Genomic DNA, 56,116 nt, shown 5'->3' with positions numbered 1-56,116 from the left:
TCGAGGGCGATGCTGGTCGCGTCGAAGGCCACCACCGGGCCACCGCCGTCGCGCATGGCGGCGATCGGGTCGTCCGGATAGTCGAACAGGCCAAGCTCGACGACCGGCGGCACGAGGCGCGCGTTATTCATCAGCGAGATGCCACCCGGACGCAGCATGTGCCGCCAGCGCATGCCCTCGGCCGCTTCGAAGCCGAGCAGCACGTCGGCGCTGCCCGGCGTGATCTGCGGCGACAGCACGCGGGGACCGAAGCGCAGGTGCGAGGAAACCACGCCGCCGCGCTGCGCCATGCCGGCGACCTCGGTCTTCTTGGCATCGTTGCCGAGGGCGATCGCCGCCTCGGCGAGGATTTCGGTGGCGGTCATGACGCCCTGACCGCCGATGCCGACGACGAGAATGTTGGTCGTTGCGCTCATGCCTGGCAGCCTCCCTTGGCGAACTGGATCGGCGCGCTCGGCACATAGTGCTCGATCGCCTTCGGCGCACAGGGCTGCAGGCAGAGGCCGCAGCCGGTGCACACCGACGATTCGATACGGACGAAAGCGAGATCGACCTCACGCCCGCTCGCCTTGACTTCCTTGCCGCGCCGCGTGACGTGGATGGCCGGGCAACCGACGTCGATGCAGTTGCCGCAGCCGGTGCACTTGTCCTCATCGACCGCGTAGGGCTTGAGCTTATGGTAGTCCTTGATCAGCACGCAGGGCTGGTCGGTGATGATGACCGAGACTTCGGGCACCTTGACCTCCTCGCGGATGGTCTTGAACAGCACCGGCAGCTGATACGGATTGACCACGTGGATGCGCTCGTCCTTGACCCCCAGCGCCGAAACCAGCTTGGCGAAGTCGATGCGCGGCGCTTCGGCGCCGTGAATGTCGCGGCCGTTGCCCGGGTTATCCTGGCCGCCGGTCATGCCGACGGCGCGGTTGTCGAGTAGCAGGACGGTGACGTTGCCCTTGTTGTACACCATGTCGAGCAGGCCTTGCATGCCCATGTGCAGGAAGGTCGAATCGCCGATCACGGCAACCACGCGCTTGTCCCTGTCGGACTCGCCGCGCCCCTTGTCCATGCCGTGGGCGATGCCCATCGAAGCGCCCATCGAGACGCAGGTATCCATCGCCTGCCAGGGGTGTCCTGCCCCCAGCGTGTAGCAGCCGATGTCGCCGGAGATGTTCAGGTTGCGCACCTGCGACAGCGTGTAATAGACCCCGAGGTGCGGGCAGGCGACGCACATCGTCGGCGGCCGCGGAAAAACCTGCAGGGCAGCAGCGGCCTGGGTTTCCGGCAACGCCTCGCCGAGCAGGCGGGCGATCGCCGGTTTGAGCACGGCCGGCGACAGCTCGCCCTGCAGCGGCAGGATGGCCTTGCCGATCACCGCAATGCCTTGCGCCTTCAGTTCGGTTTCAACCAGCGGCTCGACCTCTTCGACGACAACGACCTGATCGACCAGTGCCGCCAGTTCGCGGCACTTCTCGAACGGCACCGGGCAGGAGAAGCCGAGCTTCAATACCGGCGCGTCCGGGAAGGCTTCGCGCACGTGCATGTAGGCCGGGCCGGAAGCGATGAAGCCGACGCGGCGGTCGCTGCCCGGTTCGATGAAGTTGAGCGGCGAGGTTTCGGCCAGCGCGCGCAGGTCGCGCTCGCGCTGGAACATCAGCGGAATGCGCTTGCCGGCGTTGCCCGGCACCATCACGAAGCGCGCCTGATCCTTGCGGAAGCCGGCACCGACGTGGGCCTGGCGCTCGCCGACGGTGACCAGCGCCTTGACGTGGTTGATGCGCGTCGTCATGCGCAGGATCACCGGCACCTGGAAACGCTCGGACAGTTCGTAGGCTTCGAGCGTCATCGCATAGGCTTCTTGCGAATCGGCCGGCTCGAACACCGGCACGTGCGCGAAGCGCCCCCAGTGGCGGGAATCCTGCTCGTTCTGCGACGACGACAGGCCGACGTCGTCGGCGATGGCAATCACCAGGCCGCCGCTGACGCCGGTCAGGGTCAGCGTCATCAGGGCGTCGGAGGCGACGTTCATGCCGACATGCTTCATGCAGCAGAACGAACGCGAACCGGCATAGGCGGCGCCGATCGCCACTTCCAGCGAGACCTTTTCATTGACCGACCACTCGGCGTAGAGGTCCGGATAGGTGGCGATGACTTCGAGCATCTCGGTCGCCGGCGTGCCGGGATAGGCGGCGGCCACCTTGACGCCGGCTTCCCAGACGGCGCGGGCGACGGCCTCGTTGCCGGACAGGAAGAGACGGCTGGCGGCCGGGGCGGGCATGACTGCTGCCATGAAAACTCCTGACTGAAACAAAAGCCGTTGATTGTAAAGCGCTCGTCGCAAGCTAATTTGATACAGCGCAACTCGCCGGCGATTTGTTTTTTGTTACGTATCTTCAATGCAACGGATCGCCGAACAGGCACAAATTTTATTGCACGATGCGAATTTTGTTTTTACAATGCGCAACACAATCTAGGTGTAAACACGGGGTGTGATCCTCCGTGCAAAGCGTTAAAGTTGTCCGGCTTACCCCGCAGGACAGAATGAAAACCCACGTAGGAGACAAACCATGGCCGAACAGCCGAACAACCTGCCCGCCGACCAGGACCCGCAGGAAACCAAGGAATGGAAGGACGCCCTCGACGGCGTCATCAGCAACGAAGGCGCCGAGCGCGCCCACTACCTGATCGAGACGCTGATCGCTCAGGCCCGCGAGGACGGCATCGACATCCCGTACTCCGCCAATACCGAATACATCAACACCATCCCCGCCGACCAGCAGCCCAAATACCCGGGCGATCCGGACATGGAAATCAAGATCCATTCCTACATCCGCTGGAACGCCATGGCCATGGTCGTGCGCGCCAACAAGGACACCAACGTCGGCGGCCACATCGCTTCCTTCGCCTCGGCCGCCGCGCTCTACGACGTCGGTTTCGCCCATTTCTGGAAGAGCCTCGACCATGAAACCGGCGGCGACCTGATCTTCTTCCAGGGCCACTCGGTCCCCGGCGTCTATTCGCGCGCCTTCATGCTCGGCCGCCTGACCGAGGAGCAAATGGACAACTTCCGCCAGGAAACCGGCGGCAAGGGCATCTCCTCTTACCCGCACCCCTGGCTGATGCCGGACTTCTGGCAGTTCCCGACCGTCTCGATGGGCCTCGGCCCGATCCAGGCGATTTACCAGGCGCGCTTCATGAAGTACCTCGCCTCGCGCGGCCTGATCGATGCCACCAAGGCCGAACAGCGCAAGGTCTGGGCTTTCCTCGGCGACGGCGAGACCGACGAGGTCGAATCGCTCGGCGCCATCGGCATGGCCGGCCGCGAAAAGCTCGACAACCTGATCTTCGTCATCAACTGCAACCTGCAGCGCCTCGACGGCCCGGTGCGCGGCAACGGCAAGATCATCCAGGAACTGGAAGCCGAATTCCGCGGCGCCGGCTGGAACGTCATCAAACTGATCTGGGGCACCCACTGGGATGCGCTGTTCAACCGCGACAAGAAGGGCATCCTGAAGAAGCGCATGATGGAACTGTGCGACGGCGAGTACCAGACCTTCAAGGCGAAGAACGGCGCCTACGTCCGCGAGCACTTCTTCAACACGCCGGAACTCAAGGAACTGGTCGCCGACTGGACCGACGACGACGTCTGGCAACTGAATCGCGGCGGCCACGACATCTTCAAGATCTTCGCCGCCTACAACGCCGCCGTCACCCACAAGGGCGCCCCGACGCTGATCCTGGCCAAGACCATCAAGGGCTTCGGCATGGGCCAGGCCGGCGAAGCGATGAACATCTCGCACCAGCAGAAGAAGATGGACAAGGAGCAGATCGGCCGCTTCCGCGACCGTTTCGCCCTGCCGGTCCCCGACGACAAGCTGGAAGAACTGCCCTACCTGAAGTTCCCGGAAGACTCCGCCGAATACAAGTACATGCGCGAACGCCGCATGGCGCTCGGCGGCTTCCTGCCGTCGCGTCGCCGCAAGGCCGAACCGCTGGCGATTCCGGCCCTGGAAAAGTTCGATGCGTTGCTCAAGGCCTCCGGCGAAGGCCGCGAACTGTCTACCACGATGGCCATCGTCCGCATCATGAACATGCTGCTGAAGGACAAGCAGGTCGGCCGCAACGTCGTGCCCATCGTGCCCGATGAATCCCGCACCTTCGGCATGGAAGGCATGTTCCGCGCCGTCGGCATCTGGAACCAGCAAGGTCAGAACTACGTCCCGGAAGACCATGACCAGCTGATGTTCTACAAGGAATCGAAGGACGGCCAGGTGCTGCAGGAAGGCATCAACGAAGCCGGCGCGATGAGCGACTGGATCGCCGCCGCCACCGCCTACTCGGTGCATGGCGTGCAGACCATTCCGTTCTACATCTGCTACTCGATGTTCGGCCTGCAACGCGTCATGGACCTCGTCTGGGCAGCCGGCGACCAGCGCGCCCGCGGCTTCCTGGTCGGCGGCACCGCCGGCCGCACGACGCTGAACGGCGAAGGCCTGCAGCACGAAGACGGCCACAGCCACATCCTGGCCAACCTGATCCCGAACTGCCTGTCCTACGACCCGACCTTCCAGTACGAAGTCGCCGTCATCGTCCAGGACGGCCTGCGCCGGATGAACGCCGAGCAGGAAGACGTCTTCTACTACATCACGGTGATGAACGAGAACTACGAGCACCCGGAAATGCCGGCCGGTGCCGAGGCCGACATCATCAAGGGGATGTATGCCTTCAAGAAAGGTGGTGAAGGCGACTTGCGCGTGCAACTGCTCGGCTCCGGCACCATCTTCCGCGAAGTCATCGCCGCCGCCGACCTGCTCAAGGCCGACTGGGGCGTCGAAGCCGACATCTGGGGCTGCCCGTCGTTCAACGAACTGGCCCGCGACGGTCAGGACGCCAGCCGCTGGAACCTGCTGCACCCGCTGGAAGAACCGAAGCTGTCACACGTCGAGCAGAAGCTCGCCGGCACGAGCGGCCCGGTGGTTGCCGCGACCGACTACGTCAAGCTGTTCGCCGAGCAGATCCGTCCCTTCGTCAAGCGCCCCTACGTGACGCTGGGTACCGACGGTTTCGGCCGTTCCGACACCCGCGAGAAGCTGCGCCACCACTTCGAGGTCGACCGCCACTGGGTGACGCTAGCCGCGTTGAAGGCGCTCGCCGACGAAGGCAAGATCGGCCGCGAGAAGGTCGCTGCCGCGCTGGTCAAGTACAACCTGGATCCGGCCAAGCCGAATCCGCTGTCGGTTTAAGGGAGGGAGACAGCCATGAGCCAACTCATCGAAGTCAATGTCCCCGATATCGGCGACTTTTCCGAAGTGCCGGTGATCGACCTGTTCGTCAAGGTCGGCGACACGATCAAGGTGGACGACGCGATCGCCACCCTCGAATCCGACAAGGCCACGATGGACGTGCCGAGCACGGTGGCCGGCGTGGTCAAGGAAGTGCTGGTGCAGGTCGGATCGAAGGTCAGCGAAGGTTCGCTGCTGATCAAGGTGGAGGCCGGTGAAGCCGCTGCCGCCTCTCCTGCCGCTGCACCGGCGGCCGCCCCCGCTGCCGCACCGGTCGCAGCCCCGGCCGCCGCCGCTGGCGCCGTCGTCGAAGTGAAGGTCCCGGATATCGGCGACTTCTCCGACGTGCCGGTGATCGACCTCTTCGTCAAGGTCGGCGACACGATCAAGGTCGATGACGCCATCTGCACGCTGGAATCCGACAAGGCAACGATGGACGTGCCGTCCTCGGCCGCCGGCGTGGTCAAGGAAGTGCTCGTCCAGCTCGGCTCCAAGGTCAGCGAAGGCGCGCTGCTGATCAAGGTGGAAACCGGTGCGGCCGCCGCTGCTCCGGCCCCGCAGGCGGCTGCTCCGGCGCCCGCCGCGGCATCGGCCCCGGTTGCCGCCGCTGCGCCCGCGCCGGCCGCTGCCGCCCCGGCGTCGCTGCCGGCGGCCCAGCCGCAGTCGCTGGCGCTCGGTGCCAAGGTCCATGCTTCGCCGTCGGTGCGCGCCTATGCCCGCGAACTGGGCGTCGATCTGTCCAAGGTCGCCGCCTCCGGACCCAAGGGGCGCATCGTCAAGGAAGACCTGACCAAGTACGTCAAGGGCGTGATGTCCGGCGCCACCGCGGCAGCGGCCGCTGCCGCTGGCGCCAGCCTGGGTGGCGGGCTCGACCTGCTGCCCTGGCCGAAGGTCGATTTCAGCAAGTTCGGCGAGATCGAGGTCAAGCCGCTGTCGCGCATCAAGAAGATTTCCGGCCAGAACCTGTCGCGCAACTGGGTGATGATCCCGGCCGTGACCTACCACGAAGACGCCGACATCACCGACCTGGAAGCCTTCCGTGTGCTGCTCAACAAGGAAAACGAAAAGGGTGGCGGCGCCAAGCTGACCATGCTGGCTTTCCTGATGAAGGCTTGCGTCAAGGGTCTGCAGAAGTTCCCGGAATTCAACGCTTCGCTCGACGGCGACAACCTGGTGCTGAAGAAGTATTTCAACATCGGCTTCGCCGCCGACACCCCGAACGGCCTGGTCGTGCCGGTGGTCAAGAACGTGGACAAGAAGTCGGTGTTCGAACTGGCGCAGGAATCCGGTGACCTGGCCAAGCAGGCGCGTGACGGCAAGCTCAAGCCGGCCGACATGCAGGGGGCCTGCTTCACCATTTCCTCGCTCGGCGGCATCGGCGGCACCTACTTCGCGCCGATTGTGAACGCGCCGGAAGTGGCCATCCTCGGCGTCAACAAGTCGGCGATGAAGCCGGTCTGGGACGGCAAGCAATTCGTACCGCGCCTGACCCTGCCGCTGTCGCTGACCGCCGACCACCGCGTCATCGACGGCGCGCTGGCGACCCGCTTCAACGTCTATATCGCGCAACTGCTGGCCGACTTCCGTCGCGTCGCGCTGTAAGGGGGAAGAACCATGAGCAATCTGGTTGAAGTGAAAGTCCCGGACATCGGCGATTTCGACAGCGTGCCGGTGATCGACCTGTTCGTTAAGGTCGGCGACACGATCAAGGTCGACGACGCGATCTGCACGCTGGAATCGGACAAGGCGACGATGGATGTGCCGTCGCCGGTCGCCGGCACGGTCAAGGAAGTGCTGGTGCAGCTCGGCGCCAAGGTCAGCGAAGGCGTTCTGCTGATCAAGGTGGAAGCCGGTGCTGCGGCAGCCGCCGCCCCCGCGCCGGCCGCAGCCGCTGCCCCGGCGGCGGCGCCGGTTGCCGCACCGACGGCCGCGGCCCATGCCGGCAGCGCCGACATCGAATGCGACATGCTGGTGCTGGGCGGTGGCCCCGGCGGCTATTCGGCCGCCTTCCGCGCCGCCGACCTCGGACTGAAGACGGTGATCGTCGAGCGTTATTCGACGCTCGGCGGCGTCTGCCTGAACGTCGGCTGCATTCCGTCGAAGGCGCTGCTGCATGTCACCGCCGTGCTGGAAGAGACCGCCCATCTGGCCGATGCAGGCGTCAGCTTCGCCGCCCCGCAGATCGACGTGGACAAGCTGCGCGCCCACAAGGAAAAGGTGGTCGGCAAACTGACCGGCGGTCTGGCCGGCATGGCCAAGGGCCGCAAGGTCGACATCGTGCGCGGCGTCGGCACTTTCCTTGATCCTTACCATCTGGCCGTCGAAGTCACCGACGGCAACGGCCAGGACAAGACCGGCGCCAAAAAGGTGGTGAAGTTCAAGCAGTGCATCATCGCCGCCGGTTCGGCGGCCGTGCATCTACCCTTCATCCCGCAGGACCCGCGCATCGTCGATTCGACCGGCGCGCTGGAACTACGCTTCGTGCCGAAGAAGATGCTGGTCATCGGCGGCGGCATCATCGGCCTCGAAATGGCCACGGTGTATTCGGCGCTGGGCGCCAGGATCGACGTCGTCGAGATGGCCGACGGCCTGATGCAGGGCCCGGACCGCGACGCGGTCAAGGTCTGGGAAAAGCTCAACGCCCAGCGTTTCGAGCGCGTCATGCTGAAGACCAAGACGGTTGCCGTCGAGGCGAAGGAAGACGGTCTGTGGGTCAAGTTTGAAGGCGAAGGCGCCCCGAACGCCGACGACGTGCGCTACGACATGATCCTGCAAGCCGCCGGTCGCGCGCCGAACGGTAAAAAGATCGGCGCCGACCAGGCCGGCGTCATCGTCGACGAGCGCGGCTTCATCCCGGTCGATGCGCAGATGCGCACCAACGTGCCGCACATCTTCGCCATCGGCGACATCGTCGGCCAGCCCATGCTGGCGCACAAGGCGGTGCATGAGGCGCACGTCGCGGCGGAAGTCGCCGCCGGCCAGAAATCGGCCTTCGACGTCCAGGTCATCCCCGGCGTCGCCTACACCCACCCGGAAGTGGCGTGGGTCGGCTACACCGAAGACCAAGCCAAGAAGGAAGGACGCAAGGTCGAGACCGCCAAGTTCCCCTGGGCGGCCTCCGGTCGCGCGATCGCCAACGGCGCCGACTACGGCTTCACCAAGCTGATTTTCGACGCCGAATCGCACCGCGTCATCGGCGGCGCCATCGTCGGCCCGTCGGCCGGCGACATGATCGGCGAAGTCTGCCTGGCGATCGAGATGGGCTGCGACGCGGTCGACATCGGCAAGACCATCCACCCCCACCCCACCCTCGGCGAATCGATCGGCATGGCCGCCGAAATCGCCCACGGTTCCTGCACGGACGTTCCGCCGCCGCGCAAGAAGTAAAGGTCCTCTGCGTTACGCTAACCTCTAGCTAGCGTTCGTATTTGGCGACGGTTCCATCCGTCGCCTTTTTTTGTCCACCGGCGAGGGCGTGTTCACAGTAATCTGCGGGACGGCTGCTTACTGTGAACGCGCCCTAGGGATACCATGGGCAAAAAAACCGCCGGAAAGAACAACATGTCCCCGCCCCTCCCCACCGGATTTCGTCACCTGGTCTATGCGCTGGCCGACGCCCTCGACCTGGTCGGCATCGACGATGTCGGCCACGGCAAACGGGTCGGCATCATGGCCGCCGAAGTCGCCGAGGTCCTCGACCTGTCGCCGGAACGCCGCCTCTTCCTGTTCGAACTCGGCCTGCTGCACGACATCGGCGTCTCGTCGACCGTCACCCACCACCATCTGGTCACCGAATTCGACTGGCAAGGCGCGCAGGCGCATTGCCTGACCGGCGCCGAGCTGCTGCGCGACTTCGCGCCGCTGCAGGCCTACGCCGAGCCGATCCGCTACCACCACACGCCGTGGGCAAGGCTGCCCGCCGAGCTGCCCGCCGACCTCCGCCAGGCCGCCAACCTGGTCTTTCTGGTCGACCGCGTCGATGCCTTCGCCGCGCCGCATTACGGCGACGGCAGCCTGCTCATGTCGACCGGCGAAATCCGCGCGGCGATCTGCCAGCACGACGGCAGCTACTTCGACCCGGCGCTGGTCGCCGCCTTCCTGCAGGCGTCGCGCTCGGAGGCGTTCTGGCTGCGGCTGGAAATGCGCAACGTCCAGGCCTGCCTCGCCGACCGCCTCAACGAACCCGACCAGCGCACCATCGCCATGGCGGAACTGAAGCAACTGGCCGGCATCTTCTCGCGCATCGTCGACGCCAAGAGCGCCTTCACCGCCCAGCATTCGCTCGGCGTCTCGCGTCTGGCCGGGCTGCTCGCCGGCTATCTGGACGTTACCCCGGAAGGCCGCGAGCAACTGGAAATCGCCGGTCTGCTGCACGACATCGGCAAGCTGCGGGTTCCCGACGAGGTGCTCGACAAGCCGGACCGCCTCGACGCCCGCGAACGAAGCATCATGAACACGCACAGTTTCGAGACCTACCAGATCCTGCGCCTGATCCCGGGGCTGGAGGAGATCGCCTACTGGGCCGCCTGTCACCACGAGGAACCGGGCGGCAACGGCTACCCCTTCCATCTGGCGGCGGAAACCCTGCCGCTCGAAGCGCGCATCCTGCGCGTCGCCGACATCTTCCAGGCGATGGTCCAGGACCGCCCCTACCGACACGGCCTGCCGGCCAGCGAAGCGCTCGCCTTCCTCGGCGACCTGGCCGCCCAGGGCCGAGTCGACAGCGAGATCGCCGCCACCCTCGGCAAGCATCTTGACGCCGCCTACGCCGCGGCCCGCCCGGAAAGCCCATGACCGCAACAGCACAGACACGGCGCAGCGCCGCCGAACAGCAACGCCTCGAAAACCTGCTGCAGGAGATGTTCGAACACCGCATCAGCTTCAACGAAGTGCTCGGCCTCAAGGTCGCCTCGTTCGCTCCTGAAGCGCCGCAACTGCGCTTCGCGATGCGCCCCGAACTGGTCGGCCACTACCTCTACGGCCGCCTGCACGGCGGCGTGATCGCCGCCGCCCTCGACACCGTCGGCGGCTTTGCCGCGGTGGTCGGCATCGCCGAGAAGTTCTGCGGCGAGACTGCCGAACAGGTGGCGCACCGCTTCGGCCGCATCGGCACCATCGACCTGCGCACCGATTTCCTGCACCAGGGCATCGGCCACGAGTTCACGGCCACCGGCCGCATCGTTCGGCTCGGCGGCCGCATCGCTTCGATCCAGATGACGCTGGAAAACGAAAGCGGGCTGCTCATCGCCACCGGCAGCGCCGCTTACGTGGTCAGCTGAGCGCGTTCAGCGGCGCAGCGCGGCGACCGCCTCGGCGGTGCTGAGCACGCCGTTGGCGATCATCCCGAAGTTGACCAGCGCCGCCTGGTAGGCTGCTTCGCCGGGCGCGCCGACGGCATCCTTGACGACATAGACGCGAAAGCCGTTCTCCATCAGCGCCCGCAGGTGCGAGTCGACGCACAGGTTGGCGACCAGGCCGGCCAGCACCACGGTGTCGATGCCGCGGCTGCGCAACTGGTAGATCAGATCGTTGCTCTCCGGGCCGTAGAGCTTGTGCGGGGCGACGACGACGGTCGCCGGATCGTCGATGTAGGGCTTGAAGCGGGCGTAGAAGTCGCCACCGCCGGCGGCGTCGCGGCGTAGCGCCCCCATGTCGAGCAACTGGCGCTGCAACGCGCCGGCTTGCGTCCACTGGCCGTCGAGCGCGCCATAGACCAGCGGATCGACGGCGAACAGGTAGCCGCCGGCCTTCGCCGCCTGCATCAGGCGCTCCAGGTTGGCGACGGTGTCGAGGCGGGCGAGATTGTCCTTGAGCAGCCCGTAGAGCTTGCCGTCCTCGCGCAGGAAATCGTTCTGCGGATCGGTGACGACGAGGGCGCTGCGCCCGGGCTCGAAGTGCAGCGCGGCACCGCCCCCGGCACTGGCGGGAACGGCGGAGAAGAGCAGCGGCACGGCAAGGAAGAGCGAGACGAATGGCTTTTTCATGATGCATCCTTTCCTTCGGACAGGGATTGTGGCCGCCCGGCATGGACGGCCTGGCGGCATTCTCGGCAGCCCGGCGGACGCATTCCGTAGCTTTGGCTACACAAGCCGCCATCCCGCGCCAACGTAGCTTTTGCTACAGAAGGCCGGGCCGGCGCGGGCTAGCCTGCGCTCAGATCCCCGACCAAGGAGTGCCTCATGCCTGCCCCATCCGCCCCGAACGCAGCCATCCCCAGCGGGGGCCGGCCATGAACAGCGGCCTTTCCGATTTCCTGATGATCGCCATCCCGGCCATCCTGACCGGCGGCATCGTCCTCGCCCTGATGGTCCGCCGCGAACTGGCGCCGGCCGTCGGCCTGCGCGGCGAACAACGCTGGCTGCTCGGGCTGGCGCTGGGCATGGGGCTGGTCGCCTTCAGCATCAAGCTGGGCGTCGCCCTCATCCTCAGCAGCGCCCCCGGCGCCACCGTCGACGCGCTCGCCGCGCGCGATTTCGGCAGCGCCGTCATGCCCGACGACGATAGCGTCGCGCTGATCAAGGCCTTCATCAACCCGGCCTCGGGCAACGGCCAGCGCTACGTCTGGGAACGCCTGCCCAACCAGGCCCCGGCGCCGGCCGGGCTGCCGACGACAGCGGCCCGGGTGACGCTCGGCGAACGCCTGTTCAACGAACGCCGGCTGTCTGGCGACGGCACGCTGAACTGCGCTTCCTGCCACGACCTGACCGGCCATGCCGGCGCCGACGGGCGGCCGCTGGCGCGCGGCATCGCCGGTCAGGTCGGGCCGCGCAACACGCCGACGGTATGGAACGCCGCCTTCCAGTCGGTACTGTTCTGGGATGGCCGGGCGCCCTCGCTGGAAGCGCAGGCGGGCGGCCCCATCCTCAACCCGGTCGAGATGGGCCTGGCCTCGGCGGAAGAAGCCGAGCGCCGCCTGGGGGGCGATGCCGACTATCGCCGCCTGTTCACCGCTGCCTTCGGCGACGCAGCCGTCACCTTCCCGCGCATCGTCCAGGCGCTGGCCGCCTACGAGCGCACGCTGATCACGCCGGACAGCCCCTACGACCGCTTCGTAGACGGCGACGCCGGCGCGCTCAGCCCGGCGCAGTTGCGCGGCATGGCGCTGTTCGAGAAGCTGGGTTGCATCCTCTGTCACCGCGGGCCGAACTTCAGCGACGCCAGCCTGCTCGGCGGCCAGAGCGCACTGCGCTACTTCCCGGCCAATCCGACGCCTTACGAGAAACGCTACCCGCTGCTCGGCGCCGACGGCCGCCCCGGCGTCTGGCGCGTGCCGTCGCTACGCAACGTCGCGCTGACCGGCCCCTGGTTGCACAACGGCTCGGTGGACCAACTCGACGAAGTCGTCCGCATCATGGCCAGCGCCCAGCTCGGCCGCTCGCGCCAGTTGCAGGCGTGGATCGACGGCGAATCGGCGCTGCACCTCGCCGACCAGACGCCGCTGCCCGACGCCCAGGTCGCCGACCTGGTCGCCTTCCTCGAAGCGTTGAGCAGCGACCGCCTGCGCCGCCAGGCGGGCTTGCCGGCGGATACCCGCGCGGAATAAGCTGGCGGGCATGGACGACATGACCCCGATCACCGAAATCGCCCCCTTCCGCAACCTGTCCGACGCCGGCCGGGCCTTGCTGGCACAGGTCCAGGTCAGCGTCCATATGCGCTCGCCGCAGGCGCTGATCCACAAGGGGCAGGCCGCCTCCGGCGCCTACTTCGTGCTCGCCGGCCGGCTGCGCGTCTATGCGCTGGCGCCGAACGGCAACGAGGCCACGCTGTACTTCATCGGCCCCGGCGAAACCTGCGTCTTCGCGCTGAACAGCCTGTTCAACGACCTGCGCTACCCAGCCTGGGTGCAGGCGGTCGAGGACACCCGGCTGGCGACTATCCCGGGACCGGTCTACCGGCGCCTGTTCGCGGTCGAACCGGAGGTCCGCGACCTGACGGTGCGCACCCTGTCCACGCTGGTCTTCCGGCTGATGGCCGAACTCGAGGAAGTGCACGCCTACAAGCTGAACCAGCGGCTGGCCAACGCCATCCTGGTGCACGGCAGCGGCGAGGGGCTGCTGCGCATGACCCAGCAGCAACTGGCCGACCACCTCGGCACGACGCGCGAGGTGATCGCCCGCCTGATCGGCGAACTGGTCGACGCCGGGCTGATCGAAAGCCGCCGCGCCTGCATCCGCATCGCCGACGCCGCCGGCCTCGCCCGTCTGATCGCCGGCGAGGCGGCGGCCTGACCGCCGCCGCTCGGCTTAGAGGAGAGGCACCACCGACTGCTCGCCGCGTTCATAGACGACGTTGGCGCGACCGACAATCAGCGGATCGAGGTTGCCGATCAGCTTGGTGTCCTTGTTCGTGTACGGCAGCTTGTGCAGGATGTAGCGCATGGCGTTGAGCCGCGCCCGCTTCTTGCAGTTCGACTTGATCACCGTCCATGGCGCGTCGGCGGTGTCGGTGTGGAAGAACATCGCCTCCTTGGCCTTGGTGTAGTCGTCCCACTTGTCGAGCGAGGCCATGTCGATCGGCGACAGCTTCCACTGCTTGAGCGGATGCACCTTGCGCTCACGGAAACGGCGGCGCTGCTCCTCCTGACTGACCGAGAACCAGAACTTGATCAGGTGGGTGCCGTTACGCACCAGCATGCGCTCGAACTCCGGCGCCTGGCGGACGAACTCGGCGTATTCCTGGTCGGAACAGAAACCCATGACGCGTTCGACGCCGGCCCGGTTGTACCAGGAACGGTCGAACAGGACGATCTCGCCGTTGGTCGGCAGATGTTCGACATAGCGCTGGAAATACCACTGCCCGCGCTCGATCTCCGAGGGTTTTTCCAGCGCGACGACGCGCGCCCCCCGCGGGTTCAGGTGTTCCATGAAGCGCTTGATGGTGCCGCCCTTGCCCGCCGCGTCGCGGCCTTCGAAGAGGATCACCACCTTCTGCCCGGTTTCCTTGACCCAGGCCTGCAGTTTCAGCAGCTCGACCTGCAGCCGGTACTTCTGCCGCTCGTAATTGCGGCGCTGCATCAGGTTGCGGTACGGGTAGCCGCCGTCGCGCCAATCCTTGGCCAGTTCCTCGTCGGGATTGAGCACGTTGCCGTCGGCACTGACCCGGCGCTGCTTGAGCAGGCTGCGCAGCATCGTCAGCGCTTCCTCGTCCGGCGAATTGGCCAGGATGTCGCGCATCGCCGCCAGTTTGGCTTCCTGCGCGGCATCCACCGCCGCATGCACAGTGAAGGCCTCGATGCCTTGCGGGGTCTGCGTTGGCGGCACGTCGCCCCGGGCGACCTGGCGGGGTTGCCGGCCGCTGCTGCGCTTGCCCGTCGTTTTGGCGGCTGCCGCCTTGCCGTTTGCGTTCTTCGTTATCGCCATGAACTCCCCTTTGTACTGGTTGTGGGCCAAAGGGCTTATTTCACGCCGACCGCGAAAGCTTGTCTACTCCAGGATTTCCACCGGCACCATGGCGCGCAGCACGGTCTGCGTATCGCCGCGCCGCAGGCGGTTGCTCAACCACCACAGCGCCCCCTTCTTGACGCTCCAGTCGGCCTCCTGACCGGCCAGCAGCAACGAAGCCAAGCGACCGAGGCCGGGCTGGTGGCCGACGATCAGCACCGAACCGCTGGCATCAGGCCACCCCGAAGCGGCAATCAGTTCCGAAACGCAGGTGTCCGGACCGATCCGGCGGTTGGTCTCGAACGGCAGGTCGAGCGCCTGCGCCGTCTGCTGGGTGCGGATCGCCGGGCTGACGATGATCCGCGTTTCCTTGGGCAGGCGCTCGCGCAACCAGCCGGCCATCCGTTTCGCCTGCCGCTCGCCGCGTTCGGTCAGGCGCCGTTTCAGGTCATCTTCGCCGTCTTCGGCTTCGGCGTGACGCCACAGCAACAAATCCATGATCTCCTCCTCAAACGCCGGAAATGATATAGCTGGATTATTACCGCCCCATGTCAGCGCCATGGAACTGCAGGATCACGCGAAGAGATCGGGCTGCGGCTGGCGCAGGCTGTCGCGGCCGACGGTCAGCCGCACCTTGCTGCCGCGGCGACCGATCGCCTCGACCACCATGCGGCCGGCGCAGGCTTCGGCGACGACGATGACGTTGCGCGTCTGCGCCCGCGTCCTGCCGACGTAGAGCGCCAGATTACCCGGTTGCGGTGTCCATTTGAGCATGCGCCATGATAGCCAGCCCGACGCCGCCTGTCAGCCCGCCGCCGCGCCGGGCTGAGCTGCCGTGTCGAGCATCTCGATGATCGCCTGCATGCCTTCGCTGGCTGCCGGGTCGTTACAGGCGTCGACACCAAGGTAGATGTTGCGCCCGAGGTTGCGCATGCGCCAGGTAACCTCGTTGACGATCTGCTGCATTTCCTCGAGCAGTCCCTGATCGCTGGCATCGGCGCCGGACAGGCTGGAGGCGTCGAGGATGCCGGTGGAACGCAGGGAACGGGCAAAACCGTCAAGCAGATGGAGGGCCCGGCCGACGATCTCGATCAAGGGATTCGACAGCGCCTTTCCCGCCTCCGCCTGCAACGCGGTACCAACCGCCTCGATATGCGCCAGCAGGCGATGCGCCCGATCCACGCACTGCGTGTCGGAGGGAAGCTGCGGCGCCACCTTCAAACGCTGCAGGCCGCGGATCAGCACATCGGCGGCACTCCGGTCGAACTCCTTGGGAACGATGCGCAAGGCCAGCGAAACCTGGCTGGCCCCGGAATTCCCCCGGTTGATCAACGCTGCCGCCGAATCGGCCACGGCCATCCAGCCCGAAAGGTCATGCTGCTCCTTGCGCGTCAGGCGTGCCGGATAGCCGCTGCCGTCGTGGCGCTCGTGATGCTGCGCGACGCAGGCCAGCACCCCCTGCGGCATTGAGGTCAGGCTGCGGATCAACAGTTCGCCGACGCGGGGATGGGTGGCCACGTGCTTCCACTCCTGCGGCGAAAGGTGCCCCTGGCGCGTGATGTAATCCGGATTGACGTAGATTTCGCCGATATCGTGCAGGATCGACGCCACCAGCAGGGTACGGGCTTCGGCGGCGGATGCCTCGAGGTCGGCGGCGATGCCGGCGCAAAGCGCGGCGACCACCTGGGTATGCCGAAAGCTGTCGGCCGAGGTATGGCGCACGCAGGTCATCAGCAGCATCAGCGGCGGCGGGATGTGCAGATCCCTGCCGTCGCGCAGGATTTCCCGCGCCGCCCGGGTGCCGGCGATGCTCTCGAGCGCCGGATTCTGATCCACCAGTTCCAGCGCCCCCTGCAGGATTTCGGCGACCGTCAGGCCATCGCGAACCGACAGCGAGCTTTCCAGCGGCGCCCTCAGCTTGCGCAGCAACAGACGATCCTGCATGTCGCGGGAAACCTCGGCCCCCTTGGCCAGCAGCTTGAAGCCCTGCTCGTCGTAAATGTCCTGTGTCGCGACGATCGAATGTGTCTCGGAAAGATCGAGCAACTTCGCCACGCAATGCTGGTTTGAACTGTAGACCGCCATCGGACTCCGCACCTTGTCGCCACAGGGCTTCCCAATGGGGAATGCACACTGTTGCCTTATTCGTCACAGACGGTTTTTACACCCTTTCCGACAAAACCGCCACCCACCTTAATACCAAAGTCATAGCCCGCCACCTGACTTGCGGCCGCCCCGCCCCTCACAAAGCTGACAGAAGCGCGAAAGAAAGCTCAAGCACCCGCAGAAAAATCCCAAATGGATGAACCCCTTCAGCTTGTTTTAAGCCTCGAGTCATAAAGTTGCGTCAGTTCCCGATCCGGAACCTTTCCAGCAAATCCCTTCACGGAGTTGAAACATGAACAAACTGATCAGCGCACTCATCGCCACCTTCATCGCCGGCAGCGCCATTGCCGGTCCGACCTGCAACGTCCCCGAAGATAAGTGGATGAAGGAGGCCGACTTCAAGGCCAAGATCACCGCCCAGGGCTACCAGATCAAGACCTTCAAGGTCTCCAAGGGCAAGTGCTACGAAATCTACGGTTTCGACAAGGACGGCAAGAAGGTCGAGATCTACTACGACCCGAGCACCGGCGCCGAAATGGAACGCAAGTAAGCCTGTTCTGCAATCCGCTGGCTTCCTGCGGGAAGCCAGCAAAACCACCGGCGCCACCATGAACACAAACACCCCACCCCGCAGCATCCAAGTCTGGGACCGTTTCGTCCGCTTCTTCCACTGGAGCCTGGTCAGTTGCGTCCTGCTCAATTACTTTGCCATCGACGACGGCGAGACCGTGCACCAGTGGCTCGGCTACTTCGCCAGCGCTCTGGTCCTGGCCCGGATCATCTGGGGTTTCATCGGCAGCAAGCATGCCCGCTTTGCCGACTTCTTTCCGACACCGACGCGCCTGCGCCACCATCTGCAGGCAATGCGGACGGGAAAGGCCGACCCCCATCCAGGCCACAACCCGCTGGGCGCGCTGATGATGCTGACGCTGATCACCCTCGTTCTGGGGCTGGGCGTCACCGGCTACCTGCAGGGCACCGACATGTTCTGGGGCGAGGAATGGCTGCAGGAACTGCACGAAGTCCTGGCCTCGACACTGATTGGCCTCGCCGCGCTGCACGCCCTGGCAGCGATCGTGATGGGCCGCATCGAACGCACCAACCTGGTCCTGGCGATGATCACCGGCGTCAAGAAACAGGGCTGAGCCCGCTGACAGGCGAAAAGCACAAACAAAAACGCCCAACCAAAAGGTTGGGCGTTGCATTCTGGTGGCCAAGGGCGGAATCGAACCACCGACACGCGGATTTTCAATCCGCTGCTCTACCAACTGAGCTACTTGGCCAAAGGAGGCCGCATTATAGCGACGCCTCCTGACTGGCGCAAGAAGATTCTCGCCTTTTTGCATTCGCCTCAAGGACCGAGCGGCGGCGACTGGCGGTAGAGTTCGGCATAGTCTTCCGGCGGTGGTCGAGGTGGCGGCGGCGGATGCCAGGCGCTGAAAACGACCCGGGCGACCGATCCCTTGCCACGAGGATTCGGCCGCAACATGGCGCGCGCCCCATGCTGGCTGGCGATTTCCTGGACGATGGCGAGACCCAGGCCGCTGCCTTCGGTGGTCGCGTCGTCGACGCGGTAGAAACGCTCGAAGACCAGCTCGGCCTGCTCTTCCGAAATGCCGATCCCGTCGTCTTCGATTTCCAGCAACACACTGACCTCGGTGACGATGGTGCGGCAGGTGACGTGACCGCCGGCCGGCGTGTAGCGCAGGGCATTGTCGATCAGGTTCTTGACCAGTTCGCGCAACAGGAATTCATTGCCAGAAATCATCGCCGGGCCGGGCGATTCAAAGCCAAGATCAATGCGTTTTTCCAGCGCGACGATCACCCAGTCCTCGACGACCTCGCGCAGCAACTGCGTCAGATCGGTGGGCGCATGCTGCTGCTGCCCCAGTTCCCCGCCCTCGGTGCGCGCCAGCGTCAGCAACTGGTTGACCAGGCGGCCGGCGCGGTCGACACCGGTGGCAATCTGGCGCAGGGCATGGCGCAGTGCCGCCGGGTCGGTTTCGCGGGCGGCGAACTGGGCCTGCGTCTTGAGGCCGGTGAGCGGGGTGCGCATCTGGTGCGCGGCATCGGCGACGAAACGCTGCTGTGCCTCGACGTTGCGCTTCATGCGTTCGAGCATCTCGTTGAAGGCCTCGACCAGCGGCTCGAGTTCTTCCGGGACGCGGCGCGTGGCGATCGGCGACAGGTCGCCGGGATCACGGTCTTCGATCGTGTGGCGCAGCCGGGTCAGCGGCCGCAGGCCGCGCGACAGGCCGAACCAGACCAGCATGACGGCGAGCGGGATGATGATGAATTGCGGCAGGATGACGCTGGCGACGATGCGGTTGGCGAGCTGGGTGCGCTTCTCGGTGGTTTCGCCAACCTCGACCAGCAGCCAGTGTTTGTCCGGCAGCTGCGGATCGAGCAGGTAGGAATAGGCGATGCGCAGTTCCTGCCCATTGAATTCGATGTCGCGGAAATAGACTTCGCCGGGCACCAGATTGCCCTTGCCGGTTCCCTCCGGAATCGGCAATTCCCGATCGCCGACCAGCAGCTTGCGGCTCTCGTCGACGACGTGGAAATAGACGCTGTCGATCTCGTCGGCGCGCAGCAGCGCCCGGGTCGAAGCGTGCAGGGCGACCACCGGCTTGTTGTCTACGTACTGTACCTGGCGACTGAGCGTGGCGACCAGTTCGCGCAGCGACTGGTCGTAGGGGAAATTGGCGACGTTGTTGGCGAAGTAATGCGTGAAAGCGATGCTCAGCGGCCAGACGAAGAGCAGCGGCGCCAGCATCCAGTCGAGGATCTCGCCGAACAGCGAGCGCTCGGCCTCCGGCGACGCCGTGCCGGCCCGCCCGGCGTCATTCGCCTTGCGGTCGCTCAAGACAGTAACCCAGGCCGCGGACGGTGGCGATCTTGACCCCGCCGGACTCCAGTTTCTTGCGCAGGCGGTGGACGTAAACCTCGATCGCGTTGTGGCTGACTTCCTCGCCCCAGCCGCACAGGTGATCGACCAGCTGGTCCTTGCTCACCAGGCGCCCCATCCGGCTGAGCAGGACTTCGAGCAGACCGATCTCGCGCGCCGAGAGTTCGAGCGGCACACCATCGATCTGCGCCACCCGGCCGACCTGGTCGAAGCTCAACGGGCCGCACACGATGGTCGGCGCCGTCCCCGAGGAACGCCGGGTCAGCGCTCGCACCCGGGCTTCCAGCTCGGCCAGCTCGAACGGCTTGACCATGTAGTCGTCGGCGCCGAGATCCAGCCCCTTGACCCGATCATGCGTGCCGTCGAGCGCGGTCAGGATGAGCACCGGCAATTGCGAATTGCGCGAGCGCAGGCGCTTCAGCACTTCGAGACCGGAAAGCTTGGGCAGGCCGAGGTCGAGGATCAGCAGATCGTAGGAAACCGTGAGCAGGGCGGTATCGGCGTCGTGCCCGTTGGCGGCCCAGTCGACGGCATAACCGGCCTGGCGCAGCGAACGGCAGAGACCGTCGGCGATGATCGTATCGTCCTCGGCAATCAGGATACGCATGATGCAGCCCCCCTGGCGGCGTAAGCATTTTGTAAGCGAATTGTAGTAACCTGCACGAGCTGTTCTCCTTTTATGGTCTCGGAGCCTCAGGTTCATCCTGGGCTCAGGGGGTAGGCCCGACCTGCACTGGGCAACCCCCTACCTTCTTTTTCCCGGAACTCGTCAAGTCTAACAAAGAAAACGCATCGGCGTTTTCCGGGGTCCGCCGGCTCAGTGCGAGCGGGCGGCCGACGCGCCAATGCCGGTTTCCGAGCGGATCAGTTGATCCGGGAACAAGGCGCGCTCGCGCGCCGCCTGTGGCGAACGGTCGAAGCGCGATACCAGCCAGATCGCCAGGAAAGCCAGCGGCATCGAAACGATCGCCGGCGAAGCATACGGGAAGGGCGCCGAGCCATGCGGATGACGCAGCACGCTCTCCCAGACCACCGGCGACAGCACGGTCAGCGCCACCGCCGCGAACAAGCCGAGGAAACCACCGACGGTGACGCCGCGTGTCGTGCAATCCTTCCACAGCACCGCCATCGCCAGCACCGGAAAATTGACCGAGCAGGCGACCGAGAAGGCCAGCATGACGATGTAGGCGACATTCTGCCGCCCGAAGACGATACCCAGCAGGACGGCGACGACGCCGAGCGCGAAGGTGGACAGTTTGGACACCCGTCGCTCCTGCTCCGAAGTCGCCGCCCCCTTGCGCAACACCGTCGCATACAGGTCATGCGACACCGCCGAGGCCCCGGACAAGGTCAGGCCGGCAACCACGGCAAGAATCGTGGTGAAGGCGACGGCGGCGATGAAACCGAGAAAGAGGTCGCCGCCCAGCACGCCAGCGAGATGGATGGCGGCCATGTTGGCACCGCCCTGCAGGCCGCTGGCAATCCGGCCGCCGACGAAATGCGATCCAGGATGGCCGATCAGCGCAACGATGGCGCCAAAGCCGATGATGAAGGTGAGGAGGTAGAAGTAGCCGATCCACATCGTCGCCCAGACCACCGACTTGCGCGCCTCGCGGGCGTCGGCGACGGTGAAGAAACGCATCAGGATGTGCGGCAGGCCGGCGGTACCGAACATCAGCGCCATACCGACGGAAAGCGCCGAAACCGGGTCCTTGATCAGACCACCGGGCGCCATCAGCGCGTCCTTCAGGCGATGCAGGTCGGTGGCCCGGGAAAACAGCGCGTCCGGATTGAAATCGGCGCGGTAGAGGACGAGCAACGCCAGCAGCGTGGTGCCGACCAGCAGCAGGACAGCCTTGTTGATCAGCACCCAGGTGGTCGAGATCATGCCGCCGAACAGCACGTAAAGCGTCATCAGGGCGCCGACCAGGACCACCGCGTAGGTGTATTCCAGCCCGAACAGCACCCTGACCAGTTGCCCGGCGCCAACCATCTGGGCGATCAGGTAGAACAGCACGACCACCAGCGAGCCGAGCGCCGCCAGACTGCGTACCGGCTTTTGCGCGAAACGGTAGGCGGCGACGTCGGCGAAGGTGAACTTGCCGAGGTTGCGCAGCCGTTCGGCCATCAGAAAGGTCACCACCGGCCAGCCGACGATCCAGCCGACCGAAAAGACCAGGCCATCGAAACCGCTGGCGAAAACCAGGCCGGAAATACCGAGGAAGGACGCCGCCGACATGTAGTCGCCGGCGATCGCCAGGCCGTTCTGGAAACCCGAGATACCGCCGCCGGGCGTATATAGGTTGGCCGAAGCCCGACTGCGCGCGCTCGCCAGACGGGTCATCCACAAGGTCAGGCCGACGAAGAAGAAGAAGGTACTGATCGCCGACCAGTTGGTCGGCTGACGCAGGCCGATCTCGAGCGAGGGCATGGCAATGGCGCCCCCGGCCAGCGCGAGGCTGGCCACGGCCAGCACCAGGAAACGGAGGCCCGGCGTCATTTCAGCGCCTGGCGCCGGATTTCCAGTGCCTCCGGGTCGAACTCCCGATTGGCCCGGCGCACGTAGAGCACGGTCACCAGCACGGTCAGGGCGATCACGCCGAGACCGAAGAGGATGCCGACGTTGGCCGTCATGCCGCGCGCCAGCGGGTGGGCGAGCCAGTCCGGGCGAAAGGCGATGGTCAGGATGAAGGCGAAGTAGGCGAGCATGATCAGGCCCGCCAGCGAAAAGGCATAGCGGTTGCGTCGTCTGAGCAGCGACTGGAAGCGCGGATTCTCGCGAACCAGCGCACAACTCACGGCGTGCTTTTGCATCGAAACCTCCCCGACCCCCCGGCCCGGTAAAGCGAAGGGCGCAAGAATAGCGCATTCCGGGTTTTGTTGCGATGCCGCAAAAATGGCCGCCGCTCACCCCCCGGCGGGACGCAGCTTGCCGCCTTCGAGCAGCAGCACCTGGTCGAATTCGGCCAGCCCGGTCGGCCGATGACTGACCCAGATCAACGTCCGTCCGCGCAGATGCTGGCGGACGCGCGCCAGCAGCGCCTGCTCGGCGGCCGGATCGAGGCCCTCGGTTGCCTCGTCGAACAAGGTGACCGGCGCCTCGCGCAGCAAGGCGCGGGCGACGCCGAGCCGGCGCCGCTGGCCGCCGGAGAGGCTGGCGCCCTGTTCATCGACCCAGGTCGCCAGGCCGTCCGGCCAGGCGGCGACAGTCTCGCGCAGGCCGACCAGGTCGAGCACCGCCCACAGCGCCGCGTCATCGGCTTGCGGGTTGGCCAGGCGCAGGTTGTCGGCCAGGCTGGCGGTGAACAACCAAACCTCCTGCGGCGCGCAGGCGACATGGCGGCGCAGCGTCGTCTCGTCGAGTTCGGGCAGCGCCACGCCACCGAGGCGGATCGCGCCTTCCCGCGGGTCGCGCAGGCGGGCCAGCAGGTCGAGCAGGCTGCTCTTGCCTTCGCCGCTCGGACCGAGCAGCGCCAGATGCGTGCCCGGCGGAATGGCGAGCGAAACGTCGTCGAGCAGGCGATGCTCGGGGCTGTGCCAGAAACCGAGCCCGTCCAGTTGCAGAGCGGCGTCCGCCGGCTGCGGCCCACGCTCCGCATAGGCCGGCGCCGGCGGCATGTCAGCGATGGCCTGCAGACGGCGCGCGCTGGCCACCGTGCCTGGCAACTCGAGCCAGGCCTGCGGCAGGTTCTGGACGATTTCCAGGCTGGCCAGGATCAGCATCAGGATCACCGCCAGCCACGGACCATCCGGCCCCGCCCCGGAAGGCAACGCGGCAAGCACGCCGATCACCGCCCACAGCACGATGCCGATACTGAGCAGCAACAGGCCGCGCAAGGCGGCGCCCCGGCGTTGCTGGCGCAACTGCAGGGCGACCCGCGCCGCGTCCAGTTGCAGGACGCGCTGGCGCTGTGCCTGCCAGGCCGGCGCGTGCAGCGCGTAATCCTCGATACCGTCCACCGCGTCGAGCAGTTCCCGGCGCAGTTCGAACTGCGCGGCGACCAGCGCTGGCGACAGCTTGCCGCCGATCCGCCAGGCCAGCCACGGCACGGCAATCAGGGCGAAAGCGACGAAGGCGGACCACGGCGCCAGCAAGGCCGGCGCCTGCCAGGCGAAAACCGCGGCGAGCAGCAGCAGGCTGAGCCAGGCGGCGATGCTGGGCAGCAGCAGGCGCTGGTAGAGGTTGTCGAGGGCGTCGATGTCGCGGGTCAGGCGACTGAGCAGGTCGGCGCCGTGCAGGCTGCCGGTCTGCGCCGGCGACAGGCGGCACAGCGCCTGGTAGAGCCAGACGCGCATGGCGCCGATCAGGCGGAAGGTGGCCTCGTGCGTGCTGACCCGTTCCGCCCAGCGGCTGGCGGTCCGGCTCAGCGCGAAGAAGCGGACGCCGGCCGACGGGTAGAAGAAATTGAAGATGTGCGCCGCTTCCGGGCTCAGGCCGGCGATCGCGGTCGCCGTCAGGAAGCCGCCGGACAAGCCGAGCAGTCCGAGACTGGTGAGCAGGCTGGTCCAGGTGAGCAGCAGGCCGAGCGCCAGCCAGCCGCGGAAGGCCAGCATGCGACCGAGGAAAGGCCGGAGCACGGCGAGCGCTCCCGGCACGACGGTTTGATCGGGTTTCATGCGCAGGCTCCCGCCAGGAAGTCGTCGATTTCCTTGACCTTGCCCGGTTCGCCCTCGGCGACCAGACGCCCGCCATCGAGCAGGGCGACCCGCTCGACCAGTTGCAAGGCGGCGCTGCGATGGGTCAGCAGCAACAGCGTGCGCCCCTCGGCCAGGCGTTGCAGACCGGCCATCACCAGCCTCTCGGTCTCACTGTCGAGGCTGGCCGTCGGTTCATCGAGCAGCAGCAGGCGGGCCCGCCGCAGATGCACGCGGGCCAGCGCCAGGCGGCGCAACTGGCCGCCGGAGAGCAGTCGGCCGCCTTCGCCGAGGCGGGTCTGCCAGCCCTCGGGCAGGGTTGCGAACCACGGCAGCAGTTCGGCGAAGGCCAGCGCCTCGTGCATCGCCGCCTCGTCGGCGTCGTGCCGCGCCAGCCGCAGGTTGTCGGCGAGCGTCGCCGGCAGCAGGCGCGGGTGCTGGCTCATCCAGGCGATGCCTTCGCGCCAGGCCTGGGCGTCGAGCTCTTCGAGCGGCCGGCCGTCGATGCAGACAGTGCCGGGCGGCGCGCTCAATTCGCCGAGAATCAGCCGCAGCAGCGTCGTCTTGCCGGCGCCGCTATTGCCGACGATAGCCAGCGAGGCGCCGGCCGCCAGGTCGAGCGACAACTCGCGCAGCACCGGCACGCCGGGCTGATGTGCGAAGCTCAGACGCTGCAGACGGATTGCCGGCGCCTTGTCCGCCGGCTGCTGACTGCCGCCGCGGCATTGCGGCGAACTGGCAGCGAAGATCGGCTGCAACTGTTCGGCGGCGGCCAGCGCCTCGGCGCGCGCGTGGTAGTGCGTCCCCAGTTCGCGCAACGGCAGGTAGAACTCGGGCGCCAGCAGCAGGATGAAGAAGGAAAGCGCCAGGTCGGGCGGCGCCTCGTAGTAACCGAAATCGAGATGGCCGAGCAGCGAGAACCCCAGGTAGACAGCCAGCATGGCGATCGACACCGAGGCGAAGAATTCGAGCACGGTCGACGACAGGAAAGCCATGCGCAGCACGCTCATCGTGCGCACCCGGAACTCCTCGGCGACGGCGGCGACGCGCGGCGTCTGGGCGCGGTGCGCGTCGAGCAGGCGCAGGTTGCCCAGACCGCGCACCAAATCGAGAAAATGTCCGCTCATCCGGGTCAGCATCTGCAGTTGCCGGGTCTGGCGAGCCTGCGTGCCGAGGCCGACGAGGATCATGAACACCGGGATCAGCGGCGCCGTCAGCAGGAAGATCAGGCCGGCCGCCCAGTTCAGGGGAAAGACGACACTCAGGATGAGCAGCGGAATGAGGACGGCGATGAACATCTGCGGCCGGTAACGGGAGAAATAGCCGTCCAGCCCGTCGACCTGTTCGAGCAGCGTGGACACCAGGCCGCCGCCGGTCTGCCCGGCCACCCAGGCCGGGCCGAGCGCCTGTACCTGGTCGAGCAGGTCGCGGCGCAACGCCGCCCGGATCTTCGCCGCCGCGCGCGCCCCCGCCTCTTCCCGCGCCCAGCCGGCGAGCGCCCGCCAAGCGAACGCAAACGGCAGGCCGTACCAGTACGCCGCCAATTCGGCGAGCGACTTGCCATCCATCACCAGGCCGTGGATCAGCGTGGCCAGCAAGGCCGCCATGACGATGACGCCGCCCCCTTGCAGCACCCCGGCGAGGATCGCCAGTTCGCGCCAGGGCCGCCCCCTGACCGCCAGTCCGTTGAGCCAGACTTTCGCCGTGGCGTCGTTGCGTTGCTGTCCCTTCACTTCCCGCCGTCCTCTTGTCCCGGACTCGCCTGGCGGCGCGTCCGCATTGGTGGCGGCACCCCCTGACGGGAGCACCAAACAAAACACCCGGCCGCAGCCGGGTGTCTGTGCTTGCTTGAGCGATGCTCAGGCGGACATTATTACATGCCCATACCCATGCCGCCCATACCGCCCATGCCGCCCATGTCAGGCATGCCGCCGGCCGGCTTGTCTTCGGCCAGTTCAGCGATCATGCATTCGGTGGTGAGCATCAGGCCGGCCACGGAGGCGGCGTTCTGCAGAGCGGTGCGGGTGACCTTGGTCGGGTCCAGCACGCCCATTTCGACCATGTCGCCGTACTCGCCGGTGGCAGCGTTGTAACCGTAGTTACCCTTGCCGCGGACGACCTTGTCGACCACCACGGACGGCTCGTCGCCGGCGTTGGCAACGATTTCGCGCAGCGGGGCTTCGATCGCCTTGAGGATCAGCTTGATGCCGGCGTCCTGGTCGTGGTTTTCGCCCTTCAGGGTCTTGACCGCGGCACGGGCACGCAGCAGGGCAACGCCGCCGCCAGGAACGATGCCTTCTTCAACGGCGGCACGGGTGGCGTGCAGCGCGTCTTCGACACGGGCCTTCTTTTCCTTCATTTCGACTTCGGTGGCAGCACCGACCTTGATCACGGCAACGCCGCCGGCCAGCTTGGCGACGCGTTCCTGCAGCTTTTCACGGTCGTAGTCGGAGGTGGCTTCCTCGATCTGCACGCGGATTTGCTTGACGCGGGCTTCGATGGAAGCGGCATCGCCGGCGCCGTCGATGATGGTGGTGTTTTCCTTGGCGATCTCGACGCGCTTGGCTTGACCCAGATCCTTCAGGGTGGCCTTTTCCAGGGACAGACCGGTCTCTTCGGAGATGACGGTGCCGCCGGTCAGGATGGCGATGTCTTCGAGCATGGCCTTGCGACGGTCGCCGAAGCCCGGGGCCTTGACGGCGACGGTCTTCAGGATGCCGCGGATGTTGTTCACGACCAGGGTGGCCAGCGCTTCGCCATCGACGTCTTCAGCGATGATCAGCAGCGGGCGCGAAGCCTTGGCGACTTGTTCCAGCACCGGCAGCAGGTCACGGATGTTGGAGATCTTCTTGTCGAAGAGCAGGACGAACGGGTTGTCGAGCAGGGCGATCTGCTTGTCCTGGTTATTGATGAAGTAGGGCGACAGGTAGCCGCGGTCGAACTGCATGCCTTCGACGACGTCGAGTTCGTTGGCCAGGGACTTGCCGTCTTCAACGGTGATGACGCCTTCCTTGCCGACCTTTTCCATGGCGTTGGCGATGATTTCGCCGATGTCGGAATCGGAGTTGGCGGAGATCGAACCGACCTGGGCGATTTCCTTGGTCGTCGTGCACGGCTTGGAAATCTGCTTCAGTTCTTCGATGGTGGCGGCGACGGCCTTGTCGATGCCGCGCTTCAGATCCATCGGGTTCATGCCGGCGGCCACGTACTTCATGCCTTCGCGGACGATGGCCTGGGCCAGCACGGTGGCGGTGGTGGTGCCGTCACCGGCGATGTCGGAGGTCTTGGAAGCGACTTCCTTGACCATCTGGGCGCCCATGTTGGCGAACTTGTCCTTCAGTTCGACTTCCTTGGCGACGGAAACGCCGTCCTTGGTGACCGTCGGGCCGCCGAAGGAACGTTCCAGAACCACGTTGCGGCCCTTCGGACCGAGGGTCACCTTGACCGCGTCGGCCAGGATGTTGATGCCTTCGACCATGCGGGCGCGGGCGGAATCACCGAATTTGACTTCTTTGGCTGCCATTTATCTAGCTCCTGAAAATTGTTCTGTGGAAAGGGTCGGACGCAGATTACTTCTGCAGCACGCCCATGATGTCTTCTTCGCGCATGACCAGGACTTCCTGACCATCGACCTTGACCGCCTGACCGGCGTACTTGCCGAACAGCACGCGGTCGCCGACCTTGACGTCGGGAACGAGGTACTTGCCAGCGTCGTCGCGCTTGCCCGGACCGACAGCCAGCACTTCGCCCTGATCCGGCTTTTCACCGGCGGAATCGGGGATGACGATGCCGGAAGCAGTGGTGCGCTCGGCTTCGACGCGCTTGACGATCACGCGGTCATGCAGGGGACGGATGTTCATAGATATCACTCCAGAAATGTTGTTCTTCGAACGAAAAATTGGCCGGCCGCAGCAAAGCGGAGCCGGGACCGGGGCGTGCGGGCATTAGCACTCACCGCCGGCGAGTGCTAATAATAGGGACGCCCTGCCGGCATTTCAAGAGCCCGGCGGATTTTTTGTGCAAGCGCCCGACCACCACAGTCTTTCCATCGAAATTCCGTTGCCGAAGATGCCCCGCGGACGGGCACCTCAAATTTGTGCCCACAAAGGGATTTATGGACACAAATTCAAATACAGCCATTGCCTCGAAGCGGCGAACCCCTTACCGGCATCACCCGCTGGCGCCGAAGCGGGCGATTGTTGAAGAAACGCGGCAGCCCGCCGCCTCGATTGCACAGATTGCCCGCAAACACAGCGTCAAGGCCAAGCAGGTGTTTTGTGGCGCAAGACCTAGCGTGAGGGGCTACTGCCCAAGAAAAACGGCCACTCCGAAGAGTGACCGTTTCTGCTTTCCAGACCAGTTGGGCTGGATTAGAAGGAGTGGCTAACGCCCAGATTCAACCCAGAGGTGTAGTCGTTGTTGGCGGGGTTCTCGACCGAGTACCAGCCATCAGCAGCATCGTTGGTCTTGATCTTGGCGTAGACAGCGTACAGATTGGTGCGCTTCGACAGCGCGTGAGTGTAACCAACGGCCCACTTGGAAGCCTTTTCGTCAGACCAGCCACCACCATAATCGGTCGTCTGGCGCGAGTAGGAAACCAGGGCAGCGCCAGCAGAGCCGACCGGCACGCTCGCACCGAGCATCCACTGCTTGGTCTTGCTGTCAACCACGCCATCTTCAGTGCTCTTTAGCTGACCATAGAGAGCAGACAACTTGACCATACCGAAATCGTAGGTCGCGCCCAGATCCCAGACCTTGTCCTTATAGTCACGAACGCCACCAGAGAGAGGAGCTTCACTCTTGACTTGATGGTAGTTCAGGCCAACGAACAGCGGGCCGTTCGAGTAGTTCGGGTTGATCGCCCAAACCTTAACGTCATTGCCCAGGGCCGCCTTGAGCGGTGATTCTTCATCGCCGATACCGTTAGCGGTGTAGCCGGCGATCACGTTGAAGCCGCTGAAGCTCGGCGAAACGTAGGCAAGCAGGTTATCCAGACGGATCGTGCCCGGAGCCGCCCAGGCGCCCATCAAGTAGACACCCTTGCCGAAGGTAACGTCACCAACGGTACCGGCACCGAACGGATCAACCTTGGAGACCAGTTCGTATTGCGGCGTGTATTGACGGCCGGCGGCAACGGTACCGTAGGCGTTGGACAGTGCCAGGAAGGATTGACGGGAAGGACCGGCCAGGCCAGCACCGGTATCAACACCGATGTCGTATTCCAGAACGAAGGAAGCCTTCAGACCGTTACCCAGGTCTTCCGTACCGCGGAAGCCGATACGCGAACCGTTTTGCAGACCGCTGTCAAGAGCGTTACGGCTCTTGAACGTGCCGGTGTCGGAGCTGGAGGAGCGGTTGTAACCGACGTCAACAACACCGTAGATCTGAACGTTGGACTGCGCGAAAGCGGCGGTGGAAGCCAGACCGGCGACGGCCAGGGCGATAATCTTCCTTTGCATCGAAAAATCTCCTTAGTGGTAAGTTTTTGGCCGCTCCCTTGCGGTAACGGCCCAGCTTGGATCGACAAGTTGGGAAGTATTGTCCTAGCGAACTTTCCGACTGGCAAGGCTTAGCCTGGACAGTTTCTATCCATATGGATATACCTGTTGCATCGATGCAATACACCACACCCGATGGAAACAACGTGGCTTACAGGGCTTTGTTGCACAAACCGGGACACATGTTGTGCCTGGTTCAGGGTTTGCAACCGACATCGCGAGCAATGTCGAATCCCGCAGCGAAGCAATACAGAACGAAGAGCTTGGCGGCCTATAACGCGAGGCTGAAACCCTGCCCAAAGCTCATTTTTAGCTCAGCATGATTCTACTATCCTGGATTTATCTGCCAATGAAGATCCATCTGCAAAAACTATCAAATTGGATTAACAAAAATGCCGCATGCATCCAACTCACAGACCCCATCCAGCGCCAACCAGACTGGAAAGATCACCGTTCCCGTTGACGCCGCGCATGGCACTCTTCCCGTCTCGCCTCCGCAGCCGGCATGACGACAACTCGCGGGCTTGCGCTAAGACAGCAGGCTGACCCGCGCGAACTGGCCGCTTTCCTCGAAAGCAAAGCGCACGGCAAGAAAGGACTCGATCACCCGGCAATTGGTCCGCAGGTGAGAAGAGAGCACCGGCGTCGTGAAACACCCCTGGCCCGCCAGGGCCATCGGCAGCAGCAACTGGTCGGCCAGATATTCACCGACTGTTGCGCCGCTGTCCCGGAACAGGCGAGCCTCGCGCGCGGCGCGGTCGGCCACCGTCTCGGACGGCACGCCGCGCTCACCGAAAGCACAGAAGACCTCGGTGATATTCGCGTACTCCTGCACGACCAGCAGCGCATTGCCCGGCCCCTCGTTGCTCGGCAGCACGCGCAACTCCTCGTCGAGCACACCAAGCTGGCTGGCTGCCCGCTGCATCTCGCGCTTCGCGACGTCGACCGGTACGCCGGCCACGATGCCGATGGCCGACTGGCGGCGCAGCTCGCCTCGCGTCTCCAGATGCAGGGGTTGCCAGGCGCCGACCGGTGCCGTCGACGCCAGCACCTCGCCGCCGCCCGCCGGGTAGAAACCGTGGCGCAGCAACTGGATGTCCAGCGTCACCCCCATGCGCTGCAGCAGCGGCTGCCAGCAGCGGATCAGGAAATCGGCCGGCGGCGCTGCCGGGTTATGGGTGCCGCCGCTGACCCGCAGCGTGCTCGGACCATCGGCAAACCACAGCGCCGGCAACACCGTCTGCAGTACCAGCGTGCAGCTGCCGGCGGAACCGATGGCGTGCCGGTAGTCGCCGCAGCGCACCGGCCCTGGCTTGAAGCGCAGACGCTGCGAGCCGGGCGTGGCGCCTTCCACCTCGGCCCCACAGACCTGCGCCGCCGCCTGCACGGCCGTCAGATGCTGACGCAGCAAGCCCGGCTTCTTGCGCCCGGCGCGAATGCGCTCGATGGCAAAGGGGATGCCGGTAATCATCGACAGGCTCAACGCCGTCCGCAAAATCTGACCCCCGCCCTCACCGCGGGAACCGTCGAGTTCTATCCATTCCATGTTGTTTTTCTCGTTGTTTATAGTTCAGGAAACCGCCAGCACCGTCCGCATCAGAAAGGCATCGAGTTCGGCGGCGTCGCCTTCCGGTTTCTTGTAATTCGCATCGACCACGGTCCGCGCCAGCTCGCTTTCGATGAAGGCGTGGATGTGCGGCCAGCGCGGGCTGTATTTCGCCTCGCCGGCACGCATCTTGATTGCCAATAGCGCGTTGATTTCATCAAGCAAGGCCGCATCCGTCACCATGCGCTCGGCCAGATCGGCAAAGCGCATCGGCGGCTGCCCGAGGCCGTGTTCGATCCACTGCGCCGCCAGCAGCGGACGCAGCACGTAGAGGTACTTTTTCAGGCGCACGCTGTCGCCTTGCAGGTGCTCGCGGAAATTGCGCCGCGCCATCGCCAGGTAGTGATAGCGCCCGCGCAGCGGCGAAAACCAGTGCGTCGCCAACCCGCGGATGCCTGCGGTCAAGGCCGTGTCTTCCCGGTAAACCACCGGCGAATCGAGCCATTCGAGCAGCACCGGATTGGCCCGCCGCAACAGGCGCAGCGCCTTGCGCAACTCCCAGCCGCCGACGTCCAGCTCGTCGCTGATCGGCAATTCGTTCACGTCGTGCTGCGGCTCGACGGCGAGATACCAGGGCAGGCGATGGACGTAGAGGAAACGCACGTCGTAATCGCTGTCCGGCGACGCAAAGCCCCAGCCCCGACTGCCGGATTCGCAGGCGTAGAGCACCGTGACATCGTGTTCGGCCTCGATGTCGGCGAGCGCCTGCATGACCCGTTGGCGAACTTCCGGGGCGATGGGGTGGGCGCTGCGCACCTTGCCGGCTTCCATCAATTCGGACATTTCCTATCCCTTCACACAAACCACCTGGCGCAGCGTATGCACCACCTCCACCAGCTCGCGCTGGGCGTGCATCACGGCGTCGATGTCCTTGTAGGCCATCGGGATTTCGTCGATGACTTCGCTGTCCTTGCGGCATTCGACGTGGGCGGTGGCCTTGATCTGGTCGTCCACGGTGAAGCGGCGCCTGGCTTCGTTGCGGCTCATGCTGCGGCCGGCGCCGTGGCTGCACGAGCAGAAGGCTTCTTCGTTGCCGAGGCCGCGCACGATGTAGCTGCGGGCGCCCATCGACCCCGGAATGATCCCGAGTTCGCCCTTCCTGGCCGACACCGCGCCTTTACGCGTAACCAGCACCTCGCTTCCGAAGTGGGTTTCGCGCTGCACGTAGTTGTGGTGGCAGTTCACCGCTTCGACGTCAGCCGTGAACGGCTTGGCGATCACCTGACGCGCGGCGGCAACCACGTTCACCATCATCACGTCGCGGTTACGGCGCGCGTAGTCCTGCGCCCAACCTACGGCATCGACGTAGTCGGCGAAGTGCTCGGAACCCTCTTCGAAGTAGGCGAGATCCTTGTCCGGCAGGTTGGCGATGTGCTGACGCATGTCGGCCTGAGCCAGTTCGATGAACAGGTTGCCGATGGCGTTGCCCACCCCGCGCGAACCGGAGTGCAGCATGAACCAAACGTGATCGGCCTCGTCGAGGCAGACTTCGATGAAGTGGTTGCCGGTGCCCAGCGTTCCCAGGTGCTTGTGGTTGTTGGTGTTCTTCAGGCGCGGGTACTTTTCGGTGATGCGCGCGAAACCCGGCAGCAACGAGGCCCACATGGCATCGACAGCTTCCGGCGGGTTTTCCCAGGCGCCCTTGTCGCGGCGGCTCTGGCGCGGCGGCGTGCGGCCGTGCGGCACTGCCGTCTCGATCGCCGAGCGCAGGCCGTGCAGGTTATCCGGCAGGTCGGCGGCGGTCAGCGTGGTGCGCGCCGCCATCATCCCACAGCCGATATCGACGCCGACCGCCGCCGGGATGATCGCGCCCTGCGTCGGGATCACGCTGCCGATGGTCGAACCCTTACCCAGATGCACGTCCGGCATCACCGCCAGGTGGCGGAAGATGAAGGGCATCTGCGCCGTGTTCATCAACTGCTTGCGCGCGTCGTCCTCGACCGGCACGCCTTCGGTCCACAGCTTGATCGGCTTGCCTGCGGTCACGTCTTGTACTTGATAGCTCATGTTTTCCTCATTCTTTTTGCCGCCATGGTAGCGGCTTTATTTCATTTGCATCCGTCGCAGGGCTGCCAAAGTGCGCGCCATCGCCAACTCACCCGGAAATCCTGGACGGCGCTGGAATCCTTACTTCGCCAGCGTCACCAGCCCGTTCAGCACCTGATCGAGGCCACCGAAGACCGAGATGCGGTCGATCCGTTCGGCGACCCGTTCCAGCGTTTCCAGTTCCTTCAAACGCAAGGCAACCGGGTTGTCTTCCATGACCTTGGCGGTGTTGAGCAGCGACCGGGTCGCCGCCGTTTCCTCGCGCCGGCGGATCACGTTGGCTTCGGCGGCTTTACCCGCTTCCACCACCTGCGCCAGGATGGTCTTCATCTCGCCCGGCAGCACGATGTCCTTGACGCCGACGCCGCCGATTTCGAGGCCGAAGCCGGCCAGCTTTCTGGCGACATGGCCGCTCACCACCTCGTCGATCAACTGCTTGTTCTCCAGCAGTTCGTCGAGGTTGCGCGTGCCGACCGCCGCCCGCAGGCCGAATTGCAGCTCGCGGTAGAGGTGTTCGGCCGGCTTGGCGAGCTTGGCGAAAGCCGTGCTCACATCGTCGAAACGCCAGGTGGCGGCGAGGTTGAGGCGCAGCCCGACCTTGTCGCGGGTGAGGATTTCCTGGCCGGTCACTTCCATGGTCTGCCAGCGCATATCGACCAGTTCCAGTTGCAGGTCGCGGTTGAAGCGCCAGTAGGCGGTGACGCCCGGCGCCAGCAAGGGCTGCTGGACGCCATCGATACGCAGCAGGCCGACATGCGCCGCCGGCACCTGGACGACGAAAACGCCGTTCAGCCCCAATACCGGGCGACCGCGCAAGGACGGTTGCAGCAGGCGTTTCACCATCTCCGTCGGCAAGGCGGCGCCGGCGCGCAGGTCGAGCTTTTCCAGCCGCTGCGCGAGCAGACCGCGCCAGAAGAAACGGCGCGCCGCTGGCGGCAGCACTTCGACCAGAACCTCGTTTTCATAGCGCAGCCCGACCTCGTCCTCGCTCAGTTCCATGCAGACGAAATGGCGCTCCGCCTCGGCGGGCTCGTTCTGGCGCAGGTAATCGACGAGTTCGCTATCGAGCATCGGCGTATCGGTATGCCACACGGTCAGCGACAACTCGTTGAACGGGTCGAAGAAATAGTGGCGGCCCGGATTCAGGATGCGCTGGAAATCGCCGTTGCGCAGCAGGGCGGCCCGTTCGTTCTTTTTCACGATGAAACGCTTCAACATTTTTCTACTCCCTCTTCGTCTTCAAACATCGTCGTCAACAATCACTGCTCAAACTTGCCGGCTCACGCCGGTCCGGCGGGCGCTTCGCCTGGCTCCCGCGGGGAGGCAGCCGCTGCGGACAACCGGGGCTGGCAGCGGCCCGGGCCAATCGCCCAGGCCACGCGGCCCCTGCCGCCCGACAGCGGATGCCCTGCCGCGCAAGCGGAGCGAAGCACCGGGCCGGACCGGCGGCGGGTGCTTGCGCATACCGCAGCCGGCGGGTACTGCTATAACCACTGTCGTGGAAGGACAGTTTCCGGAGCGGGAGTCGAACCCGCGTCAGACCGTTGATGAGACGGTTGCTCTACCTCTGAGCTATCCAGTAGGGGGATGACCGGGAATCGAACCCGAACGCGCCACCAGGCACCCCAATATCGCTTTCCCGCGACGGCGGCATACGGCGGAATGACCGGAAAACTCCTGATTCCACCGCACCGGCGGGGTCACAACCCCTAACCCGTCGGCCTTGCCGCAAGTCGGCGATGACTTCCCTATTGCCAGAGTCGTGCCAGCGCAGCAGAAAATCAGCAAGCCATTGATTTTCATTGGATTGATGAAAATCACGGCGATCACAAATCCTGATTTCGCGATAGTTTGCTATAGTGATTTATAAACTTTTCCAGTCTTCAGGCGGACCGCGCCGCCAGATTCCCCGTCACCATGAAAAAAACCGTCGTCATCGGCTTTCTCGGCACCCAGCTCGACTACGCCGGCAAGGGCAGCCCGCGCTGGGACAAGTGGCGGCCGACAGTCGCCCTGTGCCAGCAGGAAGACCTGGTCGTGCATCGCCTGGAACTGATCCACGACGCACGCAGCCGTGGGCTGGCCGAGCGCATCGGCAACGACATCGCCCGCATCTCACCGGAAACCGAGTTCAAGCGGCTGGAAATGGAACTGCGCGACCCCTGGGATTTCGAGGAGGTGTACACCGCCCTGCACGATCTGGCGCGCAGCTATCCCTTCGATACCGAGAACGAGGATTACCTGATCCACATCACCACCGGCACGCACGTCGCGCAAATTTGCTGGTTCCTGCTCGCCGAGGCGCATTACCTGCCGGCGCGCCTGTTGCAGACCTCGCCGCCGCGCAAGAAGGAGATTGCCAACAGCGTCGGCAGCTACGAGATCATCGACCTCGACCTCTCTCGCTACGACCGCATCGCCCAGCGCTTCGCCCGGGAGCGCGACGACAACCTGTCCTTCCTCAAATCCGGCATCGCCACGCGCAACCCGGCGTTCAACCGGATGATCGAGCAGATCGAGCAGGTCGCCGGCCGTTCGCGCGCGCCGATGCTGCTGGTCGGCCCGACCGGCGCCGGCAAGTCCTTCCTCGCCCGCCGCGTCTTTGAACTGAAACGCCAGCGCCAGCAACTGAAAGGCCGCTTCATCGAAGTGAACTGCGCCACGCTGCGCGGCGACTCGGCGATGTCCACGCTCTTCGGCCACAGCAAGGGGGCTTTCACCGGCGCCCAGCAGGAACGGCCGGGGCTGCTGCGTTCCGCCGACGGCGGCCTGCTCTTTCTCGACGAAATCGGCGAACTCGGTCTCGACGAGCAGGCCATGCTGCTCAAAGCCATCGAGGAAAAACGCTTCTTCCCCTTCGGCAGCGACCAGGAAGCGAGCAGCGACTTCCAGCTCATCGCCGGCACCCACCGCGACCTGCGCCAGTGGGTACGCCAGGGCAAGTTCCGCGAAGACCTCTACGCCCGCATCAACCTGTGGACCTTCGACCTGCCCGGCCTCGCCGGCCGCCCGGAAGACATCGAGCCCAACCTCGACTACGAACTGGAACGCTTCGCCGCCGAACACGGCCAGCAGGTGCGTTTCAACGTCGAAGCGCGGCGCCGCTACCTGGCCTTCGCCACCTCACAGGCCGCACGTTGGCACGGCAACTTCCGCGAGCTCGGCGCTTCCCTCACCCGCCTCGCCACGCTGGCCAGCGCCGGACGCATCACGGAAAGCGACGTCGCCGACGAAATCGCCCGCCTCACCGCCACCTGGGCCGACGCCCCGGCGGCGGACGCCAGCGCCCAGGTGCTCGGCGAGCTTGCCGAGCAGCTCGACCTGTTCGAGCGCTGCCAGTTGAACACCGTGATCGACACCTGCCGCAACAGCCCCAGCCTTTCCGAGGCCGGCCGCCGCCTGTTCGCGATTTCCCGCGCCGGGAAGAAACAGAGCAACGACGCCGACCGCCTGCGCAAATACCTCGCCCGTTTCGCGCTCGATTTCGAGACGCTGAAGAACGGCGCCCGCCGCTGAGCTGACGCCGCCCCCGCTCAGACGACGCTGACGACGCGCGCGGCGATACAGCACTCGCGCTCGCGTTCCGGCCGGTAGAGCCCGGTCACCGGGCCGATGACGATCAGCGATGGCGATTTGAGTCCGGCGTCGCGCACCGCGTCGGGCAGTTCGGCGATGCTCGCGTGCACCGTGCGCTGCGCCGAGGTGCTGGCCGACTGGACGACGACGCCTGGCGTCGCCGGGTCGAGGCCGTGTTCGATCAGGCGCTGGCAGATGATGGCGAGCGCCCCCAGCCCCATGTAGATCACCACCGTCTGCTGCGGCCGGGCGAGCGCCGGCCAGTCGAGGTCGGGGCTGCCGTCCTTGAGGTGGCCGGTGGTGAAGATCAGGGTCCGGGCGTGATCGCGGTGGGTCAGCGGGATGCCGGCGTAGGCGCCGACGCCGGCCGCCGAGGTGATGCCGGGTACGATCTCGCAGGCGATGCCGGCGGCTTCCAGCGCCTCCATCTCCTCACCGCCGCGGCCGAAGATGAAGGGATCGCCGCCCTTCAGCCGGATCACGCTGATGCCCTCGCGGGCCAGCTCGATCAGCAGGCGGTTGGTTTCCTCCTGCGGCAGCGCGTGGTGGCCGGCTTCCTTGCCGGCATAGACGCGACGCGCGCCAGCCGGCAACAGGTCGAGGATGCCCGGGCCGACCAGATGGTCATAGACCACCACCTCGGCCCGGGCGAGCAGCCGAGCGGCGCGCAGGGTCAGCAGTTCCGGGTCGCCGGGACCGGCGCCGACCAGGTAAACCTTGCCAAAAACTTCTCGTTCGATAGCCCTCATTTTTCTCCTCCGCGATGCCGATCCGGCGGCTGGACGATGCGTACCGGCCAGCGACGAAACCACTCTATCTGCTCGCCGGACGGAAAAAATTAAGAGACATCAAGGATTTCCCCGGCATGAAAAAAAGATACTGCCCGCACCGTCAATAACGGCAGCGTGTTTCGGAGCGGTTCTCAAGGAGAGGAAAATGAAACGGAATAAATGGTTGCAACGGTCGCTGGGACTGGCAATGCTTCCCCTGGCCATCGGCGTCGCCTTCGCGGACAACGCGAAGAAGGACGCCGCGGATGTGCAGTACCACGCCGGCGGTTCGCCGCTGGCCAACGTCGAGATGTATCAGGACATCAACCCGAAGGCGCCGCCGATGACCAAGGCGGAATTCGACAAGGCCCGCCGCATCTACTTCGAACGCTGCGCCGGCTGCCACGGCGTGCTGCGCAAGGGCGCCACCGGCAAGCCGCTGACCCCGGACATCACCCTCGACAAGGGCACCGACTACCTGAAGGTCTTCATCCAGTACGGTTCGCCGGCCGGCATGCCGAACTGGGGCACCTCCGGCGAACTGACCGACGCCGAAGTCGACCTGATGGCCCGCTACGTGCAGCAGACCCCGCCGCAGCCGCCGGAATACGGCATGGCCGAGATGAAGAACACCTGGAAGGTGATCGTGCCGCCGGAAAAACGGCCGACCAAGAAGATGAACAGCTACAACCTGGACAACATCTTCTCGACGACGCTGCGCGACAGCGGTGAAATCGCCCTGATCGACGGCGACAGCAAGCAGATCATCAACATCGTCAAGACCGGCTACGCCGTGCACATCTCGCGCACCTCGGCGTCCGGCCGCTACCTGTACGTGATCGGCCGCGACGCCAAGATCAACCTGATCGACCTGTGGATGCCGAAGCCGGACAACGTCGCCGAAGTGCGCATCGGCCTCGAGGCACGCTCGGTCGAAACTTCGAAGGCCAAGGGCTACGAGGACAAGTACGCGATCGCCGGCGCCTACTGGCCGCCGCAATTCACGATCATGAACGGCGACACCCTGGAGCCGCTGAAGATCGTCGGCACCCGCGGCATGACCGTGGACACCCAGGAATACCATCCGGAGCCGCGCGTCGCCTCGATCGTCGCTTCCCACTTCAAACCGGAGTTCGTGGTCAACGTCAAGGAAACCGGCAAGATCCTGATGGTCGATTACAGCAACATCAACGCCCTCAAGACCACCGAGATCGGCGCCGCCCGCTTCCTGCACGACGGCGGCTGGGACGCCTCGAAGCGCTACTTCATGGTCGCCGCCAACCAGTCGAACAAGGTTGCCGCGGTCGACGCCAAGGACGGCAAGCTGGCCGCCCTGATCGAAGTCGGCAAGATCCCGCACCCGGGACGCGGCGCCAACTTCGTCCATCCCAAGTTCGGCCCGGTCTGGGCGACCGGCCATCTCGGCGATGAGACGGTCAGCCTGATCGGCACCGATCCGCAGAAGCATCCGAAGCAGGCCTGGAAGGTCGTCGAAACCCTGAAGGGCCAGGGCGGCGGCTCGCTGTTCCTGAAGACCCATCCGAAGTCGAAGAACCTCTGGGTCGACACCGCGCTCAACCCGGACCCGCAGGTCAGCCAGTCGATCGCCGTCTTCGACATCGACAACCTCGGCAAGGGCTATCAGGTGCTGCCGATCGCCGAATGGGCTGGTGTCGGCGAAGGTGCCAAGCGCGTGCTGCAGCCGGAATACAACCTGGCCGGCGACGAAGTCTGGTTCTCGGTGTGGTCGGCGAAGAACCAGCAGTCGGCGATCGTCGTCGTCGATGACAAGACGCGCAAATTGAAGGCAGTGATCAAGGACTCGCGCCTGATCACGCCGACCGGCAAGTTCAACCTGCACAACACCCAGCACGACGTCTATTGACCCGTGCCGCGCGGAACCGGCCCGGCCGGTTCCGCTTCCGGAGGAGAAAACCATGAAATTCCTGATGCTTCCCGTCGTCCTCGCCCTCGGCGCCAGCCTGCCGCTGACCGCCATGGCGTCCGAGGCGATTGCCAAGCAGGCTGGCTGCCTGGCCTGTCACGCCAAGGACAAGAAACTGGTCGGCCCTGCGTTCAAGGACATCGCCGCCAAGTACCAGGGCGATGCCGGCGCGCCGGCCAAGCTCGCCGACAAGGTGCGCCAGGGCGGCAAGGGCGTCTGGGGGGCGATCCCGATGCCGCCGAACCCGGCGGCCAGGATCGGCGATGCCGACCTCAAGGCCGTCGTCGCCTGGATCCTGAAAGGCGGCGTCTGAGCGCCGGCCGCGCCATGCGCCCCCGCCTCGCCCTTTTGCTGCTGCCCGCCTGCCTAGGCGCGGCGGCGGCCCCGGACGCCGCCGCCGAACGCCGGCTGGTGCACCTGGTGCGCCAGGATTGCGGCTCCTGCCACGGCCTCACCCTCAAGGGCGGCCTCGGCCCGCCGCTGACCCCGGCCGCCCTCGCCGACAAGCCGGCCGACGGTCTCGCCCAGACCATCCTGCACGGCCGCCCCGCCACCCCGATGCCGCCCTTCCGCGGCCTGCTCGACGAAACCGAAGCAGCATGGATCGTCGACCGACTGCAGCGCGGCTTCCCGGCCGAATGAAACGGACTCCCGCCATGCCAGCCATCCCCGCCCTCGCCCGCTGCCGCAGGCTGCTCGCCTGCCTGCCCTTCCTCTTCCTCGCCGCCTGCGCCAGCCAGGCACCGCTACGCGGCAGCGGCGGCCTCGGCGTTGTCATCGAACGCGCCGACGGTCAGGTGCAGATCGTCGATCACCTCGCCCGCCGCAGCCTGGCCAGCGTCGCCGGCCTCGGCGACCTCTCGCACGCCTCCGTCGTCTTCTCGCGCGACGGCCGCTACGCCTATGTCTTCGGCCGCGACGGCGGGCTGAGCAAGGTCGACCTGCTGCAGGCGCGCGTCGAGCGGCGCATCGTCCAGGCCGGCAACAGCATCGGCGGCGCCATCTCGCAGGACGGCCGCCTGGTCGTCGCCCAGAACTACGAACCCGGCGGCATCAAGGCCTTCGACGCCGAAACCCTCGAACTGCTTGCCGACGTCCCGGCCGACTACGGCGACGGCCAGCGCTCCAAGGTGGTCGGCCTCGCCGACCTGAGCGGCAACCGCTTCGCCTACGCGCTGTTCGACGCCGGCGAAATCCGCATCACCGACCTGTCCGATCCGAAACAGCCGCGCACCCAGCGCTTTTCCGCCGGCAAGCAGCCCTACGACGCGCTGGTGACGCCGGACGGCCGCTACTACATCGCCGGCCTGTTCGGCGAGGACGGCCTCGCCCTGCTCGACACCTGGCAGCCGGAACTCGGCACCCGCCGCATCCTCGCCGGCTACGGCCGCGGCGAAGCGCCGCTGCCGGTGTACAAGATGCCGCACCTGCGCGGCTGGGCGATCGCCGGCGGCCGCGCCTACCTGCCGGCGATCGGCCGCCACGAGGTGCTGGTGGTCGACACCGCGAGCTGGCAGGAAGTCGGCCGCATTCCGGTCAAGAGCCAGCCGGTCTTCGTCATGGCGCGGCCGGACGGGCGCCAGATCTGGGTCAATTTCGCCTTCCCCGACAACGGCTGGCTGCAGGTCATCGACCCGCTGACCCAGCAGGTGAGCGCCACGCTGCAGCCCGGACAGGCGATCCTGCACCTCGAATTCTCGGCCAAGGGCGAACAGGTCTGGGTCTCGGCGCGCGACGACAACGCCGTGCTGGTCTTCGACACCGCCAGCCAGCGCCTGCTGCAGACGCTGCCGGCGCGCAGCCCGAGCGGCATCTTCTTTACCCAGCGCGCCTTCCGCATGGGGTTCTGAGATGACTGCCGACAGCCTCGCCACCCACCTGCCGCTGCTCAACGACTACCAGCAGCGCTTCCCGCTGTGCCCCGAGCCTTTCGCGGCGATCGGCGCGGCGCACGGCCTGACGCCGGCGGCGGTGCTCGACCTCTACCGGCGCTGGCAGGCCGACGGCCTGTTCTCCCGCATCGGCCCGGTGATCGCGCCGCACCGCGCCGGGACCAGCACGCTGGCCGCGCTGGCGGTGCCGGACGGGCGCCTCGACGCAGTCGCCGCACAGGTCAGCGCCTACGCCGAGGTGAACCACAACTACGAGCGCGAACACCGCTGGAACCTGTGGTTCGTCGCCACCGCCCCGGATGCTGCGCACCTCGCCGGCGTCCTCGCCCGGATCGCCACCGAAACTGGCTGCCCGCTGCTCGAACTGCCGCTGCAGACCGCCTACCATATCGACCTCGGCTTCGACCTCGCCGCCCCGCCCGGCCGCCGGCCAGCCGCGCCGGCGGCGGCGACGGGCGGCGCCCCGGCCTGCGCCTTGGACGGCATCGACCGCGCCCTGCTCGGCGCCCTGGCCGACGGCCTGCCGTTGTGCGAGCGCCCCTACGCGCCGGTCGCCGCCGCCGCTGGCGTAAGCGAGGCCTGGCTGCTGTCGCGCCTCGCCGAATGGCTGGACAGCGGCCTGCTCAAGCGCTTCGGCGTCGTCGTCCGGCACCATGAACTCGGCTACGTGGCCAACGCGATGTGCGTCTGGAACGTCCCGGAAGAACGCATCGACGCGCTCGGCCGCGAATTGGCGCGCGAACCCGGCGTCACCCTGTGTTATCGCCGGCGCCGGCAGATGCCGGACTGGCCGTACAACCTCTATTGCATGATCCACGGCCGCAGCCGCGAGGGCGTACTGCAACTGCGCGACGCGCTGGCCGGGCGCACCGGGCTCGACCGCCACCCCGGCCAGGTGCTGTTCAGCCGCCGCCGCTTCAAGCAGTGCGGCGCCCGCTACCAACTTTCCGCCGGAGCCTGCCATGACTGAGCTCGATACCATCGACCGCGCCATCATCAACGCCCTGCAGGGCGATTTCCCGCTCTGCCCGGCGCCCTTCGCCGCCGCCGCGGCGCCGCTCGGGCTGAGCGAGGGCGAACTGCTCGAACGCCTGCGCGCCCTGCGCGACGCCGGCACCCTGAGCCGCTTCGGCCCGCTCTACCAGATCGAACGCCTCGGCGGCGCCTTCTGCCTGGCGGCGATGGCGGTGCCGGAAGCGGACTTCGAGCGGGTCGCCGGCATCGTCAACGGCTTTGCCGAAGTCGCCCACAACTACCGGCGCGACCACCGCCTCAACATGTGGTTCGTGCTGGCTACCGAAACGCCGGCGGAGATCGCCGCCACCTGCGCCGCCATCGAGGCGGCGAGCGGCTTGCCGGTGCTGCCCTTTGCCAAGGAGCGGGAATACTTCGTCGACCTGAGGTTGCAGGCATGAACGCGCCCACCGCCCCCGACGCCTTCGAACGCCGCCTGGTGCGCGTCACCCAGGAAGGCCTGCCGCTGGTGCCACGCCCTTACGCCAGCATCGCCGCCGTCCTCGGCGTCAGCGAGGCGCAGGTCATCGAACGCTTGCAGGCGATGCTCGAACGCGGCGCCATCCGCCGCATCGGCGCCGTGCCCAACCACTACGCCATCGGCTACACGGCCAACGGCATGAGCGTCTGGGACATCGACGACAGCGCCGTCGACCGGGTCGGCGAGCTGCTCGGCCGGCAGGCGGCAGTCAGCCACTGCTACCGCCGGCCGCGCCGCCTGCCGGACTGGCCGTACAACCTGTTCGCCATGCTGCACGGCCGCCAGCGCGCCGAGGTGGACGCCCAACTGGCGGCGCTGGCCGCGCTGGTCGAGCGCGAATGCGGCGCCGTGGTGCGCGCGCGCGACATCCTGTTTTCCAGCCGCATCCTCAAGAAAACCGGCCTGCGCCTTGGCGCCGGCCCCCGGGAGACCTGAACCATGTTCCGCATCAGCCAGTTCCTCAGGGAAATCGATCAGCCGACGCCGGCCGGTCCGCGCCGTCACCCGCCCGGCCCGGTGGTGATCTGGAACCTGCTGCGTCGCTGCAACCTGACCTGCAAGCACTGCTACTCGATCTCCGCCGACAAGCACTTCCCCGGCGAGCTGAGCACGGACGAAATCAACACCGTGATGGACGACCTGCGCGCCTTCCGCGTGCCGGTGCTCATCCTTTCCGGCGGCGAGCCGCTGCTGCACCCGGACATCTACAGCATCGCCAGCCGCGCCAAGCGCCTCGGCTTCTACGTCGCGCTGTCGACCAACGGCACCCTGATCGACCGCGACAACATCGACCTGATCGACGCCATCGCCTTCGACTACGTCGGCATCAGCCTCGACGGCATCGCCACCACGCACGACCGCTTCCGCCGCCAGGAAGGCGCCTTCGCCGCCTCGCTGGCGGCGCTGCGGATGTGCCGCGAACGGCGCATCAAGGTCGGCGTCCGCTACACGATGACCGAGGACAACGCCCACGACCTGCCAGCGCTGCTGCGCCTGGTCGCCGACGAGGGCATCGACAAGTTCTACTTCTCGCACCTCAACTACGCCGGCCGCGGCAACAAGCACCGCGCCGACGACGCCCGCCACGCCAGCACGCGCGCCGCCATGGACCTCCTGTTCGACACCTGCCTGGACAGCCTGCGGCGCGGCGAGGACAAGGAGTTCGTCACCGGCAACAACGACGCCGACGGCGTCTACCTGCTGCACTGGGCGGCCCGCCGCTGCCCGCAAAGCCTGCCCAACCTGCTGGCCAAGCTGCGCCAGTGGGGCGGCAACGCCAGCGGCGTCAACGTCGCCAACATCGACAACCTGGGCAACGTGCACCCGGACACCATGTGGTGGCACCAGACCCTGGGCAACGTCCGCGAGCGGCCCTTCTCCGCCATCTGGAGCGACCCGGCCAACCCGCTGCTCGAGCGCCTGCGCGAACACCCGCGCCGCCTCGAAGGGCGCTGCGCCAGCTGCCGCTACCTCGCCATCTGCAACGGCAGTTCGCGGGTACGCGCCGAGCAGGTCACCGGTAATCCATGGGCCGAAGACCCCGGCTGCTACCTCGACGACGCCGAGATCGGCGGCGCCGCCAGCGAACGCATCTGCACCACGCCATGGACCCGCCTGGAGAAAGTCGCATGAAAGCCCGCCTCCTGCTCTGCCTCGCCATCGTCTGGCCGCTTTTCGCCAGCGCCGCCGAACCCGCCGCCCTCTACCGCCAGCACTGCGCTTCCTGCCACGGCGCCGACCGCCTCGGCGGCATCGGCCCGGCGCTGCTGCCGCAAAGCCTCGAACGCCTGCGCCGCCCGGAAGCCGAAAAGACCATCCGCGACGGCCGCATCGCCACCCAGATGCCGGCCTTCGCCACCACATTCGACGACGCCCAACTCAAGGCGCTGGCCGACTACCTCTACCAGGCGGAGACGCCGGCGCCGGCCTGGAGCGAGGCCGACATCCGCGCCTCGCGCATCGAGCACGTCGATCCGGCGACGCTCGCCGACCATCCGGTATTCAGCGCCGACCCGCTCAACCTCTTCGTCGTCGTCGAAAGCGGCGACCACCACGTCAGCATCCTCGACGGCGACCGCCTCGAACCGATCCACCGCTTCGCCTCGCGCTACGCCCTGCACGGCGGCCCCAAATTCTCGCCGGACGGCCGCTACGTCTATTTCGCCTCGCGCGACGGCTGGCTGAGCAAGTTCGACGTGTGGAACCTGACCACCGTCGCCGAAGTCCGCGCCGGCCTCAACACGCGCAATGCCGCCGTCTCCGGCGACGGTCGCCTGGTCATCGTCGCCAACACCCTGCCCGGCAACCTGGTGGTCTTCGACAGCGAGCTGCGCCTGCTCAAGACGATCGCCGCCACCAGCCTGGACGGCCGCCAGAGCTCGCGCGTCTCGGCGGTGTACGACGCCACGCCACGCAAGAGCTTCATCGCCGCGCTGAAGGACCTGCCGGAAGTCTGGGAAATCAGCTACGACGAGCGGGCGGCGCCGATCCACGACGGCCTGGTGCACGACTACCGGATGGGCGAGGCGATCGCCCGCCCCGGCTACCTGCATCCGCGGCGGACGCCGCTCGACACCGTGCTCGACGATTTCTTCTTCGATCAGAGCTACACCCACGTCATGGGCGCCAGCCGCGACGGCAAAGGGCAGGTGGTCAACCTCGACATCCGGCGCAAGGTCGCCGACCTGGCGCTGCCCGGCATGCCCCACCTCGGCTCCGGCATCACCTTCACCTGGCAGGGCAAGCCGGTGATGGCCTCGACCAACCTGAAGACCGGCGAAGTCAGTGTCATCGGCATGAACGACTGGCAGCTGGTCAAGACCATCCCGACCCGCGGCCCCGGCTTCTTCCTGCGCAGCCACAGCCAGTCGCGCTACGCCTTCGTCGATTCGATGATGAGCCGCGAAGGCCGCAACCACCTGCAACTGATCGACAAGGAAAGCCTCGAAGTGGTGCGCGAATTCACCGCCCCGCCCGGCCAGACGCTGGCCCACGTCGAATTCACCCGCGACGGCCGCTACGCGCTCGCCAGCCTGTGGGAAATGGACGGCGCGCTGGTCGTCTACGACATGCAGACGCTGCAGGAGGTGAAGCGCCTGCCGATGAAGAAACCGGTCGGCAAATACAACGTCTGGAACAAGACGCGCAAGGACGAAGGGACCAGCCACTGATGGACGATTTCAGCGCCCTCTGGCTGGCCCGCGCCGCGCACGTGATCGGCGTCGTGCTGTGGATCGGCGGCGTCGCCTTCGTCACCACCGCGCTGCTGCCGGCGATCCGCCGCGACTTCCCGGTCGCCGCCCAGCTCGCCGAATTCGAACGCTACGAACGCGGCTTCGGCCGCCAGGCGCGCTGGACCACGCAACTGGTCGGCGGCAGCGGCCTGTTCATGGTCTGGAAACTCGACCTCTGGTTCCGCTTCGCCACCCCCGACGCCTTCTGGATGCACGCGATGCTGGCCATCTACCTGCTCTTCACGCTGCTCCTCTTCGTCATCGAACCGCTCTTCTTCCACCGCCTGCTGCGCCACCTCGCGCAACGCGCCCCCGCCCTGCCGCTACGCCTCCTCGGCCGTCTGCACTGGCTGCTGCTCACCCTCAGCCTGCTCACCACCGGCTTCGCGGTGGCCGGGGCGCATGGCTGGGCAGTCTGAGGGGATCGAGGCCGGCACAAACCAAACTTGACTTGAAGGAAGCCCTGATCAAAAATGAAGGCGTCGAGGGGCCGAGCCCAATACCGTCACAATCAGAGTGCCGCTATCCCCGGACTTCGACAGCATCATGGGCCGCCTAGCGGCCCATGTGCTTTTCCGGCTTACCTCGACCACAGCAATAATCCCTGTTTCTCCCAGCGGCTGAACATTTCCGCGTGGTCCTTGGGGTAGGCACTTGCCAGCCAGTGAATATTCGGTTTGCCGGTCGAATCAGGTTTGTCGACCTTGATCGCGGCGATCACGGGTAACTGCCGAGTCATCTGGATCGTCAGAACGACGATGCTGTCCCCCTGGGTGGCCGACTGGAATACCGCATGCGGCGTGCAAACAAGTTGGTGCAGGTCGGCAATGACGGTCGGCGTCAGACCATGTTCGAAGATCATTTTTTCAATGATCGCCACTGAAGTCACAATCTCGAGATCGGGAATTCCCAGCGCACCCAGCAAATACGGCGGGAAGCGGCCAAGCAGCACCTGGTTACGGCGTTCCTGCTCACTCGCCGTGCCATCCAATCCAGCCTGTTGGATATCCCGTACCAAAGTCAGCGATAGACGGTGCTGTTTCATGGCTATGCATTTTGACTAAACAGCGCCATTCTAGCCTCATCCTCCAGCAAGCTTGCCCATACTGACCTCCCCAAGGACAATGGGAAACTGGCTCCGGCTTTTGTCGCCATCTCCCCGTTTTTACGCCTCATCCATTCGAGTTCGGAATTCCATGTTTGACATGCTGTTCAACTCAAAGGCCAGAAAAGAGAAAAAGCAGCGCAGGGCGCTCGCCGAAAAGCTGGCCCTGGAGGCTCTGGAGCAGTTCGAGAATGGCGCCGCCCCCAGCATGAGCTGTCCGAACTGCCTGAAGCCAATTGCGCTGACAAGCAACGAATCCTTCCTGCTGGCAAGCTGCCCTTGCGAAATGTGCAACGTCGCGCTGCAACGCCAGACTTGAGAGCAGCCCCCTCACCCAACCCGCAAATCAAACACCGCCGGATCATCGCGGTGTTCTGTAAGCAGGCGGGCGACGCGGTCCTGCCAGATTTCGCCGAAGCGCTGCCGGGCGGCGGCGTCGGCGGTGCCGAAGGTGACGGCGGCGAGCAGGTCGGAGAACGCCGGGTCGGCGGGCACCTGTTGCGGGTAGGCGGCGGCGTCGACGCGGGCGCCGGTGTCGAGACGTTCGAAACGCAGCTCGAGCGGGATGGTCGCCGCGAAGTTGAGCAGGCCGCGGCGGGCGTAACGGCCGCCCAGGCCCTTGAAGCCTTCGCTGCCGGCGGCACCGGTGAGGAGGCCGACGACGGCGGCGGTGACGCCGGTGACGCCTTCGTCGCGCGGCTGGCGGAAGCTGACGCGGATTTCGCCGCGCACCGGCAGCGCCGTGCCGTAGAGCAGCGTCAGCGCCCGCCAGGTCAGCCAGTAGGCGGCGGCGACGGTGGGGCAGGAATGGCCGGCCAGGCGGACGGCGTCGGCGTAGCCGTAGTCGAGGATGCCGTCGGCGCTGGCGCCGAGCAGCCCGGCCAGCGGATCGCGCAGGCGCAGGCGGGGAACGTGTTCGTAGAATTCAGGGAAGGACATGGCGGGTTCCTTGGACGAAATCAGACCAGGCCGGCGCGCAGGCGGCCGATGTCGGGGACGTGGATGAGGCGGCCCTGGACGACGACCAGGCCTTCGTCGACCAGTTCGTGAAGGATGCGCGAGAAGTGTTCCTGGGTCAGGTTGAGGCGCGAGGCGATGGTGCCCTTGTGCGTCGGCAGGCGGATCGTCACCGCGCCGGCGGTGGCGACCGGGCCGGCCATTTCTTCCTCGCGCAGCAGGTAGCCGATGATGCGCTCGCGGCCGGAACGCAGCGAGTGCGCTTCGAGGTCACCGATCAGGTGGTGCAGGCGCATCGACAGGCCGGCGATCAGCTTGCGGCACATCTGCGGGTCGCGCGCCAGTTCGGCGAACACCGCGTCCTTGGCGATGTGCAGCAGGCGGCAGTCGGTCAGCGCCTGCGCCATCAGCATGTAGGGGCGCTCCATGAACATCACCGCCTCGCCGAAGGTCTGGCCGGGGCGGATGATCTCGACCACCTTCTGGTTGCCGTCCTGGGAGATGAAGGCGAGCTTGATCTGGCCTTCCAGCGCCAGGTAGAAGCCGTGGCAGGGGTCGCCCTTGTGGAACAGGATGTTGCCCTTGTCGTAGTGCTCGCGCCGGCAACCGGCGGCGAGGCGCAACAGGTCGTCGGGGCGCAGCCCGGAGAACAGCGGCGTGCCGGCCAGGATTTGCGCCACTTCGAGCAGCACTGGGTCGCAAGCGGCATGGTCGTCGAAATCGGGCCGGGGAATGCAGGTCATCATGGCTTCACCTCGTCAGTTGGGCGTAGAACAGGGGAAGATGGAGCGGCAGCTCCTCCGGCTTGCGCAGCACGGCGTAGCCCTGCGGTCCGAACAGGTGGGGCAGGTAGCCGGCGCCTTCGCGGTCGATCGTCAGGCAGAAGGGCAGCAGGCCCAGGCGACGCGCTTCGAGCACCGCCGCCCGGGTGTCCTCGATGCCGTAGCGGCTGTCGTAGAGGTCGAGGTCGTTGGGCTTGCCGTCGGACAGGATGAGCAGGATGCGCCGGCTCGCCGCCTCCGCGTCGAGCAGCTGGCTGGCGCGGCGGATGGCGGCGCCGAGCCGGGTGTAGTAGCCGGGGCGGATGGCCTGGACGCGGCCGCGGATGCGGTCGTCGAAGGGATCGGCGAAATCCTTCAGGCGATGGAAGCGGACCTGCTGCCGGCGCACCGAGGAAAAGCCGCACAGCGCGAAGGCGTCGCCGGTGGCGGCGAGCGCCTCGCCGAACAGCAGCAGGGCGTCGCGGATGACGTCGATGACGCGCGCCTCGCTCGACACCCAGGCGTCGGTGGACAACGAGAGATCGGCGAGCACCAGGCAGGCGAGGTCGCGTTCGCGCCGTTCCAGCGACAGGTAGAGCTGCTCGCCGGGATGGCGGCCGCAGGCGCGGTCGGTGCAGGCGCGGACGACGGCGTCAAGGTCGGCCTCGCTGCCGTCGGGCTGCCCCTTGAGCCAGCGTCGGCCGGGCTGCAGGGCGGCGAACTGCTGGTGCAGGCGGCGCGCGGTACGGCGCAGGCGCGGCGGCAGCGGCGTCGGCACGGCATGGCGGGAAGCCAGCTCCTGCAGGCAGACGTGGTCGTCGAGCAGGCGACTCTTGCGGTAATCCCATTCCGGCAGGCGCAGGCCGGGACCGAGCACGATGTCGTCCTCGGCCGCCGACGGCAGGTCGAGGTCGAAGCGCACCCGCGAAGCGACCCGCTCGCCGGGCGCCGCTTCGGTCAGCGACAGGCGGTCGAGGTCAGCGGCGACCTCGGCGGCGTTGGCATCGGGATCGTCGTCGACGCCGCGATTGACGCGGATGAACTCGGCCACCGAGAGCAGGCTTTCGGCGCGGAAGTACATCATGATGCCGTCGCGCTGCGGCCCGGCATCCACGCGCTCGGCGCGGTGCGCCTGGGCGCCGCCGTCCTGCACCGCACCGGCGGCCGCGGCGCCGCCGTCGCCGGTCTTGTTCGGCGCGCCGGCGGCAACGGCGCCGGCCTCGCACCAGAGCAACACCGGCGCCGCCGGTGCGGCATCGGCCGGCAGTTGCGGCCAGGCGCTGACGCTGCCCGGTTCCAGCAGCGCCTGGCGCAGCGCGCTTTCCAGCGCCGCCTCGGCCGGCGGCAGTTGTGCCGGCGCCAGGCGCAGCGGCAGGTAGGCAGCGACCAGCCGCCGGTAACGCGTCGCCAGACCGGGAAAGTCGGCGAGCGCGGCGACCGTCGCCGCCTGGTTGCGGGTCGCCGGATCGGCCCCGGCGAGCGCCGCCGGCAGCCGATGCAGGCAGGCCGCCTGCGCCGCCAGCCAGTAATAGAGGTCGCGGTTCAGCGCACGCTCCGGAAACACCGCCAGGCGCGCCGGCAGGCGCAGGCTGGCGAGGTCGATGCGGGCCTGCGCCTGCCGCTCGCCGCTGCCGGCAACGCGCGCCAGCCAGGAACGGCGAGCCCCGTGGGCATCATTGGTGGCAGCGGCCAGACGCAAGCCGGGGTCGCCGCCGAGGGCGCGGAAATAGATACCGAGCGGGCGCTGCATCGCCTTCAGTTCGACGGCCGCCGCCGGATACTCGGCGCCGGCGGCGCGCGTCACCCAACGATGCCAGAGCTTGCCGACCCATTCTTCCATTTAATTTTCTCTCTCGTCCGCGAGGCGGTTGCCGGGGCGGAAGCCGGCCTCGTTGCGGCGCGCCGCGGCCGCCGCCACCCAATGCAGCAGCGGGCCGTCCGGGTTGTCCGCCTGGCTCTCGGCGCAGGCGCTCAGGCATTGGCCGCACTGGGTGCAGGTGAACATGTGGCGCTTGATGTTGCGCGGGTTGAGGCGCATCGGGCAGACCATGTCGCAGGCGGCCTGGCGGTCCGGCAGGCAGTCGTTGCAGGCGGCGCCGCGGGCGCGCTGGAAGCCGACCACCATCGCATCGCGGTTGCCGATCCAGATCAGCGACTGAAAGAGGCCGACGGCGCAGGCGTAGCGGCAGAACAGGTGGCGGGCGAAGAGGAATTCCAGGCTGAGGACGACGGTGGCGGCGCCGATGAACAGCGCCTGGTTGCGCGTCGGCGCGGCGCGCCACAGGTTGCCGTAGACCTCGGCCGGCGGCAGCAGGTAGGTGAGCAGCACCACCGCCCAGCACAGCGCGAAGGCCACCGCCGCCGGCACCACCAAGAGCCACCAGCGGCGGTCGGTGCGGCGCGGCCGGCCGTCCGGCTGCCACGGCGGCAGGATTTCCCTTTCCCACAGGCTGGGCTTGCCGGAGGCGCGCAGCATCAGCGTGTTGATGGTTTCGACCACGGAAAAATGCGGGCACAGCCAGCCGCAGTAGAGTCGCCCCCAGCGCCGGGCGACGCCGAGGAACAGCGCGGCGCCGGCCAGGAGCGGCAGGAACAGGCGCAGCAGCACGTTGCCGGCGGCCTCGCCGGCGCCAATGCGGCCGGCGATGAAGTCGTCGAGGCCGAGCCGCCATTCCATGCCGAGCAGCCAGGCGTGGCCGGCATTGAGGTCGTAGCGGAAGAGGTCGAACACCGGCGCCAGCACGAAGAGAACGAAGAAGCCCGCCTGCCAGGCCAGCCGCCGCCGCTGCAATGCCGCCGGCGCACCGGCGTTGCGGATCGGAATCACCCGGCGGGCGGCGCTCCCTGCCCCGTTCATCGTCCCGCCCCGGTCAGCGGCCGAAGGTGGCGGAAACCACCTCCATCAGCGCTTCGGCGACTTCCGGATCGTCGGTCAGGCTTTCGACGATGGCGCTGCGGCAGGCCAGCACCGGGTCCATGCCGTCGCCGACGAGGAGCGCCGCATACACCAGCAGGCGGGTGCTCGCCACTTCCTCCAGGTCGTGGTCGCGCAACTGGCGCAGGGCGGCGGCGATGCCGGCGAGGCGGCGGGCGAGGTCGGCGTCGCAGCCGGTTTCGCGGCGCAGGATGGCGGCCTCGCGCTCCGCCGTCGGGAAGTCGAAGCGCAGGCTGACGAAGCGCTGCCGGGTCGATGGCTTCATCCCCTTGAGCAGGTTCTGGTAGCCGGGGTTGTACGACACCACCAGCATGAACGACGGCGGCGCCGCCAGCAGTTCGCCGGTGCGGTCGATGGGCAGCAGGCGGCGGTCGTCGGCCAGCGGGTGGAGGACCACCGTGGTGTCCTTGCGCGCCTCGACCACCTCGTCCAGATAGCAGATGCCGCCGGCGCGCACCGCCCGGGTCAGCGGGCCGTCGCACCAGACGGTCTGGCCGTCGCCGATCAGGTGGCGGCCGACCAGGTCGGCGGCGGTGAGATCGTCGTGGCAGGCGACGGTGAACAGCGGCAGGCCCAGCTTCGCCGCCATGTGGGCGACGAAGCGCGTCTTGCCGCAGCCGGTCGGCCCCTTGATCAAGAGCGGCAGGCGGTTCTTCCAGGCCGATTCGAAGACCGTCGCCTCGTCGGCGCAGGGTTCGTAGAAGGGCGTGAGGTCGGCGGAGGCGGCGGCGTTCATGCGGACATTCCTTTCCAGTAAGCGAGGGCGATGACGACGCCGACCAGCAGCAGCCAGCCGACGATCAGCGCCGGCCAGAGCAGCGGCGCGCGGCGCAGCGCCATGAATTCGAGGGCGACGACGCTGCCCTTGGCGATGGCGAGCAGCAGCAGGACGGCGGTCAGCGCCGGGCCGCCCTGCCCTTCGCCGAGCGCCCAGGTAAGCAGCGTGGCGAGGACCAGCAGCAGCCAGAGCAGCGCGGTACGCGCCGGCGTTCCGTGCGGGCCGGCGGAAGACGGATCAATGGATGACATAGACGAGCGGGAAGAGGATCAGCCAGACCAGGTCGACCATGTGCCAGTAGGCGGCGCCGCTCTCCAGGCCGTTCATCGCGCCCGGGCCGTAGTGGCCGCGGCGCAGGCCGTGCCAGAGCACGGCGAGGATGACCAGGCCGAGGATCACGTGCATGAAATGGAAGAAGGTCAGCGACAGGTAGAACATCTGGAACGGCCCACCCGACAGATTGACCCCGGCGGCGAAGGCGAGCGCGTATTCGTGGCCCTTGACGCCGAGGAAGGCAAAACCGCAGACGATGGCGCCGAGCAGCCAGGGCGCCGCCCGGGCGCCGTCGCCGCGCGCCGCGCCCTGCACGGCGCGGACGACCAGGGCGCTGGCGCTCAGCAGCAACAGGGTGTTGATGGCGCCGGCGTTGCGGTCGAGCAATTGCTGGCCGGCTTCGAACAGCGCCGGATGGCGGGCCCGGGTGAAGGCGTAGGCGGCGAAGAAGACGCCGAAGGCGAGCAGCTCGGCGAGGATGAAGATCCAGATGGCGAGGTCGCCGGCCAGGTGACGCGGCGGCGGCAGGGAAAGATCGACTTGCATGCCGCGCAGTCTAGGCGCCGCCTCCGGGCGGGGCTTTGATGCGTGCTAAATTCGTCCGGCCGCGGCCAAGGTGAACAAAAAAGGGGCGGCTCGCGCCGCCCCGAAAACAACTATCCACTCGCTTGTTATTGGGCGCCAACCCGGCTTTCGCCCTTGACGAAGAAGCTGACCAGGTAGATCACCAGGCCGATCAGGAAGATCACGCCGCTGATCTCGCGCAGCCAGTAGAACAGCGAAATCTGGTCCTGCGTCGCCATGAAGGACAGCGGCGCGGTCGAGATGCGCTGCAGCCAGACCTGCAGGATGCCGGCGGCGGTCAGGAACAGCGTGATGAAGACCATGGCGATGGTCATCAGCCAGAAGCTCCACATCTCCAGCACCTGGGCCCGCGGCGAATTGGCGGCACGACCGCGCAGGATCGGCATGGCGTAGCTGATCAGCGTCAGGACGACCATCACGTAGGCGCCGTAGAAGGCCATGTGACCGTGGGCGGCGGTGATCTGCGAACCGTGGGTGTAGTAGTTGACCGGGGCCAGGGTGTGCAGGAAGCCCCAGACGCCGGCGCCGAGGAAGGCCATGACGCCGGTGCCGAGCGCCCACAGCACGGCAGCCTTGTTCGGATGCTCGCGGCGGCGACGGTTGACCATGTTGAAGGCGAAGACGGTCATCGCGAAGAACGGGATCGGTTCCAGGGCCGAGAACACCGAACCCCACCACTGCCAGTATTCCGGCGCGCCGATCCAGTAGTAATGGTGACCGGTACCGATGATGCCGGTGACCAGCGTCAGGGTGATGATCACGTACAGCCACTTCTCGATCACTTCGCGGTCCACGCCGGTGACCTTGATCAGGACGAAGGCGAGCAGCGCACCGAGGATCAGTTCCCAGACGCCTTCCACCCAGAGATGGACGACCCACCACCAGTAGTACTTGTCCTTGACCAGGTTGTGCGGGTTGTAGAAGGAGAACAGGAAGAAGATCGCCAGACCCCACAGGCCGAGCAGCAACACCATCGAAATCGCCGTCTTGCGCCCCTTCAGCATGGTCATGCTGATGTTGAAGAGGAAGCCGAGGGCGACGATGACGATGCCGATCTTGGTCAGCAAGGGCTGTTCGAGGAACTCGCGGCCCATCGTCGCCAGGATGTCGTTACCGGTCATCTCGGCCAGCGTGGCATAGGGCACGAACAGGTAACCGAGGATGGTCAGCGCCCCGGCGACGAGGAAGATCCAGAACAGCCCGAGCGCCAGCTTGGGACTATACAACTCGGTTTCCGACTCCTCCGGCACCATGTAGTAGGCCGCGCCCATGAAACCGAACAGCAGCCAGACGATCAGCAGGTTGGTGTGAACCATCCGGGCAACGTTGAAAGGCAGGGCGGGAAAGAGGAAATCCCCGACCACGTACTGGAGGCCCATGATCAGTCCAAAGACGATCTGCCCCACGAACAGGCCGATTGCCGCCACGAAATAGGGCTTGGCAACCGCTTGGCTCTTGTATTGCATCGCGATACTCCTTGAATGTCGAAACTCGGCGGGCTCAGCCTTCGATGTTGGGCGGCCAGTTGGCGGTGTTGATCTCGGAGGCGTACTTCAGGAAGGCCACCAGATCGTCGAGTTCCTTGTCGCTCAGATGAAACTGCGGCATCTGCCGCCGTCCCGGCGCGCCGGTCGGCTGCGCCTGGATCCACGCCTTGATGAAGTCCGGACCGCGCCGGACATAGACGTTGCCGAGCTCCGGCGCGAAATAGGCGCCCTCGCCGAGCAGGGTGTGGCAACCGATGCAGTTGCGCGTCTCCCAGATCTTCTTGCCGGCAATCACCTCCGGCGTCAGATTCTGGCTGTTGTCCCGCTTCGGCAGCGCCTGGTTGGTGTCATAGGTGAGAGCCAGGAATAGGAGGAAGAAGAAGACCGTTCCCCCGTAGAAAATATTCCGGGCCATCGATTTCGTGAAAGTTCCGCTCATCGTGCGCTCCTGTGCATGGTGTGGAGCGCATTGTCCGCGTCAGCCCGGCGGCCCATCCATGATGTACATCAAGAACGAAAATCCGGCGGAAACGGCCGGCTGGCGGGGGTGTGAGCGCTTGACAGGTGGGGAAGGCAGCAGGCGGGAGCGGCGACGAATGTTGTAATGTTTGCTATTTGTTGATGGCTGTCGGTTGCTCGGCAAAAGCGGTCGTTGGCCTGGTACGCTTGATCGGGCGGCAAGGCGCCGGTTTCCAGTCGCTCGGCTTTGAGGCCGCACGAACGACGGCTTCTCTTCCGATCTAGGGGCTGTTCACATTTGCGGAATTGTGTTTACATCCTGTCTTTTGGATACAAGACATGGATCGCCGAATGCTCACCGATGACCAGTGGTCACGCATAGCGGATTTTCTGCCTGGGAAGTCCAC

General features: G+C 66.3%; 52 protein-coding genes and 2 tRNA genes (1 of these 54 cut by a window edge). 21 read left to right on the top strand and 33 right to left on the bottom strand.

Translation table 11 applies throughout. The features are described from left to right. Positions 1-416 carry the 5' portion of an indolepyruvate oxidoreductase subunit beta gene (locus ACLIIZ_RS15150; RefSeq protein ID WP_416693500.1) on the bottom strand. Its footprint begins 190 nt before the window's first position, so only the first 416 of its 606 coding nucleotides appear in the window; it begins with the start codon at positions 414-416; its stop codon lies beyond the left edge, outside the window. After that, positions 413-2,287, bottom strand: a complete 1,875-nt coding sequence (locus ACLIIZ_RS15145; protein ID WP_416693498.1) for a thiamine pyrophosphate-dependent enzyme — start codon at positions 2,285-2,287, stop codon at positions 413-415. The genes ACLIIZ_RS15150 and ACLIIZ_RS15145 overlap by 4 nt, the downstream gene beginning before the upstream one ends. Before the next feature lie 277 nt (positions 2,288-2,564). Between ACLIIZ_RS15145 and aceE the strand changes: the two genes are divergently transcribed. The 5 genes from aceE to ACLIIZ_RS15120 all read left to right on the top strand — a co-directional run bounded on the left by aceE (position 2,565) and on the right by ACLIIZ_RS15120 (position 10,558). Then, on the top strand, positions 2,565-5,240 hold the full coding sequence (gene aceE / locus ACLIIZ_RS15140; protein WP_416693496.1) for a pyruvate dehydrogenase (acetyl-transferring), homodimeric type: 2,676 nt from the start codon (positions 2,565-2,567) through the stop codon (positions 5,238-5,240). Positions 5,241-5,255: 15 nt separating this feature from the next. Then, positions 5,256-6,881 (top strand): dihydrolipoyllysine-residue acetyltransferase, encoded by a 1,626-nt coding sequence (aceF, locus tag ACLIIZ_RS15135; RefSeq protein ID WP_416693494.1) that lies wholly within the window; start codon positions 5,256-5,258, stop codon positions 6,879-6,881. A 12-nt stretch (positions 6,882-6,893) separates the two neighbouring features. Beyond that, positions 6,894-8,666: a dihydrolipoyl dehydrogenase gene (lpdA, locus tag ACLIIZ_RS15130; RefSeq protein ID WP_416693492.1), complete on the top strand. Its 1,773-nt coding sequence runs from the start codon at positions 6,894-6,896 to the stop codon at positions 8,664-8,666. A 174-nt stretch (positions 8,667-8,840) separates the two neighbouring features. Continuing rightward, the gene (locus ACLIIZ_RS15125; protein WP_416693490.1) at positions 8,841-10,073 is read left to right on the top strand and encodes an HD domain-containing phosphohydrolase; all 1,233 of its coding nucleotides are present in this window, start codon (positions 8,841-8,843) and stop codon (positions 10,071-10,073) included. After that, positions 10,070-10,558, top strand: coding sequence for a thioesterase family protein (locus ACLIIZ_RS15120; RefSeq protein WP_416693488.1), 489 nt, complete (start codon positions 10,070-10,072; stop codon positions 10,556-10,558). Before ACLIIZ_RS15125 ends, ACLIIZ_RS15120 begins: the two co-directional genes overlap by 4 nt. Positions 10,559-10,564: 6 nt before the next feature. Here ACLIIZ_RS15120 and ACLIIZ_RS15115 read toward each other — a convergent pair whose 3' ends face one another. Continuing rightward, positions 10,565-11,263, bottom strand: a complete 699-nt coding sequence (locus ACLIIZ_RS15115) for a cysteine hydrolase family protein (protein WP_416693486.1) — start codon at positions 11,261-11,263, stop codon at positions 10,565-10,567. A 245-nt stretch (positions 11,264-11,508) separates the two neighbouring features. On the opposite strand from ACLIIZ_RS15115, the gene ACLIIZ_RS15110 reads away from it, so the two are divergent. Next, on the top strand, positions 11,509-12,822 hold the full coding sequence (locus tag ACLIIZ_RS15110) for a cytochrome-c peroxidase (RefSeq protein ID WP_416693485.1): 1,314 nt from the start codon (positions 11,509-11,511) through the stop codon (positions 12,820-12,822). Positions 12,823-12,832: 10 nt separating this feature from the next. Further along, entirely contained in the window at positions 12,833-13,507 is a 675-nt protein-coding gene (locus tag ACLIIZ_RS15105) for a Crp/Fnr family transcriptional regulator (RefSeq protein WP_416693483.1), read from the top strand. A 15-nt stretch (positions 13,508-13,522) separates the two neighbouring features. Here ACLIIZ_RS15105 and ppk2 read toward each other — a convergent pair whose 3' ends face one another. The 4 genes from ppk2 to ACLIIZ_RS15085 all read right to left on the bottom strand — a co-directional run bounded on the left by ppk2 (position 13,523) and on the right by ACLIIZ_RS15085 (position 16,714). Next, entirely contained in the window at positions 13,523-14,638 is a 1,116-nt protein-coding gene (gene ppk2 / locus ACLIIZ_RS15100) for a polyphosphate kinase 2 (RefSeq protein WP_416693481.1), read from the bottom strand. A gap of 63 nt (positions 14,639-14,701) precedes the next feature. After that, positions 14,702-15,157, bottom strand: a complete 456-nt coding sequence (locus ACLIIZ_RS15095; RefSeq protein WP_416693479.1) for a SixA phosphatase family protein — start codon at positions 15,155-15,157, stop codon at positions 14,702-14,704. Positions 15,158-15,232: 75 nt separating this feature from the next. Next, positions 15,233-15,433: a hypothetical protein gene (locus ACLIIZ_RS15090; RefSeq protein ID WP_416693477.1), complete on the bottom strand. Its 201-nt coding sequence runs from the start codon at positions 15,431-15,433 to the stop codon at positions 15,233-15,235. 30 nt (positions 15,434-15,463) lie between these two features. Next, the gene (locus ACLIIZ_RS15085; RefSeq protein WP_416693475.1) at positions 15,464-16,714 is read right to left on the bottom strand and encodes an HD-GYP domain-containing protein; all 1,251 of its coding nucleotides are present in this window, start codon (positions 16,712-16,714) and stop codon (positions 15,464-15,466) included. Between the two features lie 343 nt (positions 16,715-17,057). On the opposite strand from ACLIIZ_RS15085, the gene ACLIIZ_RS15080 reads away from it, so the two are divergent. Further along, complete coding sequence (locus tag ACLIIZ_RS15080) at positions 17,058-17,315, top strand: PepSY domain-containing protein (protein ID WP_416693474.1); 258 nt, start codon at positions 17,058-17,060, stop codon at positions 17,313-17,315. A gap of 58 nt (positions 17,316-17,373) precedes the next feature. After that, positions 17,374-17,910, top strand: a complete 537-nt coding sequence (locus ACLIIZ_RS15075) for a cytochrome b/b6 domain-containing protein (RefSeq protein WP_416693473.1) — start codon at positions 17,374-17,376, stop codon at positions 17,908-17,910. A gap of 62 nt (positions 17,911-17,972) precedes the next feature. Here the strand turns inward: ACLIIZ_RS15075 and ACLIIZ_RS15070 are convergent. The 15 genes from ACLIIZ_RS15070 to ACLIIZ_RS15000 form a co-directional block, all read right to left on the bottom strand. After that, positions 17,973-18,048: transfer RNA gene (locus ACLIIZ_RS15070), tRNA-Phe, on the bottom strand. 68 nt (positions 18,049-18,116) lie between these two features. After that, positions 18,117-19,631 carry a sensor histidine kinase gene (locus ACLIIZ_RS15065; protein ID WP_416693471.1) on the bottom strand — a complete coding sequence of 505 codons (1,515 nt, stop codon included), beginning with the start codon at positions 19,629-19,631 and terminating at the stop codon, positions 18,117-18,119. Beyond that, on the bottom strand, positions 19,609-20,280 hold the full coding sequence (locus ACLIIZ_RS15060; protein ID WP_416693469.1) for a response regulator transcription factor: 672 nt from the start codon (positions 20,278-20,280) through the stop codon (positions 19,609-19,611). Before ACLIIZ_RS15060 ends, ACLIIZ_RS15065 begins: the two co-directional genes overlap by 23 nt. A 210-nt stretch (positions 20,281-20,490) precedes the next feature. Then, positions 20,491-22,173 carry a cation/acetate symporter ActP gene (actP, locus tag ACLIIZ_RS15055; protein WP_416693468.1) on the bottom strand — a complete coding sequence of 561 codons (1,683 nt, stop codon included), beginning with the start codon at positions 22,171-22,173 and terminating at the stop codon, positions 20,491-20,493. After that, complete coding sequence (locus ACLIIZ_RS15050; protein WP_416693467.1) at positions 22,170-22,487, bottom strand: DUF485 domain-containing protein; 318 nt, start codon at positions 22,485-22,487, stop codon at positions 22,170-22,172. Before ACLIIZ_RS15050 ends, actP begins: the two co-directional genes overlap by 4 nt. A gap of 93 nt (positions 22,488-22,580) precedes the next feature. Then, positions 22,581-24,290 carry a thiol reductant ABC exporter subunit CydC gene (gene cydC, locus ACLIIZ_RS15045; RefSeq protein ID WP_416693466.1) on the bottom strand — a complete coding sequence of 570 codons (1,710 nt, stop codon included), beginning with the start codon at positions 24,288-24,290 and terminating at the stop codon, positions 22,581-22,583. Next, the gene (gene cydD, locus ACLIIZ_RS15040; RefSeq protein WP_416693464.1) at positions 24,287-26,041 is read right to left on the bottom strand and encodes a thiol reductant ABC exporter subunit CydD; all 1,755 of its coding nucleotides are present in this window, start codon (positions 26,039-26,041) and stop codon (positions 24,287-24,289) included. The genes cydC and cydD overlap by 4 nt, the downstream gene beginning before the upstream one ends. Before the next feature lie 140 nt (positions 26,042-26,181). Beyond that, entirely contained in the window at positions 26,182-27,831 is a 1,650-nt protein-coding gene (groL, locus tag ACLIIZ_RS15035; protein WP_416693462.1) for a chaperonin GroEL, read from the bottom strand. Positions 27,832-27,877: 46 nt separating this feature from the next. Beyond that, a complete protein-coding gene (locus tag ACLIIZ_RS15030; protein WP_234087000.1) occupies positions 27,878-28,168 on the bottom strand; it encodes a co-chaperone GroES in 291 nt (96 codons plus the stop codon). Positions 28,169-28,678: 510 nt separating this feature from the next. Further along, on the bottom strand, positions 28,679-29,767 hold the full coding sequence (locus ACLIIZ_RS15025) for a porin (RefSeq protein WP_416693460.1): 1,089 nt from the start codon (positions 29,765-29,767) through the stop codon (positions 28,679-28,681). A gap of 568 nt (positions 29,768-30,335) precedes the next feature. Then, the gene (gene rtcA / locus ACLIIZ_RS15020; RefSeq protein ID WP_416693459.1) at positions 30,336-31,352 is read right to left on the bottom strand and encodes an RNA 3'-terminal phosphate cyclase; all 1,017 of its coding nucleotides are present in this window, start codon (positions 31,350-31,352) and stop codon (positions 30,336-30,338) included. Positions 31,353-31,376: 24 nt separating this feature from the next. Continuing rightward, the gene (locus ACLIIZ_RS15015) at positions 31,377-32,195 is read right to left on the bottom strand and encodes a nucleotidyltransferase domain-containing protein (protein ID WP_416693457.1); all 819 of its coding nucleotides are present in this window, start codon (positions 32,193-32,195) and stop codon (positions 31,377-31,379) included. Positions 32,196-32,198: 3 nt separating this feature from the next. Continuing rightward, positions 32,199-33,419 carry an RtcB family protein gene (locus ACLIIZ_RS15010; RefSeq protein WP_416693455.1) on the bottom strand — a complete coding sequence of 407 codons (1,221 nt, stop codon included), beginning with the start codon at positions 33,417-33,419 and terminating at the stop codon, positions 32,199-32,201. A gap of 120 nt (positions 33,420-33,539) precedes the next feature. After that, positions 33,540-34,676 (bottom strand): slipin family protein, encoded by a 1,137-nt coding sequence (locus ACLIIZ_RS15005; protein ID WP_416693454.1) that lies wholly within the window; start codon positions 34,674-34,676, stop codon positions 33,540-33,542. A gap of 292 nt (positions 34,677-34,968) precedes the next feature. After that, positions 34,969-35,040: transfer RNA gene (locus tag ACLIIZ_RS15000), tRNA-Met, on the bottom strand. 335 nt (positions 35,041-35,375) lie between these two features. Here ACLIIZ_RS15000 and rtcR point away from each other — a divergent pair. After that, positions 35,376-36,974 carry an RNA repair transcriptional activator RtcR gene (gene rtcR / locus ACLIIZ_RS14995; protein WP_416693452.1) on the top strand — a complete coding sequence of 533 codons (1,599 nt, stop codon included), beginning with the start codon at positions 35,376-35,378 and terminating at the stop codon, positions 36,972-36,974. A 17-nt stretch (positions 36,975-36,991) separates the two neighbouring features. Here rtcR and cobA read toward each other — a convergent pair whose 3' ends face one another. Further along, positions 36,992-37,783 carry a uroporphyrinogen-III C-methyltransferase gene (gene cobA / locus ACLIIZ_RS14990; protein WP_416693451.1) on the bottom strand — a complete coding sequence of 264 codons (792 nt, stop codon included), beginning with the start codon at positions 37,781-37,783 and terminating at the stop codon, positions 36,992-36,994. Between the two features lie 187 nt (positions 37,784-37,970). Here cobA and ACLIIZ_RS14985 point away from each other — a divergent pair, with 187 nt between their 5' ends. From ACLIIZ_RS14985 to ACLIIZ_RS14940, 10 genes are read left to right on the top strand one after another with little or no spacing between them, the layout of a single operon-like run. After that, complete coding sequence (locus ACLIIZ_RS14985) at positions 37,971-39,689, top strand: cytochrome D1 domain-containing protein (protein WP_416693449.1); 1,719 nt, start codon at positions 37,971-37,973, stop codon at positions 39,687-39,689. Positions 39,690-39,741: 52 nt separating this feature from the next. Beyond that, complete coding sequence (locus tag ACLIIZ_RS14980) at positions 39,742-40,062, top strand: c-type cytochrome (RefSeq protein ID WP_416693446.1); 321 nt, start codon at positions 39,742-39,744, stop codon at positions 40,060-40,062. 14 nt (positions 40,063-40,076) lie between these two features. Continuing rightward, complete coding sequence (locus tag ACLIIZ_RS14975) at positions 40,077-40,391, top strand: c-type cytochrome (protein ID WP_416693443.1); 315 nt, start codon at positions 40,077-40,079, stop codon at positions 40,389-40,391. A 14-nt stretch (positions 40,392-40,405) separates the two neighbouring features. Further along, positions 40,406-41,599, top strand: a complete 1,194-nt coding sequence (locus ACLIIZ_RS14970) for a cytochrome D1 domain-containing protein (RefSeq protein WP_416693442.1) — start codon at positions 40,406-40,408, stop codon at positions 41,597-41,599. A gap of 1 nt (position 41,600) precedes the next feature. Continuing rightward, positions 41,601-42,611: a siroheme decarboxylase subunit beta gene (ahbB, locus tag ACLIIZ_RS14965; RefSeq protein ID WP_416693440.1), complete on the top strand. Its 1,011-nt coding sequence runs from the start codon at positions 41,601-41,603 to the stop codon at positions 42,609-42,611. Further along, positions 42,604-43,056, top strand: coding sequence for an Lrp/AsnC family transcriptional regulator (locus tag ACLIIZ_RS14960; RefSeq protein ID WP_416693438.1), 453 nt, complete (start codon positions 42,604-42,606; stop codon positions 43,054-43,056). Before ahbB (ACLIIZ_RS14965) ends, ACLIIZ_RS14960 begins: the two co-directional genes overlap by 8 nt. Next, positions 43,053-43,571 (top strand): siroheme decarboxylase subunit beta, encoded by a 519-nt coding sequence (gene ahbB / locus ACLIIZ_RS14955; protein WP_416693436.1) that lies wholly within the window; start codon positions 43,053-43,055, stop codon positions 43,569-43,571. Before ACLIIZ_RS14960 ends, ahbB (ACLIIZ_RS14955) begins: the two co-directional genes overlap by 4 nt. Positions 43,572-43,574: 3 nt before the next feature. After that, complete coding sequence (gene nirJ, locus ACLIIZ_RS14950; RefSeq protein ID WP_416693435.1) at positions 43,575-44,768, top strand: heme d1 biosynthesis radical SAM protein NirJ; 1,194 nt, start codon at positions 43,575-43,577, stop codon at positions 44,766-44,768. Continuing rightward, positions 44,765-46,306, top strand: a complete 1,542-nt coding sequence (locus ACLIIZ_RS14945; RefSeq protein WP_416693433.1) for a cytochrome D1 domain-containing protein — start codon at positions 44,765-44,767, stop codon at positions 46,304-46,306. Before nirJ ends, ACLIIZ_RS14945 begins: the two co-directional genes overlap by 4 nt. Beyond that, positions 46,306-46,788, top strand: coding sequence for a hypothetical protein (locus tag ACLIIZ_RS14940; protein ID WP_416693432.1), 483 nt, complete (start codon positions 46,306-46,308; stop codon positions 46,786-46,788). The genes ACLIIZ_RS14945 and ACLIIZ_RS14940 overlap by 1 nt, the downstream gene beginning before the upstream one ends. Before the next feature lie 161 nt (positions 46,789-46,949). Here ACLIIZ_RS14940 and ACLIIZ_RS14935 read toward each other — a convergent pair whose 3' ends face one another. Then, positions 46,950-47,414: a MuF-C-terminal domain-containing protein gene (locus ACLIIZ_RS14935; protein ID WP_416693430.1), complete on the bottom strand. Its 465-nt coding sequence runs from the start codon at positions 47,412-47,414 to the stop codon at positions 46,950-46,952. Between the two features lie 151 nt (positions 47,415-47,565). On the opposite strand from ACLIIZ_RS14935, the gene ACLIIZ_RS14930 reads away from it, so the two are divergent. After that, the gene (locus tag ACLIIZ_RS14930) at positions 47,566-47,793 is read left to right on the top strand and encodes a hypothetical protein (RefSeq protein ID WP_416693427.1); all 228 of its coding nucleotides are present in this window, start codon (positions 47,566-47,568) and stop codon (positions 47,791-47,793) included. Positions 47,794-47,804: 11 nt separating this feature from the next. On the opposite strand, the gene ACLIIZ_RS14925 is transcribed toward ACLIIZ_RS14930, so the two are convergent. From ACLIIZ_RS14925 to ACLIIZ_RS14885, 9 genes are all read right to left on the bottom strand, one after another. After that, positions 47,805-48,413 (bottom strand): hypothetical protein, encoded by a 609-nt coding sequence (locus tag ACLIIZ_RS14925; protein WP_416693425.1) that lies wholly within the window; start codon positions 48,411-48,413, stop codon positions 47,805-47,807. Between the two features lie 20 nt (positions 48,414-48,433). Continuing rightward, complete coding sequence (locus ACLIIZ_RS14920; RefSeq protein ID WP_416693424.1) at positions 48,434-49,177, bottom strand: Crp/Fnr family transcriptional regulator; 744 nt, start codon at positions 49,175-49,177, stop codon at positions 48,434-48,436. A 4-nt stretch (positions 49,178-49,181) separates the two neighbouring features. Further along, positions 49,182-51,032, bottom strand: a complete 1,851-nt coding sequence (locus tag ACLIIZ_RS14915; protein WP_416693422.1) for a nitric oxide reductase activation protein NorD — start codon at positions 51,030-51,032, stop codon at positions 49,182-49,184. Next, positions 51,033-52,049 (bottom strand): 4Fe-4S binding protein, encoded by a 1,017-nt coding sequence (locus ACLIIZ_RS14910; RefSeq protein ID WP_416693420.1) that lies wholly within the window; start codon positions 52,047-52,049, stop codon positions 51,033-51,035. 13 nt (positions 52,050-52,062) lie between these two features. Continuing rightward, positions 52,063-52,863 carry a CbbQ/NirQ/NorQ/GpvN family protein gene (locus tag ACLIIZ_RS14905; RefSeq protein WP_416693418.1) on the bottom strand — a complete coding sequence of 267 codons (801 nt, stop codon included), beginning with the start codon at positions 52,861-52,863 and terminating at the stop codon, positions 52,063-52,065. Continuing rightward, the gene (locus tag ACLIIZ_RS14900; protein ID WP_416693416.1) at positions 52,860-53,156 is read right to left on the bottom strand and encodes a cytochrome C oxidase subunit IV family protein; all 297 of its coding nucleotides are present in this window, start codon (positions 53,154-53,156) and stop codon (positions 52,860-52,862) included. The genes ACLIIZ_RS14905 and ACLIIZ_RS14900 overlap by 4 nt, the downstream gene beginning before the upstream one ends. Continuing rightward, complete coding sequence (locus ACLIIZ_RS14895; protein ID WP_416693415.1) at positions 53,143-53,724, bottom strand: cytochrome c oxidase subunit 3; 582 nt, start codon at positions 53,722-53,724, stop codon at positions 53,143-53,145. Before ACLIIZ_RS14895 ends, ACLIIZ_RS14900 begins: the two co-directional genes overlap by 14 nt. Before the next feature lie 125 nt (positions 53,725-53,849). Then, on the bottom strand, positions 53,850-55,229 hold the full coding sequence (locus tag ACLIIZ_RS14890) for a cbb3-type cytochrome c oxidase subunit I (protein ID WP_416693414.1): 1,380 nt from the start codon (positions 55,227-55,229) through the stop codon (positions 53,850-53,852). A 34-nt stretch (positions 55,230-55,263) separates the two neighbouring features. Continuing rightward, complete coding sequence (locus ACLIIZ_RS14885) at positions 55,264-55,689, bottom strand: c-type cytochrome (RefSeq protein WP_026687462.1); 426 nt, start codon at positions 55,687-55,689, stop codon at positions 55,264-55,266. Positions 55,690-56,116: the final 427 nt, after the last annotated feature.

The organism is Azonexus caeni, assembly GCF_048146105.1.
GTDB classification, from domain to species: Bacteria; Pseudomonadota; Gammaproteobacteria; order Burkholderiales; family Rhodocyclaceae; genus Azonexus; species Azonexus aromaticus_B.
The sequence above is the reverse complement of the archived record's forward strand: the minus strand, read 5'-3'. Positions and strand labels throughout refer to the sequence as shown.

Bases quoted from the DNA above. Each gene is read 5' to 3' on its own strand.
- ACLIIZ_RS14910 (WP_416693420.1), bottom strand. From the start codon at position 52,049: ATGAACGGGGCAGGGAGCGCCGCCCGCCGGGTGATTCCGATCCGCAAC.
- ACLIIZ_RS14985 (WP_416693449.1), top strand. From the start codon at position 37,971: ATGAAACGGAATAAATGGTTGCAACGGTCGCTGGGACTGGCAATGCTT.
- ACLIIZ_RS14885 (WP_026687462.1), bottom strand. From the start codon at position 55,689: ATGAGCGGAACTTTCACGAAATCGATGGCCCGGAATATTTTCTACGGG.
- ACLIIZ_RS15010 (WP_416693455.1), bottom strand. From the start codon at position 33,419: ATGAGCTATCAAGTACAAGACGTGACCGCAGGCAAGCCGATCAAGCTG.
- ACLIIZ_RS14935 (WP_416693430.1), bottom strand. From the start codon at position 47,414: ATGAAACAGCACCGTCTATCGCTGACTTTGGTACGGGATATCCAACAG.
- ahbB (WP_416693436.1), top strand. From the start codon at position 43,053: ATGAACGCGCCCACCGCCCCCGACGCCTTCGAACGCCGCCTGGTGCGC.
- aceF (WP_416693494.1), top strand. From the start codon at position 5,256: ATGAGCCAACTCATCGAAGTCAATGTCCCCGATATCGGCGACTTTTCC.
- ACLIIZ_RS14940 (WP_416693432.1), top strand. From the start codon at position 46,306: ATGGACGATTTCAGCGCCCTCTGGCTGGCCCGCGCCGCGCACGTGATC.
- ACLIIZ_RS15095 (WP_416693479.1), bottom strand. From the start codon at position 15,157: ATGGATTTGTTGCTGTGGCGTCACGCCGAAGCCGAAGACGGCGAAGAT.
- ACLIIZ_RS15015 (WP_416693457.1), bottom strand. From the start codon at position 32,195: ATGTCCGAATTGATGGAAGCCGGCAAGGTGCGCAGCGCCCACCCCATC.
- ACLIIZ_RS14925 (WP_416693425.1), bottom strand. From the start codon at position 48,413: ATGTCCTTCCCTGAATTCTACGAACACGTTCCCCGCCTGCGCCTGCGC.
- ACLIIZ_RS14915 (WP_416693422.1), bottom strand. From the start codon at position 51,032: ATGGAAGAATGGGTCGGCAAGCTCTGGCATCGTTGGGTGACGCGCGCC.
- ACLIIZ_RS15025 (WP_416693460.1), bottom strand. From the start codon at position 29,767: ATGCAAAGGAAGATTATCGCCCTGGCCGTCGCCGGTCTGGCTTCCACC.
- ACLIIZ_RS14975 (WP_416693443.1), top strand. From the start codon at position 40,077: ATGCGCCCCCGCCTCGCCCTTTTGCTGCTGCCCGCCTGCCTAGGCGCG.
- ACLIIZ_RS15080 (WP_416693474.1), top strand. From the start codon at position 17,058: ATGAACAAACTGATCAGCGCACTCATCGCCACCTTCATCGCCGGCAGC.
- ACLIIZ_RS15105 (WP_416693483.1), top strand. From the start codon at position 12,833: ATGGACGACATGACCCCGATCACCGAAATCGCCCCCTTCCGCAACCTG.
- cobA (WP_416693451.1), bottom strand. From the start codon at position 37,783: ATGAGGGCTATCGAACGAGAAGTTTTTGGCAAGGTTTACCTGGTCGGC.
- ACLIIZ_RS14900 (WP_416693416.1), bottom strand. From the start codon at position 53,156: ATGTCATCCATTGATCCGTCTTCCGCCGGCCCGCACGGAACGCCGGCG.
- ACLIIZ_RS14945 (WP_416693433.1), top strand. From the start codon at position 44,765: ATGAAAGCCCGCCTCCTGCTCTGCCTCGCCATCGTCTGGCCGCTTTTC.
- rtcR (WP_416693452.1), top strand. From the start codon at position 35,376: ATGAAAAAAACCGTCGTCATCGGCTTTCTCGGCACCCAGCTCGACTAC.
- ACLIIZ_RS14895 (WP_416693415.1), bottom strand. From the start codon at position 53,724: ATGCAAGTCGATCTTTCCCTGCCGCCGCCGCGTCACCTGGCCGGCGAC.
- ACLIIZ_RS14920 (WP_416693424.1), bottom strand. From the start codon at position 49,177: ATGATGACCTGCATTCCCCGGCCCGATTTCGACGACCATGCCGCTTGC.
- ahbB (WP_416693440.1), top strand. From the start codon at position 41,601: ATGACTGCCGACAGCCTCGCCACCCACCTGCCGCTGCTCAACGACTAC.
- ACLIIZ_RS14930 (WP_416693427.1), top strand. From the start codon at position 47,566: ATGTTTGACATGCTGTTCAACTCAAAGGCCAGAAAAGAGAAAAAGCAG.
- ACLIIZ_RS14980 (WP_416693446.1), top strand. From the start codon at position 39,742: ATGAAATTCCTGATGCTTCCCGTCGTCCTCGCCCTCGGCGCCAGCCTG.
- ACLIIZ_RS14905 (WP_416693418.1), bottom strand. From the start codon at position 52,863: ATGAACGCCGCCGCCTCCGCCGACCTCACGCCCTTCTACGAACCCTGC.
- rtcA (WP_416693459.1), bottom strand. From the start codon at position 31,352: ATGGAATGGATAGAACTCGACGGTTCCCGCGGTGAGGGCGGGGGTCAG.
- lpdA (WP_416693492.1), top strand. From the start codon at position 6,894: ATGAGCAATCTGGTTGAAGTGAAAGTCCCGGACATCGGCGATTTCGAC.
- ACLIIZ_RS15145 (WP_416693498.1), bottom strand. From the start codon at position 2,287: ATGGCAGCAGTCATGCCCGCCCCGGCCGCCAGCCGTCTCTTCCTGTCC.
- ACLIIZ_RS15060 (WP_416693469.1), bottom strand. From the start codon at position 20,280: ATGCGTATCCTGATTGCCGAGGACGATACGATCATCGCCGACGGTCTC.
- aceE (WP_416693496.1), top strand. From the start codon at position 2,565: ATGGCCGAACAGCCGAACAACCTGCCCGCCGACCAGGACCCGCAGGAA.
- ACLIIZ_RS14970 (WP_416693442.1), top strand. From the start codon at position 40,406: ATGCCAGCCATCCCCGCCCTCGCCCGCTGCCGCAGGCTGCTCGCCTGC.
- ACLIIZ_RS15115 (WP_416693486.1), bottom strand. From the start codon at position 11,263: ATGAAAAAGCCATTCGTCTCGCTCTTCCTTGCCGTGCCGCTGCTCTTC.
- cydC (WP_416693466.1), bottom strand. From the start codon at position 24,290: ATGAAACCCGATCAAACCGTCGTGCCGGGAGCGCTCGCCGTGCTCCGG.
- ACLIIZ_RS15125 (WP_416693490.1), top strand. From the start codon at position 8,841: ATGTCCCCGCCCCTCCCCACCGGATTTCGTCACCTGGTCTATGCGCTG.
- ACLIIZ_RS15110 (WP_416693485.1), top strand. From the start codon at position 11,509: ATGAACAGCGGCCTTTCCGATTTCCTGATGATCGCCATCCCGGCCATC.
- nirJ (WP_416693435.1), top strand. From the start codon at position 43,575: ATGTTCCGCATCAGCCAGTTCCTCAGGGAAATCGATCAGCCGACGCCG.
- actP (WP_416693468.1), bottom strand. From the start codon at position 22,173: ATGACGCCGGGCCTCCGTTTCCTGGTGCTGGCCGTGGCCAGCCTCGCG.
- ACLIIZ_RS15050 (WP_416693467.1), bottom strand. From the start codon at position 22,487: ATGCAAAAGCACGCCGTGAGTTGTGCGCTGGTTCGCGAGAATCCGCGC.
- ACLIIZ_RS15075 (WP_416693473.1), top strand. From the start codon at position 17,374: ATGAACACAAACACCCCACCCCGCAGCATCCAAGTCTGGGACCGTTTC.
- ACLIIZ_RS15090 (WP_416693477.1), bottom strand. From the start codon at position 15,433: ATGCTCAAATGGACACCGCAACCGGGTAATCTGGCGCTCTACGTCGGC.
- ppk2 (WP_416693481.1), bottom strand. From the start codon at position 14,638: ATGGCGATAACGAAGAACGCAAACGGCAAGGCGGCAGCCGCCAAAACG.
- groL (WP_416693462.1), bottom strand. From the start codon at position 27,831: ATGGCAGCCAAAGAAGTCAAATTCGGTGATTCCGCCCGCGCCCGCATG.
- ACLIIZ_RS14960 (WP_416693438.1), top strand. From the start codon at position 42,604: ATGACTGAGCTCGATACCATCGACCGCGCCATCATCAACGCCCTGCAG.
- ACLIIZ_RS14890 (WP_416693414.1), bottom strand. From the start codon at position 55,229: ATGCAATACAAGAGCCAAGCGGTTGCCAAGCCCTATTTCGTGGCGGCA.
- ACLIIZ_RS15005 (WP_416693454.1), bottom strand. From the start codon at position 34,676: ATGTTGAAGCGTTTCATCGTGAAAAAGAACGAACGGGCCGCCCTGCTG.
- ACLIIZ_RS15120 (WP_416693488.1), top strand. From the start codon at position 10,070: ATGACCGCAACAGCACAGACACGGCGCAGCGCCGCCGAACAGCAACGC.
- ACLIIZ_RS15030 (WP_234087000.1), bottom strand. From the start codon at position 28,168: ATGAACATCCGTCCCCTGCATGACCGCGTGATCGTCAAGCGCGTCGAA.